This window comes from Neobacillus sp. FW104-15D2 (assembly GCF_058790155.1).
Map to the genome: position 1 here is coordinate 24,319 of NZ_JBYTCJ010000026.1, position 56,453 is coordinate 80,771.

Sequence of the window (56,453 nt, forward strand, 5' to 3'; positions counted from 1 at the left end):
CATGCTCATGTTGGTGGTCATGCTCATGTTGGTGGTCATGCTCATGTTGGTGGTCATGCTCATGTTGGTGGTCATGCTCATGTTGGTGGTCATGCGCTAACACTACATCAAATTTAGTACTTGTAATCCCATTTTTTACAACCTTTTTCAAAGACAATTCATATTCATCTTCAATATGAAGCTTTTTTAATTCTTTATCTAAAATGGCCGGATCTGCTCCAGCATCCAAGAGAGCACCGATAAACATATCTCCGCTAACCCCTGAAAAACAATCTATATAAAGTGTTTTCATCCTTTTTTGGCTCCTTTTTTCGCTATGTTATCAATCAGGACAGCGTTGTAAGCAGCACCAAATCCATTGTCTATATTCACCACACTAATACCTGAGGCGCATGAATTCAACATGGTCAGTAATGCTGACAGACCGTGGAAATTCGCACCATAACCAACGCTTGTCGGAACCGCAATGACAGGATGTGAGACGAGGCCACCTACAACACTCGGAAGAGCTCCTTCCATTCCTGCTACTACTACGGAGACTGTTGCCTGTTGAATTTGTTCGATATTATCAAATAAACGATGAATCCCAGCAACGCCTACATCATAAAACCGTCGAACTTCACTTCCTAATGCTTCAGCTGTAATGGCAGCTTCTTCTGCTACCTTTAGATCAGAGGTTCCAGCACAAACAATGGCAATGTAACCTTGATAAGGTTCCTCACTAGTTGTGTTAGCGCTCTCTTTCCAGAAGAGAATCTCTGCCGTGTTATTATAAATAAACTCCGGGTGCTCTAAAAGGATATAATCAGCTTTTTCTTTTGAAATTCTTGTCACTAATACATCATTATCTTTTGATCTGATTGCTTTAATAATAGAAAGGATTTGTTCTTTCGTTTTCCCTTCCCCATAAATTACTTCCGGGAACCCTTGACGATTCTTCCGGTGATGATCGACTTTTGCAAAACCTAAATTTTCATATGTAGCTAACTTTTCTTTCGCCTCTGAAACACTTAATTCGCCTCTTTGGACTTTCAATAAAATATCTTCCATCATAGTTTTCACACACCTTAAACGATCTGTGCCGTTACGCACCAATATCTTCTATTATTTTCTTTGGCTGGTTTAAAAATACTGTTAAATATTATTAGCAAACATTTGAATCATGTTAAATCTCATTATAGATATACCTAAAATTCATTCTCACTGTAATGTAATACCGCAATTCTTTTTCAGCCCCACAATTATAGAATATTTTTTCGTAAATTCATAGCGGTAGGTTCTTGTTTTTCGCTTTAGGCATACGCTTTACGCGAAGGGCTAATGGGAATATTGGGCTCTAGAAGGCCTCACTGCAAGGGTTAATTGACTATTCTTTTTCCATCTTATTAATAAATCCCTCATTGGACATTGATATGAAATTTTTCATTGCGAAGGTGGTAATCCCTGGTAAAATTAAGGAAACAGGTTCGAAGGTGGGTGAAGTTTTGAAGAAACTTATATTTTTCCCTTTAATCCTCCTATTTATTATTTTTACTGGTTGTACAATCAATAAAGAAAATGAAAGCCATTCTTCTTCAATGATAGTTAACGGTAAAACATTTCCTTATGATCAGAAATTAATAGAAGTTATAGATAAAACTCAATGGATTGATACGTTGGAACCGCCAACTGTGAAAACGGGTTTTCCTAAAAGAGAACCTCAATTGATCATAGAAGTGCCTAATAATAAAATTGAGAAATATACACTCTGGGATTCAGGCAGAAATTATTTAATAACTATTAGTAAAGGTAGAAAAAGCTACTGGTTAGCCCTTGAGAATGAAGAATATGTAAAAGCGAAAAAACAGACTGCTAAGTATAAGAAAAGTGAAGTGCCTTATCCTATATCAATTGATCTTGTAGCATCTGTTCTTGAAAAGAAATATCCTTATTCAAGTATCCATCCGATTCAAGGATTATTTCAAATTCCTGAATACGAACAAGAAAGACATTGTTTCTTGGAAGAAAAAGAGTGCGTAAATTTTTATCAGGGCAATACAAAGGAGGATGCTTTATTCATAAAAGAACAACTCGAAGCTAAATTCGCTTTAAAAGATATAGCTATTCCCCCTGCAATATATACGGTTAGAAATATAGTGATTATGTATATTCCTTACAATTCCAATAATTATGTTTTAGAAAAGGATCTATTAACAGCTATACAATCACTTGATTAGAACACGGTACATTTCACTCCAAAACCAAGTGATATCTCTTTTCCTTTTCATATTCGTCACCTGTCTTTTCTGCTTATTGTTAAAGATCAAAAAAGGAGAGTCCTCTAACTCTCCTTCAGGATTTATTTTAAAGGTTTATCTAATAAATAATTTATCACAACTTTGGAAAATAACTTACTTTCTTCATAGTGAGGTGTGTGTCCACTGTTATTAAAAATAAAGATCTTCCTGTACCTTGCATTCTTTTTAAACGCATCAATTTGTTTCTGGCAGGTAACAGGGTCATACTTCCCTAGTAAAAGTAACATGGGAGACTGGATTTCCTTTATTACTGGCAAAAGAGTTTCGTAGATTGCCCCTTCATCTCGTAAACGATCATAGTGGACTTCTGCATTATAATCGAAATTGTTCCATTCCTCCTGCGTATAAACCGAATAATCCGTTTGATTACTAAAATTATATGTGTAGATTTCCATTCTTTTTTCGCATAAATAATAGCTTAAGTCCAAATAACCTTCAACCAGTTCTTTCGTTGACCTGTTACTTTTTGCAAGAGACAGACACTCTTCACTTATGTTTTGAATATCGTATTTTTCTGCTATTTGAGCCGTCTTTTCCAATAGACTAATGGTTGTGAGCCTAAAGTCAAATGTCGGACCTTCAAATATAATCTTATTAACTGAAGAAGGATATTTATACGCATACTTTAAAGCTACATATCCGCCAAATGAATGACCGATTAAGGACCAGCGTTCAATGCCAAGAAGTTTCCTTAGTTCTTCGCAGTCCTCTATAATATCGTCCAATCCAAAAACATCATCATCTTCAATCAGTTCAGAACGGCTGACCCCTCTTTGGTCAATAGCTATTAATTTTACAAATTCAGATAAAGTTTTCGCTTGATGATAAGAAAAGTCATAACAACTTTCTCCAGGACCACCATGCAAATAGAGAACGGGGCATTTATTTTTCTCGCCATGTACTTCAACATATATTTCTTTGCCTCGTATTTCAATTAGCTTTCCATTCATTATTAGCCCCCCAAAATATTTAGTTATAAAACCATCTTATGGCAGTGGGCGGGCAAATAATGTTACTAAGTTGTAACGTTATAATTCATGTTCCTTTGCAAACGTAAATCGCCCCTTAATTTTTTAGAAAGGAACCAATAGATTCATATATTTCTTTTAGGTCCTCTTTTGAATCCATTAAACTGAAGAGGTTAAAAAATCCGTGGATAAGCCCTTCCTCTCTTTCCAATGTAATTTCTACACCTGAATTACGTAATTTTTCCGCATATACTTCACCCTCATCACGGAGTGGATCATATTCTGCCGTAATGATAAGGGCAGGAGGCAAACCACTTAAATCTGGTGCGTTTAAAGGGGTTGCATAAGGATGATTTCGCCACTCGCTGTTTTGAACATATAATTTACTGAACAATCCCATGGAGTCTGTGGTAAGAAAATACCCCTTTCCGTTTTCGATATAAGATTCATACTTTCCAGGCTGATAGGAATCGGTTACTGGGTAAAGGAGAACCTGCTTTGAAATCGATAAGCCACCTTTTTCTTTAGCCATTAAGCAAACAACCGCTGCTAAATTCCCGCCAGCACTGTCTCCGGCAACAGATAAGTTTGTTTTATCCCCGTTTAATTCGGAAGCATTCTCATATACCCACTTTGTGGCTGCAAAGCAATCATTAGGAGCTGCAGGAAAAGGATTCTCTGGTGCAAGACGATAATCTACGGCAACTACGATATGCTGGGATGCATTCACAATGCTTCGGCAAACAGCATCATGACTTTCAAGATCTCCATAAACAAATCCCCCACCATGAAAAAAGACAACTAAAGGAAATGGACCTTGTCCTTCAGGTGTATATATTCTAATAGATATCAGACTTTCTGGTCCCTGAATGCTGCGGTCTTCTACTTTATGAACAGGCTCCACTGTTCCTTTAACGGCGCTTGACCTTGAGCGGATATCCTCTAAAGTAGGAGAATAGCCTTCAGGATATACAGGTAACAGGTTTTCCAAAAAATACTTCATTTTAGGGTTTAAAACTGACATTTACAATGACCTCCATTTTTTTAACAACAAGAATACTGACCGTATAGTATTTTAATTAAAGATGACTTAATTTACTAAATATTATAATAATTAAAACTTAATTAAATGATATCAATTTAAGAGTAAAATTAAAATAGTTATTGTAACTTTCCAAGAGAGTTGTCACAGGTCTTATCCTTAGGATTTCTCCACCAGCTGCCTGTCAGCTACTGAGCGTCTTGGTACTTACTCAGGTTGAACTTTCACCAACTAGTCATTAACGATTTTGCTGGACACGCCAAAAAAAGAAAAAGGCCGAAGGATCACCTTCAGCCTTTTGATTCATTCATATCACTAAATAGCGCGAGATAGTATTTCACCTCGGCGGCATCATTTTTTACTTCACTTATTGTGAGCCATTCTAAATAGAGTTCCCCATTCTTTCGTTTGTTCCAAATCTCACCCTGCCAATAGCCATCTTTTAAAATGGATGCCCACATTTTTTCATAAAAGCTCTTATCATGTTTTCCTGACTGCAGGATGTTTGATGATTTTCCTACAGCTTCTTTCGCTTCATAACCGGTTACTCTGGTAAAAGCACCATTCACCTTTTGAATCACTCCACGGGTGTCAGTTACCATTAAGCTTTGCCCCACATTTTCAAGAATCTTTGTTTCAAGGCTTAATCTTTCGAGATAATACATCCAGACGATTATTACGAGACTCGCCAATGCAAACATAGCAAGCGACATAAATCCAATGGCATAATGCCCGGTAATACCGAAAACGATTGTCAGTACAAGGGGTGGGAAGAAACCACCCAAACCGCCCATAGCAGAAACGATCCCGTTAACAATACCCGCTTGTTTTGAAAAATAATATGGAACAAGCTTAAAAATGGTTCCATTGCCAACCCCCGCGCATAATGCAATGGTTAAACACCCAACTGTATAGAGATTTATAGTAGGTGAAAAAGAAAGCAGAACACCTGAAAATGTTAGTCCTCCAAAAACGAATAGTAAAATCACAAACGGATTAAACTTATCTGCGAGCCAGCCTCCGATTGGCCGTAAAAGGGTCGCCAGAGTAATGAAACCGGCTGTTCTTAATCCCGCATCTACTGGAGTTAAATTAAAATTAGATACTAAAAAGTTAGGTAGATAAACGGTAAAGGCAACAAAAGATCCAAAGGTAATAAAATAAAATAAGCTTAAAAACCAAAGCTTTTCATTCTTATAGACACTTTTGATCTGCCCCAATAATGGTTTATTGACTTTTGGTTCCATTCGGTCACCGAACAGGAAGTTTAATAAAGCAAACAAAATAACCGGAATCAAAAACAATCGTATAGTATTTTCCCAGCCAATATTATTAGCAATTACTGGTGCAGAAAAGGATGTTATGGCCGTTCCGATATTACCAGAACCATAGATTCCATTTACAAAACCATGCCGTTCTTTTGGATAATATTTAGGAATCGATGTGACACCTATGGAGAAAACGGCTCCCCCCATCCCAAGGAATAAACCACCAATAATTAAATCCATAAAGGAATCAGCAGTACTAAGATAAAATACAGGAAAAATCAAAATGATAAAGCTTATGAAAAAAATAATTCGTGCACCAAATCGGTTCGTCCAGTATCCTAGGAAAATTCTTAAGATGGAACCAAGAATGACCGGGACAGCGGTAACCAAAGCCACCTGGTTTGCGTTAAGATCAATATCCTGTTTAATTCTTGACATTAATGAAGAAATAAGAACCCAAACCATAAAACCGACAACCAAGCTTAGGGTTTGAAGAGGCAGTTGCCATTTCTGCAAACGCATTTGCATTTCTCCTTTCCATTTAGATAAAAAAGCAGTATTTTCGGTTACTTTTCCCGGTGGAAAAATTTCCATCTGCTCTGTTTCTATTTTTTACTAGGATATAATACCGACTGATATTAAAACTGTAACAAACCTCACATTTAAATAATTTATGTATTTACAAGAATTTCTGTAATATCAAAAAACCTTATTTTCACCATAAAATCTTCATTCGTCTCCAAATAAATAACCTTATTCCTTTCATCAAGCCTGTGTAAAAGTCCTTTATATTCATAAAAGAAACCATCCTCCCAAACCTTAATGGTCACCTTGCTGGCAAACTCCATTGCCAAAAGAAGCTTCTGTTCGATTTCCTCCAATTGATACTCATCTAAAAGGGGCTTTTCCACCTTTGAATCCTCAAGCCTGGCATCCCTTAACATCCTCAATTGGTCAGGCAGAAAAGAAGCAGGCTGCCATTTCATCTTTCCGCGGTCTCTTATCCCCATCGTAATCCTCCGTTCTGTCCTCAACTCTATTATAGAACATTAGTTCGTAAAAGATGCAAAAAAAAACCAGCTGACTAAAAAAGATGGTTTGGTTTTTATAAATTTTGTTACTTTTTGTGGCCTAAAAGTGAGGCACCTATATAAGGTGCCTGTCACTTTTAGCAGCTGGATGCTCTTAGAATTGTTTATCTAGAAGTACGACGTCTGGAAGTACGTCTTCTGGAAGTACGGCGTCTGGATGAGCGACGTCTGGAAGTACGACGTCTGGAAGTACGTCTTCTGGAAGTACGGCGTCTGGATGAACGACGTCTGGAAGTACGACGTCTGGAAGTACGACGTCTGGAAGTACGACGTCTGGATGAACGACGTCTGGAAGTACGCCTTCTAGATGTACGCCTGCTGGAGCGTCTGCTGGAGCGTCTGCTGGAAGTACGACGTCTGGATGTACGCCTTCTGGATGAACGTCTTCTGGATGAACGTCTGCTTAAAGGTCCCATTGAAAATGGGTCTGCAAACATAAATTCCCCTTCCCCAGCAATCAACAACTCATCCACTGCTCCTTGGATTTCTTGAGGTGCAATAGTTTGTAGCATAAAGTAACCTCCCTAAAGAATTTTAGAAAGGTATGAACAATGAATTCCATTCCTTTCTTACTTCATGGTACGCACTTCTTATAAAAGAGTTTGAGTAGTTTGTCTATTTTCCAAAAAATGTATTAATTGCTATAAGGGCTTTTTGTCATTATCAATTATAAGCAAAATTAGAATTTGAAAAGTTGTGGTGAAAATAAAAAGAAATCTTTTTGTGGCCAACATCTTCATAGATGGGGAAAAACGTTTTCAAGACAGTAAAAAGGATTATTACGAACCAAAGCTCGCAATAATCCTTTTTATTTATTCATTTGTTATCGATTCTTTTATACATTTCAATCATTTCTTTTACTAATTCAGACATGGTCTCAGCACTTAGCAGCTGATCCTCTGCATGCATGAAGATCATCGAAAATTCTACTTTTTCACCACTTGCTTCTTTCTGAATTAATGATGCATGGATTTTGTGGCCCTGTACAAAAAACTGTCTGGACTCTTTTATTTTTTCTTCTGCTAATGCATAATCTCCGTCTTTTGCTGCATACAGTGCTTCCATTACTAGGCTTTTTGCAGTTCCAACATTACTAATCATAGAAAATGCTATCATATTAATGTCTGTTATTTCTTCTATCATTTTAAACACACCTTTTTTCTGTATTTACTCTTAAGCAGACTTTTGAGTAGATAATTCATCTTGTTCTTTTTTATATGCCAAACGATCGACTGACTTAAAGAATGGATAGTAAATAGCTGCCGAAATGGCAATTTGTACAATGTTTAGCACTGCGCCTCTCCAACCGCTTACTAAGAAGCCCGCAATTACTGGAGGTGTAGTCCATGGAATATTTGTACCATTGGTATATGGAACCATTCCTGTTGACATTGCAAAATATGCGATTACTGCCATTACTAGTGGGACAATAATAAATGGAATCATCATTATAGGATTCAGTACGATTGGAAGACCAAAAATGATAGGTTCGTTAATTCCAAAGAATCCAGGCGCGATGGCCAGCTTTCCTAATGCCTTGTACTGACTTGATTTTGCGGTAAATAGAAGCAGAAGTGCCAAACCAAAAGTACTTCCGAAACCACCGATTTTCATGAAGTTTGAATAGAATTGATAGTTTACGATATGTGGCAATGCTTTTCCTGCTGCAAATGCAGCTGCGTTATCGGCTGTTAATGCTAACCAGATTGGCTGCATAATTCCGCCAACTACGTTGGATCCGTGAATACCAAAGCTCCATAGTACTGCTTCGAAAACTGTGACAATCAGAGTTGCTGGAAGTGTACTTCCCAAGCTTGTTAAAGGTACCTGCAGGTAATGGAAAATGAATGCCTGTACTGTATCAAAATGTGTAAATGAGAATGCAATACGAAGCAGATCAAAAACGATAATAACAATTAATCCAGGAATTAAAGCTGAGAACGATCTTGCCACATTAGCTGGAACTGATTCTGGCATTGTGATTTTCCAGCCCTTTTTATCAACAAAGCGAACGATTTCCACACTTAGTATCGCAACGATCATACCTAAGAATAAACCACTTGCACCCAGGTTTGATACCGGAATTCCAAAGCCGCCTTCTTTAAATTCCATTGTTGGTGTTAATAACAAGAAGGCAACAACTGCAGAAGTGATACATGCAATTGTATCTAATTTATAGGTTTTACCAAGGCTTCTTGCCATCGCAATAACCACATACAGGGTCATAATACTCATAGTTACATCAAAAGGGGCGGTAAAATAAGTTGCCCAGTTTTTGCCGAGGATTGATGCCATAAATTCTGGGTAGCCGTTTATTGGAAGATTGGCTAATAATAGGAATACAGATCCAATAATAAGCAGTGACATTACTCCAAAGAAACCATCTTTGATAGCTGTTATATATCTATTGCTATCAAGCTTAAATGCAATCGGAGCCATTTTGTCTTCTAAAAGTTCAATGAATTTTTGCATATGCTAAACCTCACTTTTTTTGGGGTAAGGTTTGGACGAATCCAAACCTTCTCATTTTCCGCTTATTACTTTTCCATTAGGTTTAAAGCCTGCTCTAAAACCTTTTCTCCGTTCATCATTCCGTAATACTGCATGTTGATCGCATCAATTGGAATATTTTTGTCTGCGAGCTTAGGAGCCAATTGCTTTTGCATAAATTTCACCTGAGGACCAAGCAATACTACATCAATTTCTTTGTTTTGAATGGTGTCATCAAATTCGGAAGCCGAGATGGCAAAAATGTCAGCTTCAATGTGTTTATCTTCAGCTGACTTTTTCATCTTGCTTACCATTAAACTTGTACTCATTCCTGCTGCGCAAACTAACATGATTGTTTTCATCATTATTTCCTCCAAAAATTTAATATTTAACTTGTAACCTTATTTTAAAATGAAAACGCTTTACATTGCAGAAAGACTTTTTCCGTTATCCAACGGAAAGTATTTATACAAGTTATTAATAGGTATAAAATTCTTCTCCCTGGAAACATATCTCCTGGTCCGATCTCCCTCTCTATTATTTAAAGGCTAGTTTCGTAAACATTTTGTTTAAAACCAAAACAGTTTCTTAAAAATTGCAGCATTCTCTTAGAAAAGGGTCTCTTATCAAAAACGAAAAAAGGTACCCCTGTTCCGGAGTACCTTAACGAGTAAACTTAAAGTTCTTCACCATTGGTTTTAATTAGGTTTTGATACCAATAAAAGCTCTTTTTCTTGATACGGCGCATATCTTTCAAATCAAATTCATCTCGATGGACATAAATAAATCCGTAACGTTTGCTAATTCCCTGGTGTGTACTTACAAGATCAATGGCAGACCAAGGGCAGTAACCCATTAGCTCTACCCCGTCAGTAATACCCAGCTGGGCTTGTTTCAAATGCTTTCTCAAATATTCAATGCGGTAATCATCATTTACCACATCTCCTTCTTCTAATTTATCAAAAGCACCAAGTCCATTTTCCGTAACAAGCAAAGGAAGATTATAGCGTTCATAGATTTCCCTCATTGTGGCACGGAAACCAACAGGATCAATCTCCCAGCCGAATTCTGTTTTTTCTAGATGCGGATTGGAATGGCCCTGATATACCCCTTCTTCGCCAATTTTCAGGTGTTCATCACCAGTATGATTGCCCTCTGCATTTCCTTCAGGACTTTTTTCTACTGTAAAGGTATTGTAGTAGTTAAAAGCGATAAAGTCAGGATTTTGATTAGCCAGAGTCTCCATATCCCCTTCATGGATTTCAGGTGTGTAGTTTTTTTCCTCTAAATAACTCAATACTGTAGCGTTATAACGCCCATGCACAGCAATATCAAGGTAAAGCCAGTTACGGATCGCATTAAAGTTTTGAGCAGCGAGTACATCCTCTGGATTTGAAGTAGCAGGATACACCAGCTGAATATTTGGAGCTGGAGCTACCTTTGCATTTGGAAGGATTTGATGGCAAAGCTTCATAGCTTTGGCCTGAGCCAGCAGCATGTGATGGTTTTGCTGATATAACTCTTTTTCAGGGTTTTCAATAGTAGGATCTACAGAACCTATTGCTTTTCCGTGTAAAATTAATGTATTTTGCTCATTTATGGTTAACCAGTAGTTTACCCGGTCTCCGTAAACCTCAAAAAGAGTTTTTGCATAGTTTTCAAATGCATCAATTGTTTCACGATTCGACCATCCGCCTTTTAATTCTAAAGCGTAAGGCAAGTCAAAGTGATACATGGTTACAACTGGTTCAATATTATATTTAATCAGTTCATTAATTAAATTATTGTAGAACTCTACTCCCTTTGCATTTATCTCTCCTGTGCCGTTTGGATAGATACGAGTCCAGGCGATAGAAAAACGATAGGCTTTAAAGCCCATTTCCGCCATTAAAGCTACGTCTGTTTTATAATGATGGTAATGGTCACTGGTTATTTTAAAATCTGTTACCTCTTCGGGATGTTTTCCCATATCCATAACAGACGGGCCTTTTCCGTCTTCATTCCAGGCACCTTCTACCTGATAAGCGGATGTAGACGCTCCCCAAAGGAAGTTTTCCGGAAATTTCTTTAATACAGAATATTTCATTCGTTATTCCTCCATCTCTATAACCCGATTTAGTTCAATTACAATTCAGGTTTTCTATCTTGCTCTTGTATCATCTTAAATTGAAAACGTTTTATATTGAAGAAACTATTTTTCCGTTAATCAACGGAAATTTCACCTTATATTAAAAAAAGACAATAGGACTCCCCTATCGTCTTGAATCGTATTTAGCCACACCGCCCTATACTGCGTAAGTGGTCTGACCACTATCAACACACTTATCTTATTAAATTTACTCTTACTAGAGTCAGATTTGATAAGAATATCACTAATCTACTTTTTTGTACTCCCGCTATGGAGCGTTATAAACCCAACATAATTTTAATTCAATAACTCTATTAACTCTACTGCTGATTCACTCTTCACGATTTTACGGACAGCGGACTTGTCCTCGATAATTGAAATCAGTTTTTGATACATTCTGTCTAAATCACCTTTTGGATCTTTACGGATATTTAATAAACAAACGAATTGGACCATTTCTTTGTTATTCCATTCAATTGGCCGTTTTAAAGTGCAAATTGTCCAGAAGGTTTCTTCTGTTTCAGGTACCATAGGATGCGGAACTGCAGTAAAGTTGCCAAAATTCGTAGGGGCTAATGATTCCCTTTCTAAAACAGATTTTACATAATCCTTCGAAACAAGTCCCTGTTTATATAATTCTTCACTTAGAAAACAAATGACGCTTTCCTTATCTTCAAAATCCATATGAATATAAATCCTAGATTTATCTAAATAGGCTGGCTGTTTGTCTTTTTTATTAGGAGAAAGGCATTCACGAATATTCTTGATATCCTCCTCACCAAGAAAAGTATTAACAACCTGGACCGGAACGCCCAATTCTTCTTTAATCGGGATGGTACTAATAATTAAATCAATGGAAGAAAAATCATATTCATTTAATTGATAATAGTTCGTTGATGCTACAATTTCGACTTCATCCTTCAATTGATTCTGCAAATGGTAGAATAATAGTTTTGCACTGCCTACTCCAGACGCACAAACAACCATAACCCGTTTTGCTTTTTGGCTCCTTTTCATCCGTTCTAAAGCAACGCCTACATGTAAAGCTATATAGGCGATTTCATGTTCTCCGACTTCTACAGATAAATACTGTTCAATACATTTACTTGCGATTGCAGCCCCTTCAAAAGCACTGGGATACTTTGTCTTAATTTCATTTAACAGCGGATTTCGAATGTTCATTTTGTATCTCAGCCTGTTCATGGCAGGACGAATATGCAAGGTTAAAGCTTGTATAAACTCGGTATCAGAGCTAAAATCCCAGTTTAGTTCATGGCGCAGTTTTTCCATCATACAATGAATGATGTTGCCCAGTTCGTCATATTCACTAAATTGATTCAAAGTTTGTTTATGAATCAATTTGGTTCCTAATAAATGGACAATGATGTAATCAATCTCTGATACGGGGAATGTCAAACCTAAAAAACTTTCTACTTCTTTTACAATCTCTTGAGCGACAATTTTCTCAAAAGGATATTTTTCAAAAAGATGTTGTTCAAAGTTCTCAATGACATAGCCTTCCTCAATCCTTTTGCATGCAATTGTGATATGGGTAGCTAAGTTCTCAAGGGCTATATCAGAAACCTCAATTTTGTAGTCATTTACTTTTTTAATGATAACTTCTTTTATTTTTCCGAACAAATTTTCATCGATTACCTGAAATGAACAGCTTTCAATGTTTGAATTGCCGTTGCGGCTCAAAATATAATTTGAAAAGCATAGCCTTTTCATATATTCGTCCCCTTCAACATGTGTTCCATAGTGGGGACGGGTTACTAATTTAAGCTGATATCTCTCTAATATAGATCTTACTATCTTTAAATCATTCTGTATTTTTGGTTTTGATACAAATACTTCATCCTCAAAACACTCTAATTTGATGGGATGTCTTCCTAATAAAAAACGTTTTAAAATATATAGTACCCGACTGTTTTGATCGGAGAAATCATTTTGATTTTCATCGGCTGTTTCTTTAATTAAAGGCTGGAATTCTTTATCAAATAAATCCTGGTCCTTAACCTCGATTTTATATCCCTTACCCCTGGCTGAGTCAATACATATACCAAAGGCTGCAGACTCTGTTTGGAGCTCTTTTATATCAGTACGAACAGTTCTGTCGCTTACGCCCAGTTTGTTGGCAATCCACTCCGCAGTTACGAGTTCCTTGTTTCCTATTAAAAAAAGTAAAATATCTTTTTGCCTTTTTGTAATCATCGAAATTTCTCCTTTCCTACTAGTCTGTCTGCCATTATTTTCAATTTTCTGAATCTGTTTAACATAAAAAAACCTAAATCACCATAAAGACAGAAAACTGCCGGGAATGGGATTTAGGTTTTGCCTGCTTAGAGTAACAATCCTAAACTAATTATTTGTTTATATTACTAAGGTTAGCATTCTTAAACTTGACTGTCAATGCGGTTTGGAAGCCCTTTTATTGCTAAATTGTGAATATTTTTTAACATAGTACGCATTAGAATTAAACCTATAGTAACAAATCCTAAACATCCCTCTTAAACCATATTAATATTCAGCAAACTTTTGGGGAAATTCTTTAGAAATATAAGAAACTATTTGTAATTAAACCGACAAAACTCCCGTCATTCTAAACATACTTCCCACGATACAATTAACCTGATTACATCCTGCCAAGCGAGGACTATGTCATGAAAAAACATCTTGTTTCCCTAAAAAAGTATATTATTTATTTGCTAAAGGTATGGATCTGGCCTTTTTCTCGGAAGGTATTCATTTTAATAGGAGTTATATCGGTGTTAGTATATGCAGCTGGAAAGATGAATTGGGAGCCTGCGGAAAATTGGGCGATTGACCAGTTAACCCGCCAGGAGCCCCTGGGAAGGCAGACTTACATGCCATTTCAGGGAAAGGTGGATATACCAGATACAAAAGCATATAAAAAAGAGAAACTTTTAATCTTTAAAACCAACATGAAAAGTACAGTTCAGTTGCTAGCTTTAAAGATTGGACTCCCCGGAAGTAAACAAAATGAAAAACTTACAAGTATCAGTGACGAAATAGCTAAAAACAGCAGGTTTAAGGACCTTTCTATCTATGAATTTAATACTATAGAGCCACCTGATACAAAAGCTGCTTTAACCGATTGGGATATCATTAAAGCCAATCTAAATGATGGATTTAGTGCTCTATTAGATATGGTGAATGTCAAGATTATGACGGAAGATGGAAAACCAATGATTGTTAAGGTTGTAGAAGAAAAGCCGATCTTTGTTGAATACGATTCATCTGATAAAGTAATGCGCTGGGGAAAGGAAATTCAAGCCGCTTCAATGAAATACGGCATCGATTCTGCTGTGATTGCAGCCGTTATCGAGCAGGAATCCGGCGGTAATCCAGATGCCCATAGTCCCGCAGGTGCAACAGGCTTAATGCAGTTAATGTCCAGAACCGCCCAAGGGCTGGGTGTTAACCCAGACGACCCCGCTCAGAATATTGATGGCGGAACAAAATATTTGGCTATACAGCTTCATCGGTTCGGAAACCTGGAAATGGCACTGGCCGCTTATAATGCCGGACCGGGCAATGTACTGAATTCTAGGTGAAACACAGAACTATATTCGCAATGTACCTGCTTTGGCGAATAAATATGATCGAAAATTTACTGAGTCTGAAAAAGCTGCTAAAACGAACAAAAAAGACAGGAAGTAGAAATCCTGTCTTTTTGCTTATCTATCAATTATGGAAGTTTGTACCGTCAGTTGTAGCTTCAATAATTCCCACTCGGACCACAAAGTCTCCGAAATGCTCGCCTTCCAGGCGCTCTGTGGCATAGCGAGGGAGAAGTACACGCAATTCGTTTAGAATTTCTTCCTCACCAATATTTTCACGATACATTTTGCTCAAACGGCTTCCGTCAAAGGCCGCTCCCAAATACATATTATATTTGCCAACTGCTTTTCCAATAAAGCCAATTTCAGCTAATGCATGGCGTGCACATCCGTTTGGACAGCCTGTCATACGTACTGTAATTTCTTCATTGCGCAATCCGCTCTCATCTGCGATTTCATCAATTTTATCAATAAGCTGCGGCAAATAACGCTCAGCTTCTGCAAAAGCCAATCCGCAAGTAGGAAGGGCTACGCAAGCCATTGAGTTTCGTCTTAGTGCAGAATATTGGCTTCCATCCGTTAAACCGAATTTTTCTACAAGCTCATTAATCTGCTTCTTTTTCTGGCTTGAAACATTGCCAATAATCAGGTTCTGATTGGCAGTAAGGCGGAAATCTCCTTTATGGACTTTGGCGATTTCTCTTAACGCTGTCTTCAGCTTGTAGCCATCAAAATCGGCAATACGTCCGCCTTCGACAAAAAGTGTTAAATGCCATTTTCCCTGAATTCCTTTTACCCATCCATAACGGTCGCCGTTATTTTCGAAATGGTAAGGTCTAGCTTCTTCTAGGCTCCATCCAAGGCGGTTCTCAAGCTCTGCCTTCACATTTTCCAGACCCAAACGGTCAACGGTATATTTGAAACGGGCATTTTTACGTACAGAACGGTTTCCGTAGTCACGCTGGATGGTAATGGTTTTTTCAGCAACTTCATAAAGCATATCTGGCTTAACAAAACCAATGATTTTGGCTAACTGCGGATATGTTGCTGTATCACCATGGGACATCCCCATTCCCCCGCCGATAGCAACGTTAAAACCAACGAGTTTGTCATCTTCAATAATCGCGATGAAACCTAGATCCTGTGAAAAAACATCAATATCATTTGACGGCGGTACGGCAATGCCGATTTTAAATTTACGAGGCAGATAAAGCGGGCCGTACATTGGCTCGACTTCTTCTACTTCCGGAGTACCGGCCACTTTCTCTTCATCCAGCCAAACTTCGTGATATGCACGAGTTCTTGGAAGCAGATCGTTGCTTAATTTTTTAGACCATTCATAAACTTCCGCATGAATTTCAGACTGATATGGATTAGAAGTGCACATTACATTACGGTTTACATCGCCGCAGGCTGCAATCGTATCCAGTAATGCTCCATGGATTTGCTGGATGGTGCTTTTCATGTTCCATTTTAGGATTCCGTGCATTTGGAAAGTTTCGCGGGTTGTAAGCTTCAAGGTGCCGTTTCCATAGTTATCAGCCAGCTCATCCATTACAAGCCATTGAGAAGGTGTTGCAACTCCTCCTGGCATTCGAACGCGCAGCATAAATTGGTAAGCAGGCTCGAGCTTCTGTTTTTCACGTTCATTACGGACATCGCGGTCATCCTGCAGATAGCTTCCGTGGTGTTTCATAAGTCGATTGTCGTCTTCAGGAATTCCGGCAGAGATCCGGTCCAGCATTACTTCCTTAAGAGTACCGCGTAAATAGTTACTTCGTTCTTTAATATCTTCAACATCACTCGGCTTGCCCTCTGGCGCTTTTAAAATTGGATTTACCATGTTCAGTACTCCCTTCTATTTGAATCAGTATACATCTCGCTGATAACGTTTTTGCTGCTGCATCTGAGCTAGATATTCTTTTGCCTGTTCTGTACTCAGTACGCCTTCTCTGGCGATTATATCGATCAAAGTATGGTGGACATCATGGGCCATTTTCTTTTCATCTCCGCAGATGTACACAACGGCACCCTCTTCCAGCCATTTAAACAATTCCTTGCTCTGTTCAAGCATTCTGTGCTGGACATAAACTTTTTCATCAGTATCGCGTGAAAACGCAACGTCCATCCTTGTCAAAACTCCATTTTTCAGCCATTTTTGCCATTCTGTCTGATAAAGGAAATCCGTTCTAAAGTGCTGATCACCGAAGAACATCCAGGACTTGCCTTCCGCACCTGTTTCCTCACGCTCCTGCATGAATGCCCGGAACGGTGCCACACCTGTACCAGGCCCTACCATGATAACTGGTGTTTCAGGATTTTCAGGAAGCTTAAAGTTATCGTTATTCTGAACATACACCGATACTGTATGACCTGGCTCTATATGGTCGGCAGCATAGATGGAGCAAACTCCATTCCGTTCGCGGCCGTGTGCCTGGTAGCGTACAGCTCCAATCGTTAAATGGACCTCTTCTGGGTTAGCATTTAAGCTGCTGGAAATCGAATACAGGCGAGCCGGTATTTTTCGAAGAATAGAGACAAACTGCTGAGGAGATTCTCCCCAATGTCCGAAATCCCTGACTAAATCTATTAAATCGCGACCATCCAGGTATCCTCTTAATTGCTCTTCATTCCCAGCCGCTACAAGCTTTTTCAAATCTTCATTATTTGATAGCTCCGCCACTTTTTGAAGCAGAGGCTTCGTTAACACCGTTATTTCATAGTAAGAAGTCAGCGCGTCCTTAAATGAACGCTCATCTCCCTGCTTGACAGTTACCGTTTCTTCCGGATTCCATTTCAATTCTTCTAGAAGAAGTGCAACTAATACAGAATCATTCTCAGGAAGAACTCCGAGGCTGTCTCCTGGCTTGTATTCAAGACCTGAGCCTTCAAGAGACAATTCAAGATGGCGTGTTTCTTTATTTGAGCCACGGCCATTTAGATTTAAATTCTCAAGAACCTCCGCTTTAAAAGGATTGGTACGGGAATAGACTGTTCCAGCTGTTTGAGGCACTGCAGGTGTTAAATCCTGTGCAGCGCTGCCACCTTGCGTTTCATTTAGGCTGCGAATGACTCCTTGAAGCCATTCAGCTGCAGGTTCATCATAATCAAGATCGCAGTCAAAACGTGGATAAAGTCTCGTTCCGCCAAGCTCTTCCAGCTTCTTATCGAATTCTTTTCCTGTTTGGCAGAAGAACTCATAAGAGCTGTCACCCAGAGCCAAAACAGAAAAGTTAAGATCCTCCAGCTTAGGGGCACGTCTGCCATGCAAAAACTCATGGAATACAAGTGCATTGTCAGGCGGATCGCCTTCTCCCTGTGTACTAACGATAATAAGGAGGTTATGAACCTTCTTTAGGTTATTTGGTTTAAAATCCTTCATGGAAGAAAGAGAAACTTGATACCCTTGGCCTTCTAATGCTTTAGCAGCATTCTTCGCAAGACCTTGAGCGTTCCCTGTTTGTGACCCGAACAAAACCGTTACTTCCTTAGAAACTGCCTGCCCGCTGTTTATTGATGGTTTGCTGCCCGCAATTGTGTCAACAGCTGTACCAGACTGAGAAGCGGCTAAATACCCGCTTAGCCAGAATCGTTGAGATTCTGTCAAGGTTGGCAGAAGACGGTTAAGGAGCTCTGCCTGCTCCTGATTAAACGGACTGTTTATTACCTGAAGTTGCAATGTGTCCACCTCACAAAAGAATTTAAACTTATCAAACGTCAATTTTAAATATGACGGATTCTAACAATCTTTTATAATCGTATTTCGTATATTAAATGAGATAATCTTATCTTAGTTTGACAATTCCTATAAGTCAAGTCGGTTTTAATAAAGACATGCCCTTATAATGACGTATCCATTACTCGAAACTTTTCTAATTTGACTTTACCTAAACGAGAAGCATTAGTAAAATACATATTAATTATCGTAACTATTAAGATTCTTAATAATAACGGTTGAATCCCGTTCATTCTAATTCTAAGGCTCTGTTAAACTTGCCGGTAAATTTCCTCTCTCGGCTCCCGCCACGCTTGCCTTCCCGCCGATTCAACATCAAGCAAAATCATCAATGATCTTAAACTCAGATAATTTTAAAACTATTGCTGCTATCTTGAGGATAAACTCCACTCATAATCTCGCATGAAAGCTCTTAATATCCCCTATTGTGAACAAACTGACTCTATTGTAGTTAAGATATGTTCTCAATGTCCTTTTTCCTTCTCATATAAATTGCTAATCGCCACTTGCAGTTGTTATGATTTTATTAGAATAAGAGGAAAGGGTGAAATCGGTGAATTATACATATTTAGGGAAATCAGAAATTGAAATTCCAGTTATAGGGCAAGGAACTTTTAAGTTTGGTGAAGATCCTGCATCTGCAAAGGAAGAAATTAAAGCGTTAAGATTTGGGATTGAGAATGGACTGACTTTGATTGATACTGCTGAGGGATATGGTAATGGAGGTTCAGAAAGGATTGTTGCTAAAGCTACACAGGACTGTCGAAGCAATGTCTTTATTTCTACCAAGGTTCTTGCCCGGAATTGTTCGTACCAGGGTATTATTGACGCGGCAGAAGCTAGCCTTGAAAGATTAAAGACGGATTATATTGATTTGTACTTTCAGCATTGGCCCAGCAAAGATTATGAAGTAGAAGAAACCATGCGCGGAATGACTTATTTGGTTGAAAAAGGACTTGTGAAAAATATAGGTGTCAGTAATTATACCCCTGAATTAATGGAAGAGGCTCAAAAAGCACTGGGTATCAATGCTTTATCCTGCAACCAGGTAGGCTACCATTTAAATGACCGACGAATTGAAAACAATGTTCTGCCATTTTGCCAGGAGCAGGGTATAACTGTTATGGGCTACTCCCCTTTCGGATATGCACCTGAGTTGTTTGGCGGTCTCGGTTTTCCTCATGAAGGTACAGAACAGAGACGGATCCTAAACCAAATCGGAGCCAAATATGGTAAAACGGCTTATCAGGTAGCGCTCAATTGGATTCTTAGACAAGAAGGTCTCGTAACCATACCTAAAGCAAAAAACATTGAACATATTAAAAGCAATCTGGATGCTATCGGATGGAATCTGTCTCAGGAAGATGTAACACTAATTAATCTGACGTTTCCCAGACCTGCAGAAGGCATGCCTTTAGAAAAATATTAATAATCACTATCCCCCTTTCAAAGGGGGCTTTTTTTATAGAAATAAATGTCCAAGGTATATCACTTTATTTAAACCCCTCGGTCATTTGCTTTCATACTTCATCCCTTTAACTCTCTAATATAAAATTATCCCCCCTTAGCAAAAATGACACATTTGCCTTAAAAGTTTTTGATAAAATTCGACATCTGTATATAAAGTTAAACAGTAAATAACATCAGGTCTTAATTGGCAGGTTGGATTTTTCTATAGATGTGTCGAAATCGGACTGGATTGGTCGTTATTTTTCCGTTTAGTACCAATTAGTGGTTTGTTACAATGGAACACATAATTGCTTAGACACACAACCTAAAGGAGCCAATTGATGAAAATTACTTATGACCTTGAAAAGCTTCAGGATACCCTAACACTGACCTCTGAGGAGGAACTGGAATTAGAAGAGCTTTACTACAAACTTTGGGAAGATGACCGTTTATAGGTCTTTAAAAATACGCCTTGGAGGAACATTCATGACACAAAAACAATGTATTGCTTTGCTATTAGCTGGTGGAAGAGGTTCAAGATTAAAGGAATTAACTCAATATATAGCAAAACCAGCCATTCCCTTTGGAGGAAAGTATAGAATAATTGATTTCACGTTAAGTAATTGCAGTAATTCAGGTATTGATACAGTCGGTGTTCTTACCCAATATCAGCCTCATACCCTGCAAAATTATATTGGTGACGGAAAACATTGGGATTTAAACAGAAGGAATGGCGGAATAACTATCCTTCCTCCTTACCAGTGTGAGTTAGGTGAAAGATGGTACGAAGGAACAGCCCATGCCGTTTTCCAAAACATTCGTTATATTGAAAGCTACAACCCGGAATACGTCCTGATTATATCGGGTGATCATATCTATAAAATGGATTATAGTAAAATGCTTGCTCAGCATAAGGAAACCCAGGCGGATGCAACTATTTCAGTTATTCACGTGCCATGGGAAGAAGCAAACAGATTTGGAATTATGAATGCGGAACCCAATTCCGGCAGAATTGTAGATTTCGAAGAGAAGCCTGAGGATCCAAAATCCAATCTAGCTTCTATGGGGATATATATTTTTAATTGGAAGCTATTGAAAAAGTACCTTGAAAACGAGGAAAATAACCATTTCTCTTCAAAAGATTTTGGGAAAGATATTATCCCTTCCATGATTGGTGATAACCGTGATGTCTATGCCTATAATTATCAGGGATATTGGAAGGATGTCGGTACAATTCCAAGCTTTTGGGAAGCAAATATGGATTTGTTATCGGTTGACTCAAATACCATCCTGCAAAAAGAGGAATGGACCATTTACACCCATGAACAAATTAAGCCTCCTGCTTACATAGACAGAAAGGCCAATCTGGATCAATCTTTGGTAAGTGAAGGCTGCAAAGTGTTTGGAGATGTAGAACACTCTGTTCTCTTTTCCGGAGTGACGATTGGAAAAGGAGCCATAATTAAGGATTCTGTCATTCTGCCTAATACGATAATTGGTGAAAATGCCAAAATTAATCGAGCGGTTATAGGAAGCGGAGCTGTCATCAAGGCCAATTCGAGAGTGGGAGAAGATTCACCATTTAGCGAAATCACTTTAATTGGAGACAACCAAACTGTTATTCCAGAAGCTGTTAAGAACCACGCAGTTTAATTGTTTTAAACTAATGGGTTAACCATTCTCAACAAAAAAAGAAATGCTCTAATTTCTCGTATACAATACAGTTAAATCCGTATCTAAAAGTAGAAGCCCATTTCTTTTGTGATAAAGGAAATGGGCTTTTTATATTGCTATAGGCTCTTTTGGTGAACTTCGTTGTTTATAAAAGCAAAAATTGCGGATCCCATCAGGATTAAACCTTGCTGTTTTTATTTATCCTTATTTTTGAGAAAGTTTATATACTTCACGTGCAATGGCTTCTAAAATGTAAATCACCGGTATTTGGGTCGTTATATTCGAATTATCGTACTTTTCCTCTGTAACATAGTAAGGAATATTTATATCTGAGATTTTGGCAGCTGTACAATATTGTGTATTGGTAATGCTAATAATTTTACTTCCCTCTTTTTTTAATTGATTAATATGAGTAATGGTAAATCGATTCTCTCCCGATACTGACAGTGCAATCGTTGTACTATTATCCAGATATTTAGCACTGATAGGAAAATGGGGATCCTTAATGTAAAGTGAGAACTTCCCTAAGCTTGAGAAATACCTAGCACCATATTCAGCTAAAATACCAGAACTCCCAATCCCAATAAATATAACACTATCTGCATTGGCGATTACTTCCGCAGCCTCCGTAATGTACGAATCAAGATTTCCTTTTAATGTTCTCTCCATAAATTCAGACAGAGAATCCTGTGGACTTCTCAGGCTGGGGGTTTCTTCTTTTTCTAAAAAAAGCTTTAGCTTCACTTTAAACTCGGCATAACCCTCACAATTTAATTTGCGGCAAAATCTTAATATAGTTGAAGTCGATACATGTGTTTCATTTGCTAATTCCCTAATCCGCATGTAAATTACTTTATCGCTGTTTTTTGAAATATAATTATATAATGAAACTTCCAGTTCATTAAAACTGCTAATTTCTTCATTTGAAAACAAAGGAAATGTCCCCTCCCCGAGGCCTATTTGGATTAATCATACCAAAAAACACTGTGTTCCAAAATAGAAACAAATCACATTTAATGACACTCGTACCTAAATCCCCTTTTATACTTACCACTCTTGGTATTTGGATGTACACTTTCATGGAAGCAGTTAAAATAACCGGAGGTGTTCCATCTTGAAAAAAGGGATAAAGATTGTAACGATTGGCGGGGGTTCAAGTTATACTCCTGAACTGGTAGAGGGATTTATTAAAAGATACGATGAACTTCCGATTAGCGAGTTATGGCTCGTTGATATTCCAGCAGGCCAGGAAAAATTAAATATCGTCGGTTCTCTTGCAAAACGGATGGTCGAAAAAGCCGGTCTTCCAATCGAGGTACATTTAACTCTTGATCGCCGTGAAGCCCTTAAAGACGCAGACTTTGTAACAACACAATTCCGTGTGGGATTATTGGATGCACGTGCAAAAGATGAAAGAATACCATTAAAATATAATGTCATTGGCCAGGAAACAAACGGACCAGGCGGATTATTTAAAGGCTTAAGAACAATTCCAGTCATCCTTGATATTTGTAAAGATATCGAAGAACTCTGCCCTAATGCATGGCTAGTAAACTTTACAAACCCGGCAGGAATGGTAACGGAAGCTGTTCTTCGCTACAGCAATATCAAAAAAGTAGTTGGCCTTTGCAATGTTCCTGTGGGTATCAAAATGAGAACAGCTGAAATGCTTGAAGTAGAGGCTGAAAGAGTACAAATTGACTTCGCTGGTCTTAACCATATGGTATTTGGTTTAAATGTGTATGTAGATGGTGTGAGCGTACTTGAAGATGTTATTGAAAAAATGGCGAACCCAGGAAATTCAATGAGCATGAAAAATATTAAAGCAATCGACTGGGAGCCTGACTTCCTTCGCGGATTAAAAGCCATCCCTTGCCCATACCACCGTTACTACTATAAAACAAGTGAAATGCTTGAAGAAGAGACGCGAGCTGCTAATGAAGAAGGAACCCGTGCTGAGGTTGTTAAGCAGGTTGAAAAAGAACTCTTTGAACTTTATAAAGATCCTGATTTAGCTGTAAAACCAACTCAATTAGAAAAACGCGGTGGTGCTTATTACAGTGATGCTGCCTGCAACCTTATCAATTCAATCTATAATGACAAGCGTGATATTCAGCCAGTGAACACAAGAAATAATGGTGCCATATCAAATCTTCCAGCTGATTCAGCAGTTGAAGTTAACTGCATTATTACTAAAGAAGGCCCTCAGCCAATTGCTGTTGGTGAACTTCCAGTTGCAGTCCAGGGTCTTGTCCAGCAAATTAAATCATTTGAGCGTGTAGCCTCAGAAGCTGCAGTAACTGGTGATTATAATACTGCATTACTGGCAATGACCATTAATCCTCTTGTTCCTTCTGACCGAATCGCAAAACAAATTTTAGATGAAATGTTAGAAGCGCACAAAGAGTATTTACCACAATTTTTTCAAACAGTAAAAGCTTAATCATGACAAAAGCCGGGTTCCGAAAGTGGTTCCCGGCTTTTTTTCATCTCAAGAAATCTCCCTTCCTCTCCCTTCCTCCCCTCTTTATTTAAATTGGATGGTATATTTTCAAGAGAAATGGATGGTTAATAATTACTCAGTCAGCGGTAATATATATAAGTGTGATTCAAAACTATACCCTTTTAAATTTAAGAAAAAGTGGTCCCTGGTAAAAGGGGTCTCAAATATTTTCAAAGTGGTATGTTGATATTGGCACCACCTTTCAATGGTGTCTAAATCAAGCTAGAGTTACGGAGGTGATGAAATATGACTTGGGTTGTGGTACTTTCCTTGGTTCTCATAAGTCTTGTGAAAATATTAATGACCTGCATGCCAACAGGTGTTGTAGAATGGCTAATCAACAAATTTAAATTACATGCTGAACTTAATGAAGCAAATGCTATTATATCTATCAACGGAAAACCATTAACAGTTGAAGATAAAAAACAAGTAATCAATTATTTTAACGAAGCTACTTTTTTAGAACGTTATTATATATGGCCCGGAAACGAGGATATGTATTTATATCCAGGGAACGGTGTAACTCCTATAGTTATTGATACAAAAGTAGGGAAAATGGATGCTAGGTTATTGGTGTTCAGCTATGCCGACCATATTGATGTCGTAAAACAATATAAAAAGAAAGTCATTGCCTATAGTGTACTTTCAGATGGCCTCCAAAAAGGGGCAATGTCAGCATAAAAAAACTTGGCGATTAGCTAGCCTTCGTTGAGAGCAGAGCGGTAGTTGTCATTATGCAATAAGAATTTATTGATTTAAATTCTTATTAGCTAAAAAAGACGGTCTTTAAAAGACTGTCTTTTTATTTCTTAATTTATTTTAGGAGGATATTGTAGTAAGAGCATTAGCAAACCTTTTTATTCCTTCATTAATATTTTCTTCCTTTTCCCTTCCGAACGTAAAACGGACAAACCCCTTTTCAGATCCCATAGTGGAACCCGGAACATATATGACTCCTTTTTTAATTGATTCTTCCAGCAATTGTACTTCATTAAACTCTTTTTTAATCCTGCACCATAAATGAATTCCTCCCTGAGGAATGTAAAAATCTACTCGATCCTTTAAAAAGGAATGAAGGCTCTCGACTATTTGGTCTTTTCTTTTTTCAAGCTCACTTACTAAACTTTTAATATGCATTTCAAAATTTTTGGAGTCTAAAAAGTCATTTGCAATCCATTGACTGTAACTGGCATGTCCGAAGTCCACTTGTTGCTTGGCATCAGATAATCTTTCTATAACTGCCCTTGGCCCAATAATCCACCCTATTCTCAAACCTGAAGCGACAATTTTTGTCAGTGAACTAATATATAAAACATTTCCATTAAAATCTTGTGATTTGAGAGTTTGAATTTTTTCACCTGAAAAGGAAGTTAAGCTGTATGGATCATCTTCTACCACTGGAATCCCATATTCTGAAGATAGTTCAAGGACTCTTTTTCGTCGTTCTTCAGCCATTAGTACACCTGTAGGATTTTGGTAAATAGGATTCAAAAATATCATCTTGATACGATGCTTTTTGTATAAATCACTTATATCGTCTGGATTTATACCTTCCTGATCGACTTTTAAATAGTACGTTTTGATCCCTGCTGATTTAAATATCGGCAGATTATAATTATATGATGGATTTTCTATAGCAACTGCGTCTCCGGGTTTCAACAAACATTGAACAACAAGATGCAAAGCTTGCTGAGCTCCAGATGTAATTAAAATAGACGAAGGGTTTGCTTCTATACTGCGGTATCGTTTCACATGGTTAGAAAGAGTTTCCCTAAGAATCGCATTTCCCTGGGGGTGGTCATATCCCAATGTTCCTATAAAGGACCGGTTAGATGTAATCTCTCTTAGGGAACTCATTGGGAAAAGATCTTCAGATAATTCACCGCTTGCTAAATTTATTAGTTTACTTTCCACTGATTTCTGCCTTATTTTTTGAGTAACAGGTAAATTGGGCAAAAACGATCCAGCTTCAATGTATCTATTCCAGCTTGGGATTCGTTTTTTTGTAATTCCCCAAATATCCTTGCTTATTGTTGTGCCGCTTCCTCGGTTTCTTTCGATTAGACCATTTGATTCTAATTCGTCATAGGCAGCAATTACTGTACTTCTATTTATTCCAAGTTCTTTAGCGAAACTTCTTTCTGAAGGTAAAGGTCTATCCGGAGGAAAAGTCCCATCAGCGATCCCATTCTCAATATATCCAGCAAGTTGTTTATAAATTGGTACTCTAGATTCTCTGTCAGGTTGCCAATCCATATGCTACATCCTTCATTTAATATAGGTATTGTTTTACTATAATAACTTATTACTAAATCCAAATAAATAATCTATAGCCTATGACTATAGATTAGACATTCATTCTTAAGTTAACCAAATATAGATTCCTAATGAAGTTAGCGCAAAAAAAATAATCACAGCATAAATTAAGGTTAAGGTAGTAGTATTTTTTTTGGTTGAACTGCTATAGTCTGCATCAGACTTTCCGGTTAATAATAAAGTTGAAACCACAGATAAGATTAATATAAAGATAACCAACCCAAACATAATATCCATGCTGCACCTCTTATATTTTAATCACTTTAATACTTTAATCATATCTTAATGGGGGAATTTTTTAACCATCCAATTTGCACAAAAATCCACCATCCATTTTGAAAATTAACACCTATAAAAAGCCCGCCCAATATGGCTGACTTCAACTATATTTTATTATTCCATTCTTCTGCTAATACTCCATAAACAACATGGTCTACAAAATGATCATATAACCATTCGGCTTGCCGTATCGTTCCTTCCTTTATATAGCCCAGTTTTTCTGGAATGCTTCTGCTTTTTTTATTCCCCGCTGCAGCCCTAATTTCTACTTTATTTAATTTGAGATGCTTAAAGGCATAATCAGTTAAGGCTTTAGCAACCTTGGTCATTATTCCTTTCCGCTGGTATTCTTCCCCCAGCCAATAACCAATATATCCTGTTTTGTTTGACCAATTGATACTATTGAACCCAGCGACTCCCACCACTTCACCACAGAATAAAATAGCGGTAGTCATGCTCTTATTTGCTGCATAACCGTTTTTTGTACCCTGAATGAATTCCTTAGAATCCTCCACTTGGGTTGTAAAATCGAGCCAAGGCAGCCACTCTTTAAGATGGTTCCTGGATTTGTCGGTTAGTTCAAAAATTCTTTCAGCATCATTTAAATCTAGTAATCTTAAAGATAATTCTTGATCAATATTATGTACAAACATCATACACCCCTCCTGTTGGTAACTCACATAAATCTTATTATAAAGAATACTAAAAAAACCACCATGTGCACTTGGCACAAGGTGGTTATATAGATTAAACTCCTTTATTTACTGGCTGCATGTCAGGGGTGATATTTTGATCTGGTTCATTTTTATCTTTCATTCGGCTATAAATATTTGCAAGAACGGAACCGGATAGATTGTGCCATACACTGAAGATAGCACTAGGTACTGCCGCTAATGGCGAAAAATGAGCTGTGGCGATGGCGACACCCAAGCCTGAATTCTGCATACCAACTTCCATTGATACTGCTTTTTGTTTCGCCAGGTCCATACCACACAACCGAGCAAAGAAAAAACCTAATAAAAATCCAAGAAGATTATGTAGGATTACTACTCCAAAAATAAGCAAACCAGTTTGCGCTAGTTTTTCCGCGCTTCCGGCTACCACACCAGATACGATTAACACAATAGCGATAACGGAAACAAGCGGCATTGCTTTTGCTCCGGCTTTTGCTTGTTTTCCAAAGAACTTTTTAATGATAAAGCCAACAAGTAAAGGAACAATGATTACTTGTACGATAGATAAGAATAAGGAAGCTACGCTGATATTAACCCATTTACTTGCAAAAAGCAGGATCAGCAGCGGTGTTACAATTGGAGCCAGAATAGTAGATACAGAGGCAATCGCTACTGCAAGCGCCACATTTCCCCTTGCAAGAAACACCATAACATTGGAGGCAGTTCCACTCGGACAGCATCCCACTAAAATAACCCCTACTGCTACATCCTTTGGTAAATCCAATCCGACCGCCAGCAAGAAGGCAATAACTGGCATGATAACAAAATGCCCGATCACTCCAAGTGACACTTCCTTGGGCCTTTTCAGAACTTCTTTAAAATCAGATAACTCAAGTGTTAGGCCCATTCCAAACATGACAATACCTAACAGAGGAACAATGTAACCTCCCACCCACTTGAAATTCTCTGGCATAAGATAGGCAAGAACAGCAAAGACCAAAACCCATAGTGTAAATGTCTTCCCGGCAAAGCCGCTGATTTTCTCGATTACTCTCATTTAAAACCCTCCAATTAATTTTCTGTTTTTTCTATCAATTAATTTATTTTATTATACTAGTTCAAATATTCTTAAAAATCAATACATTATATAAAAATATTTTGGTGCACGAAATAATGATAGCGCTTACTTAATTGTCCTCTCCCAAACATGAAAAAAAGCTTCCCTTCAAAAAGAAGAAAAGCTTTTCTCAATCTACTATTTTATGTTGCTTGCTCTTATGTAGCTGTTTCTATTAAATTATAAGTTTATATAGTGTGTAGAGTTAGGACGAATCTCGTCTTTATAAAATCCATATGCTATATAAAATTTAGCAGCCTCTGCGGTATGTGTACGTAACACAAGCGTATTAAAATAATGTTTTGCTTCTGAAACGATGGTATTCAATAGAAGTGTTCCTATCCCCTTCCTACGATAAGTATCAGAAACATAAAATCTCCTTAGCCTGCCAACTTTTTCATCCCCCGAAAACGGGTCTATATTCAATCCACCTAGAGCAATCAGGGTACCATGCTGATTAAAGACACCAAATAAAGACTCTCCGTCCTTATCGAAGTTGTTCTCTCCATTTTTATAATCATTTACTAACCGATCAAGAAATCGAAATCCCTTTTCCTTACTTTCCAAAACTAAATGAGAATACTCAATAGCTAAAAGATCTTCTATTTTTTCAACCGTAAGCTCCATCCTATTAGACTACCTCCAATTTTTTAAAAGGCTCTGATGGAAGTTTAACTAATATAGAATCACCTTTCCTTACTTCCCCGCCTTCCAGCACGATTCCCATGATTCCTGATTTACGGATGAGATTACCCTCAGCATCTTTACCCAGAACAGCTTTCATTAGTCCCGGCTGAAAATGGTCTATTTGGGAACATGGGTTTCTCAAGCCCGTAATTTTAACCTGAGCTGTTTGGCCAATAATTAATATAGTATCCGTTGGGAGTTCAAGAAGATTCAATCCAGTTGTTGTAATATTTTCACCCATTTGTCCAGGTTCAATGGTATAACGGTTCCCTAACTCCTCAAATAGTTCTGAGTGAATCAGGTGTACTTGTCTTAAATTAGGCTCTTCTGGATTTTGTGCCACTCGTGATCGATGCTTCACAGTTACACCAGAATGAGCATCTCCTTCAACTCCTAATCCTTTCAATAATTTTATTGAAGTTTGATTGGGCTTACTAAAGGTATGTGTTGCGCTCAAGCTGACAGCTGCGACATTTCCGATAATTGTCCCGTTATTTATTTTCTCCATACTCTTCCCCCAGTGTTTATTTTTTGGTTAATAATTACCCTTTTCCACTGTTTTCTTCCCGGTCCTTCTCTACTCCAAAGATTTCATGTTCTTTTAAATGGTTTTGAATCCATTAAAGTCACTCGTTTCATAAATACTTTAATTCTACAAAAATATAAAACTTCCCTTCAAACTGAGAAATAGTTCTAAACAACTAACATAAAAGCTGCTAAAAAGTAGAATTACTTCTTTAGGATTACGACTGTATACTTATTTTGAAAATTCTGACTTTAATTCACTCTTCACCTCTTCACTTAATGGTAACATTTACTTGTTCATACATATTTTGGAGGGATGGATGTTATGAAGACATTGAAAAAGTCAGTCATTTTTTTGGCAAGTTTTTTAACATTGGCATCTACAGCCTATGCTAAACAGCCAGGATTATCAGAATTTCCGATGCCGGTGGATTCACAGTCATGGGAACTTCCCCGTGATATGACCTGGAATGATTATAAGCCTGTTCCGGGCATCGACTGGAATACATCTGACGTAAAACCTGATCGAGTCATAAGGGGCGCATTAATTCTAGTTGATTTTCCGGACAGACCCTTCATTTTAAGTCAGCAGCCAGGTGCTGAGATTGCCGGTAACCCTATCGGAACAGGGAATATTCCACGTGATCAGATAGGAAATTTTTGGGAAGACTTCCTTAACAAACCTTCGAGTCTTAATCACTATCAAACTGTCAATAGTTATTGGAGAGAGAATTCCTTTGGAAAATGGAAAATTGAATTAAAGTCATTTGGCCCTTACCGTATGGATGGCAATGAGTTTGAATACGGACTGAATGAATTTGGCCAGCTGGCAAATATGCCTTCAGGCTTTAAGGGCAGAAACCTGAGAACAGAAGCTGTTGAAAAAGCTAAGGCGGATATTGCTGCATCAGGCGAAAACTTCGATTTCCGATTTGTCATACATTCCGGTTATGACGAGTCCGGGGTGTGGCAGGAATTTGGTGAAATGATGTTTCAAAATGCTGAATCCGTTACAAATTCCTTCGGCCCCGGCATAACTGGTATGCCAAATGCCGCTAAAACGCGCTATGTTCCATGGACTTCCTGGTATGCAGCGAAAGGGATTTGGTCAAGCGCCGGCGGTGGTACATCCCTACAGGGTGAAAATGATGGCATGGGAACCTTTGCACATGAGTTCGGACATATTATGACCCTTGGTGACAATTACAACAATCCTTATGGAATCCCTGTTTCCCGTTCCTACTCTGGCCCATGGGAATTGATGAGCCGCGGCAGCTTTAATGGTCCCGGCGGTCCTCACACCCGCTGGCAGGTTCCATCCCTTTTAGGCGCATCAGCTCCTTCTCATCATATGCTTCGAAATAAAATCAAACAAGGCTTCCTTACACCCGATCAATATCTAAGCCTAGACCGTGACAAGCTTGCAGAAAGTGGTCCCGTTTTCACTGATATTGTTTCACGTGAGGTCCCGACTGGTAATGCTTTTGAAAGGCAAGGTCTGCATGGCATTAATATAAGCATGGTGGATAACACCCCTGTTAACTCCTTAAATGATGACTGGCGGGCCGATATGCAGCGTGGAGCACAATGGTACAATAACTACACCCTTGAAGTGGTAGACCGGGTTGGCTTTGATTCATTCGAGCCTGATTCAGGTGTATTATTAGCAAAGACAAAAAACACGGAGGCTGCACCAAACATTTGGGTCATCGACTCTCATAAAGATGATATTAATCTGCCTGATTTCAATAGACCAGACGGAACAACCTCTATGTTATCCAAAGGAGATTACCAGCAGCTCGCCGATGGTCTTTTCAAGGCAGGAACCGGTGAAGGAGTTGTCAGCGAATATACTGATGAAAATAACCGGCTCCATTTTTATATCCTAGGGAAAAAACGCGACTCAGCCGGAGCCCTTTCCTATCGGGTTGCAGTCCGTAATATCGACGGTTCAGGTCCATTCGCCAGAGGAGTTCAGGCATTTAATAGCACATCCGAATTTGCAGCTCCTGGAAAGGTCGCCGTCTACAACTTCAATGTAACAAATACCGGAGAAGCGACTGATCTCATCCGTCTTAATGCAAAAACAGATGCTGGCTGGCAATTGCAGCTTCAAAATAATGTAATCGAAGTGGAAGCAGGAAAAACGGTAACTGTTCCAGTGTATGTGAAAATCCCTAAAAACAGCTCCGATGGAGTTCAGCCAGTTCCTACATCACTTACCTTTACTGCCACTTCGGAGACTGATTCAAGTAAAACAGTTAATGTTTCACGCAATGTGGGACCTGGAAACGGAAAATAAATGACTATAGAGAAAAGAGAATGCATATTCGCATTCTCTTTTCTGCTTTTTATGGAACAAGCACATAAAGTATGGGAATCTGAACAATCTATATTAGAAGAAAAAACCTCTTAGATATGGAGAGTTATTTATGGTTATGTACAAAGATATAGCAATCGAACTGATTGTAGGGTTTTTGGCTCTTCTTGTTATATTGAAATTCTTGGGGAAAATTCAGTTTTCACAAATAACCCCTTTTGATTTTATCACTGGACTTGTTATGGGAAATCTGGTTGGAGATGCGGTGTTCGATGATAAGATAGGATTAAAACAAATTATCTTTAGTATTTTTATTTGGGGATTATTAATCTATTTTGTAGAATTATTAACACAAAAATCCTCCTATCTCAGAGCAATATTAGAAGGAAAACCCACCATGTTAATTTATAAAGGACAGATTCTTTATAAACATTTGAAAAAAAACCATATTGATCTTAATCAATTGCAGCATCTTATGCGAAAACAGGGTTATTTTTCTATATATGACGCTGAATATGTGATTTTGGAACGAGATGGACAGATCAGTGTTGCACCAAAATTTGAGTATGGAGCCCCAAGGAATCAAGACTTAAATATTCCAAAGAAAGAAGTTAACCTGCCCTTCGCTGTTATTTTGGACGGGAAAGTAGTCGCTGAAAATCTTAAAGAAGCCGGCCTTGATGAGGAATGGCTTAAAAATCAATTATCTAAGAAAAAAATAAAAGAATATAAAGAAGTGTTATATGCCGAGTGGCAGGAAAGCCAGGGGCTAAAATTAACGAAATATAGCTAATATTTACTTATTTTCACACTGCTTATATATACTTTTCATGTTTCGGTTGGTATAATTTTGTTTTGTGATATATTTAATTCTTTTTAAAGGAGAATCTCTATGAAATATCAAGACACCCTCAAAATAAAAGCATCTGAAGAACTTCGCAAACACATAGAGTTCCTTAGAAAAGAGTTAATAAGGGCTGGTTTAGAACTTGGATTAAACAGCAGCGAAGCTATTTCTATTAGCCAGGAACTGGACAATTACCTGGCTGTTTGCCAGAAATGCTGTCCACAAGAATGCCATCAGAAAACTACAAATATCAGCTAATCTCCTCTATTTATTAGAAAATGAAAGCAGTTCATAATCACCATCAACATTGGTACATTTGGTAAGAATATACTTTTTCAATTCCTCTGTTTTAACCGCCAGTTTTCTGCAGTTATATTTTTCAATAAATTTACCATCTACACTATTCGAAACATGAATGTCATTTCCATTGAACGATAATGTTGTTACACCGTGTTGTCCCTCAATCCCATACTGAACATAATTTATTTTAGCCTCTTTTTGATTCTGTACATTTTCTGCAAATCTATTTAAGCCTTCCAGATTTTCAATATCATTGTGTTTATTTATAACCTCCTCAATATTATTTGAAGAACATCCCACTATTCCTAAAACAATAAGAAAGATCAGTAAAACCTTCATATTCTCACTCCTTTCCTTTTTAGACGCGAACAATTTTTAAAAGTTACTTTTAACTAGATCTGTCTTACTTATTGAATCAATACTTTCCCTGGTACGTTTCTACTGTTTTTGCTATGATTTTCCTAAAAGAATATCACTTCAGTACAGAGGGGACTTATATAATGAGACGCGGGATATCACTGCTTATAATAGCAACACTTCTTTGGGGTGGTAATTACATATGCGGAAGGTTTTTAGGACAGGCATTACCCTCAACCTTACTTAATACTATACGTTGGGCCATTTCTACCTTAATACTGGTAGGAATTATGGCTGTTACTAAAAAGAAATTGCCTATTTTCTCTAAATGGAAGGAACTTCTCGTGCTAGGCTTCTTCGGTGTGTTTGCATTTTCGACCTTGAACTATATGGGTTTAAGATCAATAAGTGCCTCACAGGCTGGTATGATTTCCGCTGGCATTCCTGTTGCAATCTTGATTTTTACACCAATCGTTTTAAAAGAGCAGGTTAAATTAAAAGCCTGGATAGGTACCGTAATATCCATTGCTGGCGTTATAATTTTGCTACTCGGGAAACACCAGGCCCTTTCACAAGGAACAATCATTGGAGACATTGAAATTGTCTTATCGTGTTTGGCCTGGGGATTGTATACCGTTCTCGGAAAACGGTATGGAAAACAGATTGACCCTCTAACAATAACAGCAGGTTCTGCCTTCTATGGTACTATTCTTAGTGCAGTCAGTTGTATTGGCACTGTAAAAACCAATATGATCCACATGTCAACCAACGCTTGGCTCGCAGTTTTTTATGTCAGCACGTTCGCATCAGTAGGAGCTTATTTCTCATGGAACGCTGGTGTAAAAATTGTCGGGGCTGGAAAAGCAGCCCCGTTTATTAATCTGCTTCCAGTGTGGACAGTCCTCTTTGGTGTGCTGTTGCTACATGAACAAATATCTGTGATGTCATTAATCGGCGGAATTATTACGATTATAGGTGCAGTTTTGGCTAGCCTGTGATAATCCTTTCTTTTCAGGAAAATAAGCCATTCTCCGAAAAAATTCGAACGAAAATTATTGACTTCCAACCCTGTATCGCCCAATCAAATTAAAGCATTTTATTATATAATAAGTATAAATTAAGCCTTCAACCAGCCAGTTTGTTTTAGGAACCTTGAAAGGTTCCTTTTTTAATTGATACAGAATATCAAATGGCATTTTTAAAAAAACTAACCTTTTTCAACAAGAAAGCACTTCGACTTACCCGTTTACCATTTCCTTACTAGCCTGGAAGCTCAAAAGCCTTACTGTCTTTGCTATTGGGTTATAATTCGAATAATTTATTTTCTTTCAGTTGGGGAAAGAAAAAGGAAATAATAAGTTCTTGGTTTCAATTTAAAAAATAAAAAACTGCATACTTATATGTGCAGTTTTTTATCAAATATATAAGAGACGGTGATACCCAATAACTTGAATTATGACCTTGTTTCAAACCTACTTTATTAAATTAATTTTCCCTTCAACTCTTCAATCTGAGCAAGATGTCTTTTTTCGTGTAACCCAACAAACGGTATCCATTGTTTTAAACTTAAATCACCAAACACCGGATGCGGAAGGGCCCGTTTTTTTAATAATGAGTTATCAGCATCATTTACCAGTTTAGTTAGGTCTTCTCTTGATTGAGAAAGTTTAATTTTCATTTCTTCAAGAGCAATAAACTCATTGGCAGGAGCCACAAATGATGGCGCGTCTACTTTTGTTGACCGACAAACCGTTAATTCAATTGGCTTGGGATCTACAAACTTCTCCTTTCCAGTTGCCAATTCACGAGAAATTGAATGAGTAATTGCCCGCTCCATTAAATATAGGTGATCTAGCACCTGCATTATCGACCATCTGCCATCTTCGAACTGCTCATTCAATTGTTCATTAGAAAGACCTCTCACAGATATTAAAATTTCTTGTCTAATTTTATTATTTTCTTCCATAGCCTGTTCACACTCCTTCCAGAGTTATAATTTTTTCAATTTCTAAAAGGACTTCCCTGATTAAATTAGGAAGGCAAATGTTGATAGTTTAACTCCTAGGTATGCAAACTTCCTTTTAACCAGGCACGGGGGCGGTATGGACCAACTGGTATTTGAATTAAGCTGGTCTTTCCACTCGAACTAATTTTATAAAGATCATCACATTGATTAGCATCGAATCCGAGCAGTGGATGGCCACCCATTTCTAAGGCACACGCCGACAAAAGCAGCCGCTGAACAAGAATACCGGCTTCCATCTGTTGGATGCGATATCCTCTATAGCCTAAATTCTTAATAAGATAATCCTTTTCTCCAACGGCATGCATACACAGTGGAACTTGATACAAATTCACATTTGGCATAGTTAAACCAAATTGTAAAAACTCCCTGTAATCCCCTTCGGTTATTCTGCTAAGCGCATGGGTGCTATAGTCATAAGAGTAAGCACCATTTGAAAGTCCCTCTACGTTATAAAAGGTGCCATACAAAGAAACCCGATTCTCAACATTCCCATCTGTGTCATCAAGGTCATTCTGATATATGAAGGTATATGTTTCATTTAACAATGCTGATAATTGTGTTTGACTCACTTTTCCGATGGTAAAATCAATATCAGGAGAATGCCGCTTTCTGCAAACAGAGGATAGGTCGTATGAAAAATGCTCCTTACGTGGCAGCAAGATAATCTCAGTATCCAATGCAAGTTTCACACTTTTCTTTTGGTTTATCTTCACAAATGACTTCGTTGTTTCATACATTGATGCTTCATTAAGCTCTTTTAGCAAAGGATAATCAATTACTCTCTTTGAGCGGTTATAAGAAGTATGCTTCAATAAAGCAACTTCACTGCTCAAGTCATTGGCAGAAATTATTTCTTCCTTATTATGAACATCATCAGCAGCACAATTGATTGTTTGGTGAATCGATAAAGGAATTATGGCGTATACACTTTCATCCTGTTCGGATAGTCCAAGCAAATGATTGATAGCCCGATCAAGAAATTGGTAGCAAACCCGATTGGAGAAGCTCATTTGTTTCGCTACTTCTAACAATTGCCCAATCAGAACTCCTGCATCTAAACCTTGGAGCCGGTATGAAAAATTATTATATTTATAAAAATTTTTCCAAAACACTGTTGAAATAAACACAGCTCCAAAACAGTCTGAAAGATCGCTGCCATTTCCCAGACTTCTGGATAAGTAGAAATCATAATTACCCTCTCGAAGCAGGATAAGGCGGTGATGAGCGGCACTGTAATGATAAATCCCTTCTGGCACTTCCTCCAATTTTAAATAAACGTATAATTCACTAGGATACAAACCCCCGCCAGAGGGAACAAAACGGCGCAAAGACTGTTTCATCTCTTTTGCAGAACCCTCGAATTTTGCAGACTGAGAGTATTGAGTTATACCATAAACATACCATAGGAATTGACCTACCTCTTTCAGACTAGGTTTGCCATCAAAATCCCGTTGCGTAATTGTCAATGGTACCTCTGGCGGAAGCGGAAACTCAGGCAAGCCTCGATATAATTTATATGAAAGGGGCGCGTCTTCCCAATCCACCTCCCAATCCGGCGGAAAGATTTTTTCCGTATCAAAATGTAGGTTGTGTAGAAAAGTTTCAAGCTTCAACATTCTGCCTCCTACTCTCCCATTATGGGAACGGATGAGGATGTGGATTTAGCTGTGCATACGATAACGGCTGCTCCTTAAATCCAAGCTTCTTCGGCACCGTAAGTACCCTCTCCAATCCTTCTAACCGGGTAAGGTGATATCCAAAGGTCATTGGCAGCATTCCAGGAATTATGACCTTAACGCAGTATAATCCATTACGTTTCGTTATCGGAGACGTTTGGTCAACCACAATAACTTCAAGGTTTAACAGTCGGAACCTCATAAGGATATCCTGGAGATCATCCTTCAAATCCGAATTTTTAGGCGTCTTCTTAAATTCCTCTGCAAACGTACGTAAAGGACGATGATCCTTCAAAATGAAACTGAGCCGGTCCTCTGCTTCCCTCAGACCATACAGCATCCCGTGGTCATCCATATTAAGAACCTCGAACGGATTCTGCAGCATTCTTTCATATTTCTTACGGTTTTCCTCCAATTTTTCATCATGCTTAAACATCATTCCTGCAAGCTCGTAAATCGTGCTTTTTACAGCCCTTACAGGATCAGGGTTGGCTCCAGCTGCACAAATGAGGTTTAGCCCCTCGGATTTTCTGTTTTTTGCAACTGCCCATACACTTGGAATCTCGTGTTCCATCGTTGAATTGTAAAAATGAAGGTCATATCCAGCTACGTCACGAATTCGGTCTACCATCAGCTGTAATTCCTTATCGTTAGCAGAACTGAGGTCGAGTTTTGGAAGTGGGATTTTGGCATACCAGGTTAACAAAAAGGAGTCTCGTTCGACGACTTCCATAATAGCATGAAAAATGGCTTCCTCTAAGCTCCCCCCTAAAGCACATCCGTTCGAGGTTTCATAAACAAAACCTTCCCCATGGCCTAAACTGTAATAAGCGAGTAATTCAGGAACCAGAATCGGCTTTTCCTGTAAAAATGAATAACCCCAGACCCAATTCATTGGCTGATCCAGCTGAAATGGTTTAAATGGGAAATGAGGCTTTTCATATTGTTCCTTTTCATGTAATCCTACTCTTAAAGGATTAAGTGCTATATCCCTTATATTTTGATAACTATCGCGGACTACAGTTTTTTTGCCTCTTGGCTCAATCCCGCAATATCGCTCCAATCCTTCTAATATGGCAGTAAGTTCACTGATCTCATAAGAATTGGACCTTCCAGCTACTCCCTCGTCCCCTCCAATCAAAGGCATGTTTACATAGACATCAGCAAATGGCAGAGTGACATCCTGCATTTTCCCATTCATGACCCCAGTTCGAAAATCCAGATAATCTTTAACGAGTACTTTTTTTAATTCATCCATCGAACGGCATCGATAACCATCATGATTGATTTTAGGACTGGATTGTAATCTAATTTGAGCTAATTCAGGGGTGTCTTCTGGTAACGGACTGCAGTTCGGGCATAATGGATCAGGAAGAAAAAAGTGGCAGGAGTTTATTAACGACCGGAGATTCGTGATGTATATTCCCTCTTCTAAAAAAGTATGATTACCGTTAAAGATCTTTTGTACTTCGTTTTTTATCAGCAAAGTCATCTGCAATAGTCCCGTACGTGAAGACCATGCATCCCTCTTTATCCCTCCTTTTTCGGCCATTATCATCTGAAGCTGCCAAGTCTCTTGCCGTTCAAGTCCAGCTGTCATTCTCCTTAATGCTGCACAGCGAGAACATCCCGGTTTATTGGAGCGTACTAACGGTCCAATGATTCCCTCCCCAAACATGACGAAACCCATAACCCACGGGATTTGCATGGTCCGGAGTTTTTCTTCCGCCTTTTGATGTTCAGATGGATACCATGCATCGTGAAGCACCAGAGCTAACTCCGTTTCTATAGTTACTTCTTCCAAATTTCTAATTCGATTTACCTTATACTGCTCGGACAAATGTTCATGGACCCAGTCTGCTAATAAGCCATTTCCGTAAATTTGAATTTGGGCAGCCATCAGGATTCCTCCTCTCGTAACTGCACACCAAAGACCCCAGCCAATTCATGTTTTAAAAATGGTTCGAAAGAAAGATCATAGACCATGAGTCTCTTGTTTTTTCTTTTCAGATTCGTAATGGAGGATTGTAATAGCTGAATTTGCGTTAGCTCGTCAAGAGAAGGGATATTCAGTTTAAAGTCCTTTTCATTTAGGTAAACCGTTGATTCTGCTCTCCAGTCAATTGAATTAGGGTCTTGATCATTCAAAAGCGCCTTTTGCAAAGCCCCCCTTAAGGCCAGAGTTGGATTTAAGCCTGAACTGCTGTATCCACGGCCATCCGTACAGACCCAAATCACTGGGAATCCCATAACATCTTTTTCAAAACCGATGACCGGTGCACCATTTAAGGTAGTCAGTGCGTTTAAATAATAACTGCAACGCTGATCTTCTATTTTTCCCAGTTGTACACGAAAAGAAGTGTATAGCTGATCTCTTGCACTGTTTCTCAATTCCTCCTCTAATTTAGCTTGCAAGCCCCGGCAGACAGCTTCTTCGATAGTTTCCCCAGCTCCTATGCCCATTGCTCCAGCGGCGCTTTTTCCTTTCTGACATTGAAATTCGTTGATCATTTGTGAAACATACAGTTCAATCCCAGCTAGCCCAGCTTCCCTTTTAGCCTCCTCATGTGTAAATCCCGAACAGACGACCTTTGGCAGGAGCTCTGCAGGTCCCTCTGACAATGGGTTGACTGCTTGAACATAGCACATGGGAAGAGGAAGCTGTTTTAAGTTTCTTTCCTCCCAAAGATGGAATATCCCTATTTCTTCAGAAGTTAATAGACTAAAATGTTCCAAGAGTCTGCTTGGCTGCTCTTTATTATTCCTCTCTTGCTCAATTCTATCTTCAAGGTTTTCCACCAGTCTAGGAGAAAAACTAAAGTTTGCAGCCAATGGATGCGGCAGGAAGGATATCCAGTCTCCTTCCAGCGTTTCGAGGTTTAATAAGTAAATTTGATTACTTTGATTTGAACCTTCAATTCCAGTGGCTTTTTTGAAAAACTCGAAAACCGTCACATTTGTTAAAATGGATGCGGCAGTTGGTGAAAATGTTTGCAGCTGGCCATCTGGCTGCAATGTAGATTGATGGATACGGCGCCATGCGGACTCCCAACATCCCTCAGATTCGTGATGAACCAAAGGACCAGCAAGTCCCACTTGTTCCAGACAGATTGCGGGCATAAATACCTTCTTTTGTTTTTTGCAAATCTTATTCAGATTTCTAAGTTCATCTACATCCTGAGAAGCATATAGTATCCAATCATATGGCTGCACAGCTTTTTGCCAAAAGTTTTTCCCCTCCCCTCTTTTAAACGGAATCTGCTCGACCATCACCTCAGAGTCATTCTCCCTGGCATTGTGAACTAGTTCTTGGATACGCACTTGATTTGCAGTCTCAAAATCCGTTTCTATAAAATGGAATTTAGGAAGTCCCGATTCAAGTAATGCGGATGCAAGCGAAACCAAAAAAGGTCCAGACCCGACAGCCAAAACTTTAGCCTGTCGATATTCTTGAAAACGGTGTGCTGCCGAGCCCTTAAAATTCTCGATAAACTCAATTTGTGACGCATACTTTCCAAGAACAAAGCGATTTAATTGGTGTGGTCTATCTTTGCTTATATCTCGAACATAACCATTCTTGTACAGCGCCTCTCCAATCTCATATATCCTATTCTGATATGGAAGCGTTAATCCCTCTGTCAGCTCTCCCAATGTCAGCTCCCCGTTAAACATTGGGATTAGTTTTTCAATCCATTGATAAATGGTTCCTCCTTCCATTCGAAATGAACTCATATTATTTCTAAAATACACGCCACCTTGTGGATCAGGCAAATAAAATGTATCCCTTTTTACCTTAAGACGCGAGTATGAGGTGAGATTTTCCATTCAAGTCCTCCTTCATTCAACGTTCTTAGTAATCACTATCATTCTATGTTCTTTTATTTGTCCATTATGATTAATGAACAAAAGGCTCAAGCTCCCTGTGCAGATGATGAAAGGCTAAATATGCCTCATCCTGTGGGCCTCCCTCAGGGGCTGGGCGCTGGACCTAGATTACAATAACCTAGTTTCGAGTTAATCATAAGGTAAAAATCTATAATTTCCTAAACGACAAGAAAGTGCCCCTGCATTATGCAGAGGCACCTTCTTTTAAGATTATATTGAAACCTGTCACCAGCCTCCCCAGCAGTTAAAACAGCTCGAACAGCTATAACAGCTATAACAGCTATAACAGCTAAAGCAGCTAAAACCGAAACCGCCACAACGAAAGCCGCCGCAACGGAAACCACCACAACGCATTCCGCCGCACATCATGCCGCCACAACGCATACCTCCGCCACAACGCATTCCGCCGCCACAACGCATTCCACCAAACTGGCGCTGATCTAGGCTCGGATCTATAGGAACTAATTCACCTACTTGAAAGTTATCCATTCCCAGCATTTGAAGGTCATTTTGAAAATTTTGCATTTTTTCCTCCCCTTTATATTTAAATTTCTGATTAACCTACATTGAGAGCTATAGAGTTAATTTGTTGTTTTGCAACTAAACGTTCACTTTTCAGGAGCACTCTCTCCTCCAAAATATGTTAACTTAAGGGCGTTGTTACTGATATAAGAGCCTATTTCCTTAAGTCGCTTAGATTGGGCTTTATTATGTACTTCATCATTTAACCTTCTAAGGAAATGCTAGTATCCTTTTTTAAGTAATAAATTCCATAGGAAATGCTTATAAGTTTACAAGGAAGGCAGTCGAGTCGGCTAAAAAAGAGAATTCAACTCTAAAATTAGAAGGGAAATAAATAAGAGGCGATGTGCATGAACAGAGTTTATTGTTAATTTTAATTCAAGATTCGGATCAAGAGGACCCGCTACAGTTGATTGATAAAATTAAAATTCCAGGATAAAAGTTTACTTTGGTAATGGCCATTTTTTTGCAGAAGATCCTTCAAGAAATCTTATTCAAATATTAAAGTAATCAGGGTTATTACTAGAAGCATTTTATTATCTTTTGTTATTAACATCCTTCCGCCGTTAAAATTATCCTTACTAAAAGCCCTCTTCAGTTTGAACAGGGCTTTTCCACCGTATATCATTTAAATTTGTTAATGGTTGTTTCTCAATTTCAAGAACCATATCGGTAATTTTGTATACATTATTTACTAGTACATTTTTTCAACCGTTTAATCGAGCTAAAATTATTTACTTTGAAAAAGCTGCCTTTTATAGCAGCCAGATCTTGGAGTTATGTAGTTAAAGAATCCTCTTTAACTTGTGAGACAGTTGTTTTTTTCTTAATCACAATAACAAATAAGCTTGCTAATAAGCAGAATATCCCTGCGAACAAAAACGCCCATGTGTAAGAATTGAATATCTTATATATAAGACCGCCACCATATGCCGCAACTGCTGCACCAGCCTGATGCGAAGCAAAAATCCAGCCATATACAACTCCACTTTTTTCAGTACCAAAAACTTGTCTCGAGATACTAATAGTTGGCGGCACCGTTGCAATCCAATCTAATCCATAAAATACTGAAAAGATAATCAGAAGGGTGACAGACCCTTTGAACAGTGCAAGAGGAAGTAATACCAGAGAAGCACCTCTTAGACTGTAGTACCAAAACAATAACCACCTATTATCAAAACGATCTGACAACCAACCGGAAAGAGTAGTTCCTGCCAAATCAAAGATTCCCATAAAAGAAAGGAGAGATGCAGCGGTAACTAAGGGAACCCCATAGCTAATACAGTAGGAAACAAAGTGAGTACCAATTATTCCACTTGTTGAAAGGCCACAAATAAAGAAACTTCCAGCTAAAAGCCAAAATTCTTTCACTTTAACTGCTTCGAATAAACCATTAAAAGCAATAACAATAGGATTAGTTTCCTTATATCCTTGATTGCTCTCCTGTATTTCTTCTTCCATTCCATATGGAAAAATTCCAATATCCTTTGGTGTACTTTTCATAAACAATATAATTATGACTAACATTACGAAACTCAAGATTAAAATTAAGCATATAGCCCAACGCCATGAGTAATGGTTTATCATTATGGCTAGGATGGGAAGCAGAATTAACTGGCCTGTCGCTGTGCTTGCTGTTAGTATTCCAACTGCAAGTCCCCTTCTTTTTACGAACCATCTATTCGCTATATATGGACTTAATACTGTTAGAAATAATCCGGACCCCAGGCCAATGATAATTCCCCAAATAACAATAAGCTGCCATGAGTATTGCATCTTAAGTGTAAGCAGGGTTCCTGTGAACAATGTGGCCATTGAAATTATCATTATCTTCTTTAAGCCCAGCACTTCAATTAAAGCCGCCATAAAAGGACCTGATATACCGTATAAGAACAAACCAACAGCGAAAGCCAGGGAAATAACGGACCTATCCCAGCCAAATTCATTTTCAAATGGTTCAATAAAGACCCCTGAAGATGATCTTACAATTCCAGCAACAATAATAGAGGAAAAAGAAATGAGCAGGATAATCCAGCTATAATGAAATCGTTTCAAAACATCACTCCACTCTTAGTAATAATGTTAAAGTTTATTATAATGTATAAAACTGCCAATTAAATACCTTCACTAAATATTATAAAAAAGTTATTCTATTAAATTTAAATATTACAAGCTGTTTTAAAACTTATTAATGAAAAAAAAATTAAGATTGTTTATGAGTCTAAATATTAGTGGCAAAGAAAAAGTCCGGCTTGAGTAGCCAGGATAAAGAAAGTTGTATTTTACCTAAAGAATAACGTTTGAAATTTCCTATTTCATTCATAAAAGGTGTTAAACTTATTTTAAAATGTACTAGGAGGAAATCATTTTGTTTTGGACTGAGAAAAAGCTTGCTGCTCGTTTATCTGAATTAGATCCATACCGTTATCGTGATATTTTTGAGATTTCTTCTTTAAACTTTCAACTTGATGTAAAGGGAGAAATCGGCTCAAAACCGCCTTTATCTGGCAAATGGTCAACAATACATATAGGAGAAACTTGGTCTGGACGGGATCTCTACGCCTGGTTATCAGCTGCCATTTCAATCCCTCATACTTGGGAAAACAAAACAGTGGTTGGAGTGTTTGATTTTGGGATAACGGATGAAGGTCACAACTCGGGCTTTGAGTCTTTGTTATATATCAACGGAAGTCCGTATCAAGGTGTGGATGCAAACCATAAAGAGGTCTTCTTTTCAGGAGGTCTCTATGGTAAAGACGTTCAGTTGGACTTTCGTTTATGGTCCGGACTTGAAGGAGGCGGACTCCCGACTGAACAAATACATAAGTTTAAAAAGGCTGATATCGGATGGATGGATGAAGCCGCAGATGATTTATTTTTCACAAGCAAGGCTGCTCTTCAAACAGTTGAAATGATGAATGAAAACCGCCCAGAACGTTCAGATTTGTTAGGAGTTTTAAATTATTCTTTTAATCAGATTGATTGGACGACACCAGGTTCGGATGAATTCTATCAATCCATTTATATTGCAAGAGACATTCTTAAGGCGGGATTAGAAAAAATAGAAAAGCATAACCCCATTACCATTCATGCAGTAGGCCATACTCACATCGATGTAGCTTGGCTCTGGAGGCTGCGGCATACTAGAGAAAAAGCTGCGCGCTCATTCTCGTCTGTCCTCCGATTAATGGAGAAATATCCGGAATACATTTTTCAGCAGGCACAGCCACAGCTTTATGAATATATTAAAGAGGATTATCCGGAAATATATGGACAAATTCAAAAAAGAGTTCGAGAAGGACGTTGGGAAGCGGATGGCGGCATGTGGCTGGAGCCGGATTGCAATCTTCCTTCTGGTGAATCTTTTGTTCGCCAACTCCTTCATGGAACGAGATTTTTAAAGAAAGAATTTGGGGTAGAATGCAGCTATTTATGGCTTCCAGATGTATTCGGATACAGCTGGGCTTTGCCGCAGATTCTTCAAAAGGCTGGTATTAAGTCTTTTGTAACAACAAAGATTAGCTGGAATCAATATAATCGGATGCCTCATGATGTGTTTAAATGGCGCGGTATTGATGGTTCCGAAATCTTAACTTATTTTATTACGACCCCTTACCCCGGTCCTGGCCGAGGATGGGGCGCAGATTACAATGCCCAGATTACGGCAGAAACGGTTTTAGGTGCCTGGGAAGTTTTCAAAGATAAAGGCATAACAAAAGATTTAATGATTACATATGGACATGGAGATGGTGGCGGAGGGGTTACCCGTGAAATGCTTGAAATGCGGCGCCGCCTGGATGAAATGCCAGGCGTTCCACAAGTTAAAACAAGTAAGGCTGGGGAATTCCTTGAGACACTGCATCGAGATGTTGATCAGACTAATCAGTATGTGCATACATGGGATGGAGAACTCTATCTGGAATTTCATCGTGGTACTTATACTAGCCAGGCCTATAATAAAAAAACAAATCGAAAACTGGAGATTCTCTATCGTAGAGTCGAGATGTTAAATGTTTTTGCCAGTGTCTCCTCCAAAACATGGAGCCTTTATCAGGGTGAATCGCTTTATGAGGGATGGAAAATTATTCTCCGTAATCAATTTCATGATATCATTCCTGGTTCTTCGATTAATGAAGTTTATAAAGATAGCCGAGAAGAGTATGCGAACGCTGAAAATCTCGCTAAAAGTTCCCTTAATCAAGCAGCTCAGCATATCATAACAAATAATTCTCATGGGACTTATACAGTAATAAATGATGCTTCCTGGAATAGGCATTCACTTCTTTTCATTCCCATTAAGGCAGGGATGGAAAAAGGAGGCTGGCTCAACCATAAAGGTGAGGTATTGCAGGCAGAAAAAACGGCGGACGATTGGATCATCTGCGTTCCTTCACCTCAATTAGGACATACAACCGTACAATACGATCCTAATATCAGCCAGCTTACAGCTCCGAGAGATTTTATAGTAAGCACTAATGAAGTTCATACTCCTTTTTATGAAATAAAATGGAATGAAACCGGGCAGCTGTCCAGGATTTACGATGTAAAGGCTGGAAGAGATATATTAAAAAAAGGACAGAATGGAAATGTACTGCAAATCTTTGAAGACAAGCCATTAAGATGGGATGCCTGGGATATAGATATTTTTTATCAGGAAAAAATGAAAACCATTGAAGATATTATAAGTATTGAAATTTCAGAAGTTAATTCACTTCGGACTGTTGTACAATTTACCTGGAAATACAATCGGTCGATTATTAAACAAAGCATGATCCTATACTCTAATAGCCGACGTATCGATTTTAAAACGGATGTGGATTGGCACGAGCAGCATCAGCTGCTGAAGGTGGCCTTTCCGGTAAATATTCGAGCAACGGAAGCAACCTATGATATACAGTTTGGTAATGTAAAAAGGCCTCAGCATTGGAATACCAGCTGGGATTATGCGAAGTTTGAAACAGTTGGTCATCAGTGGGCAGATGTTTCTGAACGAGGCTATGGAGTCAGTTTATTAAACGATTCCAAGTATGGATACGATATCAAGGATTCCGTTATCCGATTGTCTCTACTTAGAGGTGCTACCTATCCGGATCACTCTCAGGATCAGGGCAATCACATATTCACATACTCCCTTCTTCCTCATCAGGGCAGCTGGGTGGAGGGGTCAACGGTTCAGGAAGCGTGGGATTTAAACTCTCCCCTATCCTATCTCGAGGGTAAAGCTGGTATGGATTATGTGTCATTGTTTAATCTCTCGGCTGATTATGTCGTTATTGATGCCATAAAAAAAGCAGAGGATAGTAATTTAATAGTCCTGCGTCTTCACGAATATACGGGCCGGAGAGGAATAGTTGAAATAACGAGTGACCTCCAAATTACAAGATGGCAGGAATGTGATCTGCTGGAACGAGCTGAAAGTGATCCAGTTGAAAGTAATTCTCTAATGTTTGAGATTAAGCCATACGAAATCAAAACCTTTCTTGTTAACCTGAGTCTGGATTAATAAGAAACACTCATGATTTTGCGACTCACACCCCAGGATGAAAATTTCTTCATCCGGGGTTTTTCTTTTAACTAATTTCCCATACTTGTAAAGCTATTCACCAAACCTCCTGTATTTGTTCTTAAAAGTACCAATTTTTTCAAAAAGTAAATAAGCACCCGAATTGGTGCTTATTTCTTAAGCCTATACGCTCTTCTTTCAGCATATTCGGAACAACTCACGCATAGTTTTAATTGTTTTCCATTATCATTAATAAATGTTCTTAATGGTTTAATTTTCCTTTTACAGATCTGACATTTATTATTAAATATATTTAAAAACCCCATATAAAAGCCCTCTCTAAATTTCCATTATCCACATGTATATGACTGCAAGCATGAAAGTGTAACTTCTTTATAGAAATAGATGCTACTTTTTTTGTTCTTCAATCATGAATACAAATCGCGACCTGCTTACACTTCAAGCAGAAGACGAAACTATAGTTGAAGTAGCTGAGTGGAAAATCGAGTGAAGCTATTGAGAAGGCTCATCATTCAGCAAATGTAATGTCAGTTTGGAATAAGATAAGATTGGTTACTGAACTGAACAATATATCATCACAGCTGAAGCCAGGTACCGTTCCCCAATTTTATACCTATAAAAAATAGTTAAATAGCTTGGCCTTTGCCAAGCTATTTTTAATATTCCGGAGTTTTAAGACTGTTTTTCCATATTATTAACCATCACTTCAATCTTTTTAATGGTTTTCCAATTGCGGGATGTTACAGGGACCTTTAACTTTTGAAGCTGATTTGAAATCTTCGAATCCAGGATGCTTTTACGTAAATAAAGATAGACATCTCTTCCACTTATGTAACACTCTTCGCTTTCACTTTTATATTTCAACAGCTGTTCAATGACCTCCGTTAAAGGTTCCTTATCAAGCAAAGTAAGATGTACACTTTCTCCCTCTTTTAATTCTTCCTGATAGGGACAAGTTCTCATTATCTCTTTCCATTCAGCTGCTGTTCTCAATATAACCGGTACTGAAATTCCAAATGCGGCTTTGATTTCCTCATGAATGAGCGATTGTAATTTTTCTGCGGGATTTTCTGATTTAAAAACGATATTGCCGCTTTGAATATAAGTTTCCACTTTTTCGATGCCCATATTGGTGAACATTTTCTTTAAGTCGTTCATCTTAATGATATTGTTCCCGCCTACATTAATCCCTCTTAATAATGCTATATAAATCGTCAACAGAGCATCTCCTTCTCATTTCATTTATCCGAATATGTTTATAATTGACTGTCATATCAATGCTTTTAATAAAAATATCTAACATTTTATAAGCATCTTCTCGTTTTTTAGGATCTACAGCATTTTCAATAAACTTTATCACACTGTTTTTGTTTTCTATAGTTTTGAATTCTCACATCGAAGTCCCCCTTCTTAATCCCTGAATTTTCCAAGGGGGTATATTTATTTTATACCAACTTTTATCATTAGAACAACTTGTCCTTCGACATGTCCTTTAAGCGGATGCCCAATTTTATCTAGAATTTTTGGATATAAAGTTTGATTAGCTAAAAAAAATCCCCCCTACTCGATGTAGGAGGGAAATTATCTTATACCGCAACTTCTTGCTTCAATATCTTTACTATTTCTAACGACTTGATATGGTAACCATCTATTTCAAGAATTTTAATATCATAATCCTCGTAAGAAACGACAGTACCTTCTTTAATATCGATGTTTTGGGATAATATCCATCCGCCAATTGTATCGATATCCGTTTCTTCCATATCCAATCCGAATAGGTCATTAATTTCATCAATTAGGACTTTTCCGTCCACGATTGTTTTATTTTCACTAATTTTATTGATATCTGGTACTTCGTCTTCATCAAATTCATCACGAATTTCTCCGACTATTTCTTCCAAAATGTCCTCTACTGTTACTAAACCAGCCGTTCCCCCATACTCATCCATTAAAATCGCCATATGGACGCGGTCTTTTTGCATTTTCACTAATAACTCCTGGATAGCAATTGATTCCATTACCTGAATGACGGGTCGGGCAAAATCATTAATAGAGGTTTTAACATCAATTCCACTTATAAATTCTGTTAAAACCTCTTTCATATTTACCATACCAACAATATTATCCTTTTCTCCGTCCATTATTGGATATCTTGTATAATTTTCTTCCGTAACAACCTTAAGGCAATCCTCTAATGACTGTGATTTATCAAAAGCTACAATTTCAGTCCGGGGCACCATAATTTCCTTGGCTGTTCTGTCATCAAATTCAAAGATATTATTCACATATCTATATTCCGACTGATTGATTTCTCCATTTTTATAACTATCGGAAATAATGATTTGAAGCTCTTCCTCTGAGTGTGCATTTTCATGTTCTGAAGTAGGTTTTAATCCGAATAATCCTGCAACAAAACGGGCCGATCTATTTAATGCCTTAATGAAAGGATACATTATTTTATAAAAAAGAATCATCGGCCTTGCAAAAAGAAGCGTAACTGTTTCCGCTTTTTGAATAGCAAACGTTTTAGGTGCAAGTTCTCCGACAACTACATGAATAAATGTAACTATTGCAAAGGATAATATTAATGATGTAATTCCTGAAATGGATTCCGATACATGCAGATAAGCAAACAGTGGATGAAGGATTTGTTCAACTGTGGGTTCCCCCAGCCATCCCAAACCTAAAGCAGTTACAGTAATCCCCAGCTGACATGCTGATAAATATTCATCAAGATTGTTTACAATGGTTTTTGCCGCTAAAGCACTTTTATTTCCTTCAGCAACGAGCTGATCAATTCGTGATCCGCGTATTTTAACAATAGCAAATTCATAGGAAACGAAGAATCCCGTGAATGCAATTAAGATTGCTATAATTAGCAAGTTTATAAGAATCAATGGTCTCCTTCTCTTAACGCTTACAGGTTAAGTAAGGAATACACCTCCTGAATTATAAAAAAATCTAAAAAACTTCTATTTTTTCAAATAATAATAACAAAGTTTGAGCCAATGCAATTCCCTCTGGCGAAAGTTTGCTTACCAGCATTTCCTTTTGATTATGGTTCAACTTTTCAAGGATTGGTTCCATAACCATAATTTCCTCTTTAAGGTGCTGCATGATACTGCCAATCTGAGCAAAATGCTTTTCTACCTTTTCATTATCAATACTGCCATCTGTTTTTAATAATTCAATTAAAGACTTTATCTCCTCAAGTGGCAGATTAAGATTTTTATAGTGTTCAATAAAATTCAAAATCTGGATGCTCTCTTCCCCGTACAATCGATAATTGGAGTCCGTCCTCGTAGGGCTGAGTAAGCCGATTTGAGAATAATAATCGATTGTTCTTTTGGAGATATTCATCAATTTAGCTATTTGACCAATTCGATACAACTTCCCAACTTACCCACCCCTTCCTGTTTACATATCATTTTACTATATGCATAACCATACAGTCAACGTGACAGTTGATCCCTTGGTTTCCCTCTTAGAACAGAAACTAATGGAAAAAATTGAATTAACAGCCTTTAAACTGGAATGTTTATTAGAAATCAGGGAAATATAGGGGGGAAGAAACGGCCTCTGGCCAATTGTTAAAAATGTAAACCCATTGTAAAGTTTATGTAAATTATTCAATAAGATTCTTCCCTGAAACGACAAACTTAGCTACTATAACATTTGTGACATATTAGTCATTAAGAAATTGGAGGTAATACAATGGCCAAAAAGAAAGACAAGTTCTCAAATTACTTAACAGAGATTTCCTTAAATTTAAAAGAAAGCGCTGATTTCTTTTCAGACTACAAATTAAAAAATGTCAGTGATCTTAAGATTTTTTCAGAAAAAATGAAGGAATATGAAACGAAAGGCGATACATTCGTTCATGAGGTTATTCAGGAATTAAATAATGCCTTTATTACTCAAATTGAACGTGAAGATATTCTGGCCCTAACCATGAGTATGGATGATGTGTTGGATGGTATTGAAGGAACTGCGGCTCTTTTCGAAATGTATTCCATTACACAAGCTGATGAGTACATGCTTAAATTTGTTGATGCTATTAAAAGTTGTTCTTCTGAAATTGTCGAAGCAATTAATTTGCTTTCAGCAAAAAAACTTCCTCAAATTAGAGAACATGCCATCAAAATCAAAGACTATGAGTCCAAATGCGATGGAATTTTACGTGAATCCATAAAACATTTGTTCGCGGTCGAAAAAGATCCAATCAAGATTATTCAATATAAGGAAATATACGAGGAACTTGAAGATATTGCTGACTACTGTCAAACAGTAGCAAACACATTAGAGACAATTATTATGAAGAACTCTTAATTCCACTAAAATCTGGAGGCTGTAATGTCAATCATTATAATTATTATTACCCTTGCCTTAATCTTTGAATTCATTAATGGCTTTCATGATACAGCTAATGCTATCGCCATGTCGGTTTCGACAAGAGCTCTCCCTCCTCGGTTTGCTGTTTTTTATGCAGGGGCTTTAAATTTCGTCGGAGCAGTTACTTCCCAGGCAGTTGCAAAGTCAATTGGAGGAAAAATTGCGGATCCTTTTAAGATTGAAAATGGTTTAACCATCGTTATTGCGGCTTTAATTGCCGCCATTATTTGGAATCTCGTTACCTGGTACTTTGGAATTCCTTCATCATCGTCACATACATTGATCGGTTCGGTTGCAGGTGCTGTTATTGTTGGATCAGGATTCCATGCAATAAATTGGGAGGGATTCACTGATATTATTAAAGCATTAATCATTTCTCCCTTTTTAGCTTTTTTTATTGGATTTATACTCATGAAAATCCTAAGAGCATTATTCAAAAATGTAAATCCTCACCGTGCGACACGAGGCTTTAGGGCATTCCAGATTATTGCCGCCGGGTTAGCTGCTTTTTCACACGGAGGAAATGATGGACAGAAAACAATGGGTATTATTGTTTTTGCCATGGTAGCAGGTGGATTTCAATCCACACTGGACGTGCCGCTCTGGGTCCAAATTATCTGTGCGACTGCAATTGGCTTAGGTACCATGATAGGCGGAATGAGGATTATTAAAACTGTTGCAAAAAGGCTTTTTAAAGTTCAGCCAATTAATGGATTCGCTGCAGATTTATCTTCTTTTACCGTCATGCAGGGTGCTACCATGTTAGGTCTTCCCGTCTCAACAACTCATGTAGCTTCATGTTCCATCTTAGGCGTAGGTTCTGCAAAGAGGTTCAAGGGCGTAAACTGGGGTGTAGCTGGAAGAATGATTATCACTTGGGTAATTACACTGCCTATATCCGCTGCTATTGCTGGTATAATCATTACAATCATGAAATTGTTCACGTAAAACTTTGCAGGGGACCCATCAGCAGGTCCCTTGTTTATTTCAGTCACAAATATTAGTACCCTAAACGAATTTCACGACCTAAATAGTGTTACGATTTTTAGTCGAATTACTTCATCCCCCATCTTTATGAACAAAACGATTCATTCATAGAGGAGATATTACTTTAATGCTAACTGAAGCTGCGATAGTAATGAGCCAGTTCGATTACCATTGCTCCCATTCTTTCGTTTTCAGGAACAACCACCCTATTAATCCCCTCTTCTTTTAAGGCTTCTGCTGTAACCTTTCCCACTGCAACCGCAACAGTACTTACTTGAAAAGCACCTAATAGTTCTGCCAAAAAGTCCTTTTCCCGAGCAAATTCAAAAAGAGATCGTACCTGAGTAGCAGTAGTAAAACAAACAGCATCCATCTCTTTTCTAATAACTTCCTCACAAAGCTTCTTTACCGTATCGGTTTCTGGGGGGATATGCTGATATGGAAGAATGAATGAAACCTCTGCTCCTCCCTTCTCCAGAAATTGTATGAGTGCTGGAGCCTTTTCTCCATGAAGCTGAACCATGACTTTTTTGCCTGAAAAATCAAACTCCCTGAGAGATTCAATAAGACTCCTGGTAGTGCCATCGTCATCTGTTGCTTCTGGTGTAACTTCGATTTTTTTAAGTACCGACAGTGATTTATAGCCTCTTGATGCTATTTTAGATTCTCGGATCCTGCTTAAAAACCGGTCCTTAACACCCAGTTTTTCTGAAATGTTCATCAGCGTTTCTATACCAATTCCAGTGGTGAAAATTACCCAATCCGATCCCTGATGAACAAATTTCAAGAGTTCTGGTTCTACTTCCCTCTCAGCTAAAAACACTGTTCCTTGGAGGGAACGGACAACGGGTGTCCCCCCTTGTTTTTCTATCAGTGTACTCATTTCATCCGTTTTCCGAGAAGCACCAATGCATATTCGTTTACCCGTTAAATCTTTTTCCATAAAAGTCATCCTTTTTTCTAGTAATTAAATGGTCTAAATTTGATCTCTCTTAAATATTTTATAGTAACGATACTATATTAGCTTTTTATGTATCCATTCTATATGAAATAGGTGATGTCAAATGTTCGTTGTATCTTTTTTTGAAAACAGAAATATTTTATTAACTCAGCTGCTGAAGAGTGTTCCCTCCGAAGGTGAAGAGCTAAAAATTAAAGGACGGAAAGCAAAGGTTTCAAATGTTAATAGTATTGACGAAAAAAATGTTCATGTTCAGGTTGTTATAGAAACAGTTAATAAAAGTAAAATTGTACTGGATAATTCAAAAAAGAAGAAGAAATAATTCTCAAAACATAATGAAGAACGCGCATGATAGACTATGTGCGTTCTTTTATATTGTTTAGCATACAGTTTGAATCTCTTTTTCTAATAAAATATGATAGAGTTCCTCAAGTCTGTGAATCTCATAGGTTGGGAGAATTTCAGTATTATTTTGTTTTAATTTCCCGTTGAACCAGCATGTTTCCAACCCTGAAAGCTGTCCGCCCTTAATATCGGCGTTTAAAGAGTCACCAATAATTAAGGTTTTTTCGGCGTTAAAGTTTGGAATCCTCTCAAAGGCATAATCAAAAAATTCCTTCATCGGCTTTTGAAAGCCTGTATCTTCTGAGACAAATATGTCCTTAAAAAAGGGATATAAACCTGAGTCACGCAGCCTCATATCCTGTGTTTTTGAAACACCATTGGTTACAACAAATAAATCGTAATCGTTATATAGTTCTTTTATTAATTCCAGTGCACCTTTTACGAGTTGATGTCCTTGATTTAAATAAGCGCGGTAGCTTTTTTCAAGAACTTCTCCGTCAACTTCTTTTCCATACTCTCTGAATAAAAGGGAAAATCGTGTGTTCACAACCTCATTACGAGATAATTTTCCTTCTTCATATGCCTGCCAAAGTCCCTGGTTGATTTTTTGATAATTTTGCTCCAGTTCTATGGTTAAAGAGAGATTTTGCTCTTCCAAAAGCCTATTTAATGCCCCTTTTTCTGCAGCTCCAAAATCCAGTAATGTATCGTCCACATCAAATAATAAAGTCTGATATTTTTTCAAAAGAAATCTCTCCCGTTTTGATCTAGCTGTTTATCTATTGTATTCAGCCTACCATTTTTCCGGCCTCTCATTCAAATTATACTGCTAAAAAAGTGTCACTACCTTACAATTAAACGAAGTTTTTTGTATGAAGATGTAAAAAAATCCTTCATCGCCTGTATGAAGGATACGGATCATTAATGAATGCGAGGAAATCATTTCTCAAAAGATATTGCTGGCAGACAATCTATATACAGTACAACAAGCTTCACTTGGAAATGTATATTTTTAAGTTTGTCTTTTTTTAGTGGTAATTATGTTTTTAAAGTATTTCCGTTTATATCCAGATATATGAAGGAATTCTGTTTAAGGCTTCTGCAACCTTTTCTTTTAAATTAGATTGATCATGGAGTAATTCTTTAATGGTTATTTCCCCTGTTCTTAAATTCTTTGATATTACATTAACAAATTCTTCTTTAACTCCTGGTAATAGTCCCTCTAAAAACATGCTTTGCAATTCATCCGCAACCATTTTTTCTTTCATCCAAAGAATCCTCCTAAAAATTTTAGCGGGAGAGACAATATTTCCCTCCAAATAAATTTTAGTCTGTTTATCATACGATGAAATTTGCTGATTGTTCATATTTTTATTGCCTTTTTAGCGGCAATCCCCGTCACATTATAGACATCCTAATTTGTTTTTAAACAAACGTTATGGTAAAAATCAAAAAATCCAATATTTACAAGTATTTATTCTCTTGATAAATGGGACATTAATGTTACATACAAAGGAGGTGAAACAACATGGCAGGAAGTAATAATAACGATCTATTAGTATCAGGAGCTCAACAAGCAATTGATCAAATGAAATATGAAATTGCTCAAGAATTTGGTGTCCAACTAGGAGCTGAGACTGTTTCTCGTGCAAACGGATCAGTAGGTGGAGAAATCACTAAACGTCTTGTTTCTATGGCTCAATCTCAAATGTCTGGATTCGGCGGAACTACTCGCTAAAACAATTAAATAACATGGCTACAGGCTGTCTGCGAAAGCAGGCAGCCTTTTTAGTATACATATTTTTCTCATTTTTATTATCCTGCTTCCCGGGTATACACAGTTTTTTTTTGAAAATGAGCTTTTGGTGTTATTTTCATCACACCTTTTTTTTACGTTCAGATATACAATCGTAATACTACATAGCTTTGAAAAGGAGCTATGTTACCCACTCAATTTCTACATCTTAAACTGCAGGGAGGTGTTTTAAATGTTTAAATTTCTGGTCTTCGTTTTAATACCCATTAATTTGGTAATGATCGCTGTATTCATTGATGGGTTAATTCAATTGTACAGGCAGGAAAAAGAAGAGCAAAAAAACATTGTCAGAGAAGGTATGGAAGGATATTTAGATCAAGCCTTTGGATTCGAAACAGTTAAAATATTTAAATCTGTATTTGATGCTGAGGTAATGAGAGTTATTTAGTGTATTTGCCTCAGTATGAGTGGTTCAAAGCCCCAAAATACAAATGGTTTGAGGTTTATTCCAAAGATAACAGCTTTTATCACAGCGAAATGGAAGAATGAGTCTTTACTTTCATTAAGAAAAGCGCAAGCGCCAGTTCAGCGACGTATGGACATTAGGCGCTGGGCGCTGGAGCTAGACAATTTAATAGGTAAAACTTTAAACTCCCTCATGAAAGTAAGGTTTTACTCTTATTTTCTTTGTTTTTCTTAGTATTTCATATTACTTTGTTTGAACACT

The 56,453-nt window shown here is 37.8% G+C and carries 50 protein-coding genes; 16 read left to right on the plus strand and 34 right to left on the minus strand.

Annotated elements, in window-relative coordinates:
• On the minus strand, window positions 1-292 hold a 292-nt coding region (larC, locus tag AC3WR0_RS18690), incomplete at its 3' end, for a nickel insertion protein (protein ID WP_492553734.1).
• Window positions 289-1,053 carry a nickel pincer cofactor biosynthesis protein LarB gene (gene larB, locus AC3WR0_RS18695; RefSeq protein WP_492553735.1) on the minus strand — a complete coding sequence of 255 codons (765 nt, stop codon included), beginning with the start codon at window positions 1,051-1,053 and terminating at the stop codon, window positions 289-291. The genes larB and larC, both read right to left, overlap by 4 nt.
• Before the next feature lie 431 nt (window positions 1,054-1,484).
• On the opposite strand from larB, the gene AC3WR0_RS18700 reads away from it, so the two are divergent.
• Window positions 1,485-2,216, plus strand: a complete 732-nt coding sequence (locus AC3WR0_RS18700; RefSeq protein WP_492553736.1) for a hypothetical protein — start codon at window positions 1,485-1,487, stop codon at window positions 2,214-2,216.
• Between the two features lie 122 nt (window positions 2,217-2,338).
• On the opposite strand, the gene AC3WR0_RS18705 is transcribed toward AC3WR0_RS18700, so the two are convergent.
• From AC3WR0_RS18705 to AC3WR0_RS18750, 10 genes are all read right to left on the minus strand, one after another.
• A complete protein-coding gene (locus tag AC3WR0_RS18705; RefSeq protein WP_492553737.1) occupies window positions 2,339-3,247 on the minus strand; it encodes an alpha/beta fold hydrolase in 909 nt (302 codons plus the stop codon).
• Window positions 3,248-3,362: 115 nt separating this feature from the next.
• The gene (lipP1, locus tag AC3WR0_RS18710) at window positions 3,363-4,289 is read right to left on the minus strand and encodes a LipP1 family hormone-sensitive lipase (protein ID WP_492553738.1); all 927 of its coding nucleotides are present in this window, start codon (window positions 4,287-4,289) and stop codon (window positions 3,363-3,365) included.
• Window positions 4,290-4,597: 308 nt separating this feature from the next.
• A complete protein-coding gene (locus AC3WR0_RS18715) occupies window positions 4,598-6,097 on the minus strand; it encodes a nitrate/nitrite transporter (RefSeq protein ID WP_492553739.1) in 1,500 nt (499 codons plus the stop codon).
• Window positions 6,098-6,246: 149 nt separating this feature from the next.
• Window positions 6,247-6,585 (minus strand): YolD-like family protein, encoded by a 339-nt coding sequence (locus tag AC3WR0_RS18720; protein WP_492553740.1) that lies wholly within the window; start codon window positions 6,583-6,585, stop codon window positions 6,247-6,249.
• A 185-nt stretch (window positions 6,586-6,770) separates the two neighbouring features.
• Entirely contained in the window at window positions 6,771-7,178 is a 408-nt protein-coding gene (locus tag AC3WR0_RS18725) for a hypothetical protein (protein ID WP_492553741.1), read from the minus strand.
• Between the two features lie 304 nt (window positions 7,179-7,482).
• A complete protein-coding gene (locus tag AC3WR0_RS18730; RefSeq protein ID WP_081679935.1) occupies window positions 7,483-7,809 on the minus strand; it encodes a PTS sugar transporter subunit IIA in 327 nt (108 codons plus the stop codon).
• Between the two features lie 30 nt (window positions 7,810-7,839).
• A complete protein-coding gene (locus tag AC3WR0_RS18735) occupies window positions 7,840-9,138 on the minus strand; it encodes a PTS sugar transporter subunit IIC (protein WP_492553742.1) in 1,299 nt (432 codons plus the stop codon).
• Window positions 9,139-9,203: 65 nt separating this feature from the next.
• The gene (locus tag AC3WR0_RS18740; RefSeq protein WP_492553778.1) at window positions 9,204-9,518 is read right to left on the minus strand and encodes a PTS sugar transporter subunit IIB; all 315 of its coding nucleotides are present in this window, start codon (window positions 9,516-9,518) and stop codon (window positions 9,204-9,206) included.
• Window positions 9,519-9,832: 314 nt separating this feature from the next.
• Window positions 9,833-11,242: a glycoside hydrolase family 1 protein gene (locus tag AC3WR0_RS18745; protein WP_492553743.1), complete on the minus strand. Its 1,410-nt coding sequence runs from the start codon at window positions 11,240-11,242 to the stop codon at window positions 9,833-9,835.
• Between the two features lie 339 nt (window positions 11,243-11,581).
• Window positions 11,582-13,498, minus strand: a complete 1,917-nt coding sequence (locus AC3WR0_RS18750) for a BglG family transcription antiterminator (RefSeq protein ID WP_492553744.1) — start codon at window positions 13,496-13,498, stop codon at window positions 11,582-11,584.
• Between the two features lie 554 nt (window positions 13,499-14,052).
• Between AC3WR0_RS18750 and AC3WR0_RS18755 the strand changes: the two genes are divergently transcribed.
• On the plus strand, window positions 14,053-14,862 hold the full coding sequence (locus AC3WR0_RS18755) for a lytic transglycosylase domain-containing protein (RefSeq protein WP_492553745.1): 810 nt from the start codon (window positions 14,053-14,055) through the stop codon (window positions 14,860-14,862).
• A gap of 130 nt (window positions 14,863-14,992) precedes the next feature.
• On the opposite strand, the gene cysI is transcribed toward AC3WR0_RS18755, so the two are convergent.
• Both cysI and AC3WR0_RS18765 read right to left on the minus strand, forming a co-directional pair.
• Window positions 14,993-16,711 carry an assimilatory sulfite reductase (NADPH) hemoprotein subunit gene (gene cysI / locus AC3WR0_RS18760; protein WP_492553746.1) on the minus strand — a complete coding sequence of 573 codons (1,719 nt, stop codon included), beginning with the start codon at window positions 16,709-16,711 and terminating at the stop codon, window positions 14,993-14,995.
• Between the two features lie 24 nt (window positions 16,712-16,735).
• Window positions 16,736-18,547 (minus strand): assimilatory sulfite reductase (NADPH) flavoprotein subunit, encoded by a 1,812-nt coding sequence (locus AC3WR0_RS18765; RefSeq protein WP_492553747.1) that lies wholly within the window; start codon window positions 18,545-18,547, stop codon window positions 16,736-16,738.
• A gap of 610 nt (window positions 18,548-19,157) precedes the next feature.
• On the opposite strand from AC3WR0_RS18765, the gene AC3WR0_RS18770 reads away from it, so the two are divergent.
• Both AC3WR0_RS18770 and AC3WR0_RS18775 read left to right on the plus strand, forming a co-directional pair.
• A complete protein-coding gene (locus tag AC3WR0_RS18770) occupies window positions 19,158-20,033 on the plus strand; it encodes an aldo/keto reductase (RefSeq protein WP_492553748.1) in 876 nt (291 codons plus the stop codon).
• Window positions 20,034-20,539: 506 nt separating this feature from the next.
• Window positions 20,540-21,706, plus strand: a complete 1,167-nt coding sequence (locus AC3WR0_RS18775) for a glucose-1-phosphate adenylyltransferase (protein ID WP_492553749.1) — start codon at window positions 20,540-20,542, stop codon at window positions 21,704-21,706.
• 225 nt (window positions 21,707-21,931) lie between these two features.
• Here AC3WR0_RS18775 and AC3WR0_RS18780 read toward each other — a convergent pair whose 3' ends face one another.
• Window positions 21,932-22,660 carry a MurR/RpiR family transcriptional regulator gene (locus tag AC3WR0_RS18780; RefSeq protein WP_492553750.1) on the minus strand — a complete coding sequence of 243 codons (729 nt, stop codon included), beginning with the start codon at window positions 22,658-22,660 and terminating at the stop codon, window positions 21,932-21,934.
• Window positions 22,661-22,841: 181 nt separating this feature from the next.
• Here AC3WR0_RS18780 and AC3WR0_RS18785 point away from each other — a divergent pair, with 181 nt between their 5' ends.
• A complete protein-coding gene (locus AC3WR0_RS18785; protein ID WP_492553751.1) occupies window positions 22,842-24,170 on the plus strand; it encodes a 6-phospho-beta-glucosidase in 1,329 nt (442 codons plus the stop codon).
• A 306-nt stretch (window positions 24,171-24,476) separates the two neighbouring features.
• Window positions 24,477-24,911: a YfmQ family protein gene (locus AC3WR0_RS18790; protein ID WP_492553752.1), complete on the plus strand. Its 435-nt coding sequence runs from the start codon at window positions 24,477-24,479 to the stop codon at window positions 24,909-24,911.
• Window positions 24,912-25,049: 138 nt separating this feature from the next.
• Here the strand turns inward: AC3WR0_RS18790 and pdxR are convergent, their stop codons facing one another.
• The 6 genes from pdxR to AC3WR0_RS18820 all read right to left on the minus strand — a co-directional run bounded on the left by pdxR (window position 25,050) and on the right by AC3WR0_RS18820 (window position 29,811).
• Entirely contained in the window at window positions 25,050-26,486 is a 1,437-nt protein-coding gene (gene pdxR, locus AC3WR0_RS18795; RefSeq protein ID WP_492553753.1) for a MocR-like pyridoxine biosynthesis transcription factor PdxR, read from the minus strand.
• A gap of 105 nt (window positions 26,487-26,591) precedes the next feature.
• Window positions 26,592-26,783: a hypothetical protein gene (locus AC3WR0_RS18800; RefSeq protein WP_027319814.1), complete on the minus strand. Its 192-nt coding sequence runs from the start codon at window positions 26,781-26,783 to the stop codon at window positions 26,592-26,594.
• Window positions 26,784-26,929: 146 nt separating this feature from the next.
• Complete coding sequence (locus tag AC3WR0_RS18805; protein WP_492553779.1) at window positions 26,930-27,478, minus strand: GNAT family N-acetyltransferase; 549 nt, start codon at window positions 27,476-27,478, stop codon at window positions 26,930-26,932.
• A 94-nt stretch (window positions 27,479-27,572) separates the two neighbouring features.
• The gene (locus AC3WR0_RS18810) at window positions 27,573-28,556 is read right to left on the minus strand and encodes a bile acid:sodium symporter family protein (RefSeq protein WP_492553754.1); all 984 of its coding nucleotides are present in this window, start codon (window positions 28,554-28,556) and stop codon (window positions 27,573-27,575) included.
• 240 nt (window positions 28,557-28,796) lie between these two features.
• On the minus strand, window positions 28,797-29,243 hold the full coding sequence (locus AC3WR0_RS18815) for a GNAT family N-acetyltransferase (protein WP_492553755.1): 447 nt from the start codon (window positions 29,241-29,243) through the stop codon (window positions 28,797-28,799).
• A 4-nt stretch (window positions 29,244-29,247) separates the two neighbouring features.
• A complete protein-coding gene (locus AC3WR0_RS18820) occupies window positions 29,248-29,811 on the minus strand; it encodes an MOSC domain-containing protein (RefSeq protein WP_492553756.1) in 564 nt (187 codons plus the stop codon).
• Between the two features lie 342 nt (window positions 29,812-30,153).
• Between AC3WR0_RS18820 and AC3WR0_RS18825 the strand changes: the two genes are divergently transcribed.
• From AC3WR0_RS18825 to AC3WR0_RS18835, 3 genes are all read left to right on the plus strand, one after another.
• Window positions 30,154-32,130, plus strand: coding sequence for a M6 family metalloprotease domain-containing protein (locus tag AC3WR0_RS18825; protein WP_492553757.1), 1,977 nt, complete (start codon window positions 30,154-30,156; stop codon window positions 32,128-32,130).
• A gap of 130 nt (window positions 32,131-32,260) precedes the next feature.
• The gene (locus AC3WR0_RS18830; RefSeq protein ID WP_492553758.1) at window positions 32,261-32,941 is read left to right on the plus strand and encodes a DUF421 domain-containing protein; all 681 of its coding nucleotides are present in this window, start codon (window positions 32,261-32,263) and stop codon (window positions 32,939-32,941) included.
• 99 nt (window positions 32,942-33,040) lie between these two features.
• Window positions 33,041-33,253 (plus strand): Spo0E family sporulation regulatory protein-aspartic acid phosphatase, encoded by a 213-nt coding sequence (locus AC3WR0_RS18835; RefSeq protein WP_492553759.1) that lies wholly within the window; start codon window positions 33,041-33,043, stop codon window positions 33,251-33,253.
• A 6-nt stretch (window positions 33,254-33,259) separates the two neighbouring features.
• On the opposite strand, the gene AC3WR0_RS18840 is transcribed toward AC3WR0_RS18835, so the two are convergent.
• The gene (locus AC3WR0_RS18840) at window positions 33,260-33,634 is read right to left on the minus strand and encodes a DUF4362 domain-containing protein (RefSeq protein WP_492553760.1); all 375 of its coding nucleotides are present in this window, start codon (window positions 33,632-33,634) and stop codon (window positions 33,260-33,262) included.
• Window positions 33,635-33,795: 161 nt separating this feature from the next.
• Here AC3WR0_RS18840 and AC3WR0_RS18845 point away from each other — a divergent pair, with 161 nt between their 5' ends.
• Window positions 33,796-34,650, plus strand: coding sequence for a DMT family transporter (locus AC3WR0_RS18845; RefSeq protein WP_492553761.1), 855 nt, complete (start codon window positions 33,796-33,798; stop codon window positions 34,648-34,650).
• 482 nt (window positions 34,651-35,132) lie between these two features.
• Here the strand turns inward: AC3WR0_RS18845 and AC3WR0_RS18850 are convergent, their stop codons facing one another.
• The 6 genes from AC3WR0_RS18850 to AC3WR0_RS18875 all read right to left on the minus strand — a co-directional run bounded on the left by AC3WR0_RS18850 (window position 35,133) and on the right by AC3WR0_RS18875 (window position 43,816).
• On the minus strand, window positions 35,133-35,618 hold the full coding sequence (locus AC3WR0_RS18850; RefSeq protein WP_492553762.1) for a DinB family protein: 486 nt from the start codon (window positions 35,616-35,618) through the stop codon (window positions 35,133-35,135).
• 95 nt (window positions 35,619-35,713) lie between these two features.
• Window positions 35,714-37,291, minus strand: a complete 1,578-nt coding sequence (locus tag AC3WR0_RS18855) for a SagB family peptide dehydrogenase (RefSeq protein WP_492553780.1) — start codon at window positions 37,289-37,291, stop codon at window positions 35,714-35,716.
• A gap of 22 nt (window positions 37,292-37,313) precedes the next feature.
• Window positions 37,314-39,254: a TOMM precursor leader peptide-binding protein gene (locus AC3WR0_RS18860; protein ID WP_492553763.1), complete on the minus strand. Its 1,941-nt coding sequence runs from the start codon at window positions 39,252-39,254 to the stop codon at window positions 37,314-37,316.
• Complete coding sequence (locus AC3WR0_RS18865) at window positions 39,254-41,179, minus strand: putative thiazole-containing bacteriocin maturation protein (RefSeq protein WP_492553764.1); 1,926 nt, start codon at window positions 41,177-41,179, stop codon at window positions 39,254-39,256. Before AC3WR0_RS18865 ends, AC3WR0_RS18860 begins: the two co-directional genes overlap by 1 nt.
• A gap of 285 nt (window positions 41,180-41,464) precedes the next feature.
• On the minus strand, window positions 41,465-41,764 hold the full coding sequence (locus tag AC3WR0_RS18870; RefSeq protein WP_492553765.1) for a heterocycloanthracin/sonorensin family bacteriocin: 300 nt from the start codon (window positions 41,762-41,764) through the stop codon (window positions 41,465-41,467).
• Between the two features lie 774 nt (window positions 41,765-42,538).
• A complete protein-coding gene (locus AC3WR0_RS18875) occupies window positions 42,539-43,816 on the minus strand; it encodes an MFS transporter (protein WP_492553766.1) in 1,278 nt (425 codons plus the stop codon).
• A 313-nt stretch (window positions 43,817-44,129) separates the two neighbouring features.
• On the opposite strand from AC3WR0_RS18875, the gene AC3WR0_RS18880 reads away from it, so the two are divergent.
• Window positions 44,130-47,264: an alpha-mannosidase gene (locus AC3WR0_RS18880; protein ID WP_492553767.1), complete on the plus strand. Its 3,135-nt coding sequence runs from the start codon at window positions 44,130-44,132 to the stop codon at window positions 47,262-47,264.
• 693 nt (window positions 47,265-47,957) lie between these two features.
• On the opposite strand, the gene AC3WR0_RS18885 is transcribed toward AC3WR0_RS18880, so the two are convergent.
• The 3 genes from AC3WR0_RS18885 to AC3WR0_RS18895 form a co-directional block, all read right to left on the minus strand.
• Window positions 47,958-48,503 carry a DUF1697 domain-containing protein gene (locus tag AC3WR0_RS18885; protein ID WP_492553768.1) on the minus strand — a complete coding sequence of 182 codons (546 nt, stop codon included), beginning with the start codon at window positions 48,501-48,503 and terminating at the stop codon, window positions 47,958-47,960.
• Between the two features lie 368 nt (window positions 48,504-48,871).
• Window positions 48,872-50,182: a hemolysin family protein gene (locus tag AC3WR0_RS18890; RefSeq protein WP_492553769.1), complete on the minus strand. Its 1,311-nt coding sequence runs from the start codon at window positions 50,180-50,182 to the stop codon at window positions 48,872-48,874.
• Between the two features lie 64 nt (window positions 50,183-50,246).
• Window positions 50,247-50,675 (minus strand): MerR family transcriptional regulator, encoded by a 429-nt coding sequence (locus AC3WR0_RS18895; RefSeq protein ID WP_492553770.1) that lies wholly within the window; start codon window positions 50,673-50,675, stop codon window positions 50,247-50,249.
• Between the two features lie 324 nt (window positions 50,676-50,999).
• Between AC3WR0_RS18895 and AC3WR0_RS18900 the strand changes: the two genes are divergently transcribed.
• Both AC3WR0_RS18900 and AC3WR0_RS18905 read left to right on the plus strand, forming a co-directional pair.
• Complete coding sequence (locus AC3WR0_RS18900; protein ID WP_492553771.1) at window positions 51,000-51,614, plus strand: DUF47 domain-containing protein; 615 nt, start codon at window positions 51,000-51,002, stop codon at window positions 51,612-51,614.
• Window positions 51,615-51,638: 24 nt separating this feature from the next.
• The gene (locus AC3WR0_RS18905) at window positions 51,639-52,625 is read left to right on the plus strand and encodes an inorganic phosphate transporter (RefSeq protein WP_492553772.1); all 987 of its coding nucleotides are present in this window, start codon (window positions 51,639-51,641) and stop codon (window positions 52,623-52,625) included.
• Window positions 52,626-52,794: 169 nt separating this feature from the next.
• Here the strand turns inward: AC3WR0_RS18905 and AC3WR0_RS18910 are convergent, their stop codons facing one another.
• Window positions 52,795-53,607 carry a uroporphyrinogen-III synthase gene (locus AC3WR0_RS18910; RefSeq protein ID WP_492553773.1) on the minus strand — a complete coding sequence of 271 codons (813 nt, stop codon included), beginning with the start codon at window positions 53,605-53,607 and terminating at the stop codon, window positions 52,795-52,797.
• A 121-nt stretch (window positions 53,608-53,728) separates the two neighbouring features.
• Here AC3WR0_RS18910 and AC3WR0_RS18915 point away from each other — a divergent pair, with 121 nt between their 5' ends.
• Window positions 53,729-53,947 carry a hypothetical protein gene (locus AC3WR0_RS18915; protein ID WP_492553774.1) on the plus strand — a complete coding sequence of 73 codons (219 nt, stop codon included), beginning with the start codon at window positions 53,729-53,731 and terminating at the stop codon, window positions 53,945-53,947.
• Between the two features lie 57 nt (window positions 53,948-54,004).
• On the opposite strand, the gene AC3WR0_RS18920 is transcribed toward AC3WR0_RS18915, so the two are convergent.
• Together AC3WR0_RS18920 and AC3WR0_RS18925 are read right to left on the minus strand one after the other, a co-directional pair.
• The gene (locus tag AC3WR0_RS18920; RefSeq protein WP_492553775.1) at window positions 54,005-54,715 is read right to left on the minus strand and encodes a YjjG family noncanonical pyrimidine nucleotidase; all 711 of its coding nucleotides are present in this window, start codon (window positions 54,713-54,715) and stop codon (window positions 54,005-54,007) included.
• A 316-nt stretch (window positions 54,716-55,031) separates the two neighbouring features.
• A complete protein-coding gene (locus AC3WR0_RS18925; protein ID WP_492553776.1) occupies window positions 55,032-55,238 on the minus strand; it encodes a hypothetical protein in 207 nt (68 codons plus the stop codon).
• 260 nt (window positions 55,239-55,498) lie between these two features.
• Here AC3WR0_RS18925 and AC3WR0_RS18930 point away from each other — a divergent pair, with 260 nt between their 5' ends.
• Both AC3WR0_RS18930 and AC3WR0_RS18935 read left to right on the plus strand, forming a co-directional pair.
• Window positions 55,499-55,708 carry an alpha/beta-type small acid-soluble spore protein gene (locus tag AC3WR0_RS18930; protein WP_027319841.1) on the plus strand — a complete coding sequence of 70 codons (210 nt, stop codon included), beginning with the start codon at window positions 55,499-55,501 and terminating at the stop codon, window positions 55,706-55,708.
• Between the two features lie 250 nt (window positions 55,709-55,958).
• Entirely contained in the window at window positions 55,959-56,174 is a 216-nt protein-coding gene (locus AC3WR0_RS18935; RefSeq protein WP_492553777.1) for a hypothetical protein, read from the plus strand.
• The last annotated feature ends 279 nt before the right edge of the window (window positions 56,175-56,453 follow it).

Excerpts from the sequence above, each read along its gene's own strand:
- larB (WP_492553735.1), bottom strand. The coding sequence starts at position 1,053 with ATGATGGAAGATATTTTATTGAAAGTCCAAAGAGGCGAATTAAGTGTT.
- AC3WR0_RS18705 (WP_492553737.1), bottom strand. The coding sequence starts at position 3,247 with ATGAATGGAAAGCTAATTGAAATACGAGGCAAAGAAATATATGTTGAA.
- lipP1 (WP_492553738.1), bottom strand. The coding sequence starts at position 4,289 with ATGTCAGTTTTAAACCCTAAAATGAAGTATTTTTTGGAAAACCTGTTA.
- AC3WR0_RS18715 (WP_492553739.1), bottom strand. The coding sequence starts at position 6,097 with ATGCGTTTGCAGAAATGGCAACTGCCTCTTCAAACCCTAAGCTTGGTT.
- AC3WR0_RS18720 (WP_492553740.1), bottom strand. The coding sequence starts at position 6,585 with ATGGGGATAAGAGACCGCGGAAAGATGAAATGGCAGCCTGCTTCTTTT.
- AC3WR0_RS18725 (WP_492553741.1), bottom strand. The coding sequence starts at position 7,178 with ATGCTACAAACTATTGCACCTCAAGAAATCCAAGGAGCAGTGGATGAG.
- AC3WR0_RS18730 (WP_081679935.1), bottom strand. The coding sequence starts at position 7,809 with ATGATAGAAGAAATAACAGACATTAATATGATAGCATTTTCTATGATT.
- AC3WR0_RS18735 (WP_492553742.1), bottom strand. The coding sequence starts at position 9,138 with ATGCAAAAATTCATTGAACTTTTAGAAGACAAAATGGCTCCGATTGCA.
- AC3WR0_RS18740 (WP_492553778.1), bottom strand. The coding sequence starts at position 9,518 with ATGAAAACAATCATGTTAGTTTGCGCAGCAGGAATGAGTACAAGTTTA.
- AC3WR0_RS18745 (WP_492553743.1), bottom strand. The coding sequence starts at position 11,242 with ATGAAATATTCTGTATTAAAGAAATTTCCGGAAAACTTCCTTTGGGGA.
- AC3WR0_RS18750 (WP_492553744.1), bottom strand. The coding sequence starts at position 13,498 with ATGATTACAAAAAGGCAAAAAGATATTTTACTTTTTTTAATAGGAAAC.
- cysI (WP_492553746.1), bottom strand. The coding sequence starts at position 16,711 with ATGGTAAATCCAATTTTAAAAGCGCCAGAGGGCAAGCCGAGTGATGTT.
- AC3WR0_RS18775 (WP_492553749.1), top strand. The coding sequence starts at position 20,540 with ATGACACAAAAACAATGTATTGCTTTGCTATTAGCTGGTGGAAGAGGT.
- AC3WR0_RS18790 (WP_492553752.1), top strand. The coding sequence starts at position 24,477 with ATGACTTGGGTTGTGGTACTTTCCTTGGTTCTCATAAGTCTTGTGAAA.
- pdxR (WP_492553753.1), bottom strand. The coding sequence starts at position 26,486 with ATGGATTGGCAACCTGACAGAGAATCTAGAGTACCAATTTATAAACAA.
- AC3WR0_RS18800 (WP_027319814.1), bottom strand. The coding sequence starts at position 26,783 with ATGGATATTATGTTTGGGTTGGTTATCTTTATATTAATCTTATCTGTG.
- AC3WR0_RS18805 (WP_492553779.1), bottom strand. The coding sequence starts at position 27,478 with ATGTTTGTACATAATATTGATCAAGAATTATCTTTAAGATTACTAGAT.
- AC3WR0_RS18810 (WP_492553754.1), bottom strand. The coding sequence starts at position 28,556 with ATGAGAGTAATCGAGAAAATCAGCGGCTTTGCCGGGAAGACATTTACA.
- AC3WR0_RS18815 (WP_492553755.1), bottom strand. The coding sequence starts at position 29,243 with ATGGAGCTTACGGTTGAAAAAATAGAAGATCTTTTAGCTATTGAGTAT.
- AC3WR0_RS18820 (WP_492553756.1), bottom strand. The coding sequence starts at position 29,811 with ATGGAGAAAATAAATAACGGGACAATTATCGGAAATGTCGCAGCTGTC.
- AC3WR0_RS18825 (WP_492553757.1), top strand. The coding sequence starts at position 30,154 with ATGAAGACATTGAAAAAGTCAGTCATTTTTTTGGCAAGTTTTTTAACA.
- AC3WR0_RS18830 (WP_492553758.1), top strand. The coding sequence starts at position 32,261 with ATGGTTATGTACAAAGATATAGCAATCGAACTGATTGTAGGGTTTTTG.
- AC3WR0_RS18835 (WP_492553759.1), top strand. The coding sequence starts at position 33,041 with ATGAAATATCAAGACACCCTCAAAATAAAAGCATCTGAAGAACTTCGC.
- AC3WR0_RS18840 (WP_492553760.1), bottom strand. The coding sequence starts at position 33,634 with ATGAAGGTTTTACTGATCTTTCTTATTGTTTTAGGAATAGTGGGATGT.
- AC3WR0_RS18845 (WP_492553761.1), top strand. The coding sequence starts at position 33,796 with ATGAGACGCGGGATATCACTGCTTATAATAGCAACACTTCTTTGGGGT.
- AC3WR0_RS18850 (WP_492553762.1), bottom strand. The coding sequence starts at position 35,618 with ATGGAAGAAAATAATAAAATTAGACAAGAAATTTTAATATCTGTGAGA.
- AC3WR0_RS18860 (WP_492553763.1), bottom strand. The coding sequence starts at position 39,254 with ATGGCTGCCCAAATTCAAATTTACGGAAATGGCTTATTAGCAGACTGG.
- AC3WR0_RS18865 (WP_492553764.1), bottom strand. The coding sequence starts at position 41,179 with ATGGAAAATCTCACCTCATACTCGCGTCTTAAGGTAAAAAGGGATACA.
- AC3WR0_RS18870 (WP_492553765.1), bottom strand. The coding sequence starts at position 41,764 with ATGCAAAATTTTCAAAATGACCTTCAAATGCTGGGAATGGATAACTTT.
- AC3WR0_RS18900 (WP_492553771.1), top strand. The coding sequence starts at position 51,000 with ATGGCCAAAAAGAAAGACAAGTTCTCAAATTACTTAACAGAGATTTCC.
- AC3WR0_RS18905 (WP_492553772.1), top strand. The coding sequence starts at position 51,639 with ATGTCAATCATTATAATTATTATTACCCTTGCCTTAATCTTTGAATTC.
- AC3WR0_RS18910 (WP_492553773.1), bottom strand. The coding sequence starts at position 53,607 with ATGGAAAAAGATTTAACGGGTAAACGAATATGCATTGGTGCTTCTCGG.
- AC3WR0_RS18915 (WP_492553774.1), top strand. The coding sequence starts at position 53,729 with ATGTTCGTTGTATCTTTTTTTGAAAACAGAAATATTTTATTAACTCAG.
- AC3WR0_RS18925 (WP_492553776.1), bottom strand. The coding sequence starts at position 55,238 with ATGAAAGAAAAAATGGTTGCGGATGAATTGCAAAGCATGTTTTTAGAG.
- AC3WR0_RS18930 (WP_027319841.1), top strand. The coding sequence starts at position 55,499 with ATGGCAGGAAGTAATAATAACGATCTATTAGTATCAGGAGCTCAACAA.
- AC3WR0_RS18935 (WP_492553777.1), top strand. The coding sequence starts at position 55,959 with ATGTTTAAATTTCTGGTCTTCGTTTTAATACCCATTAATTTGGTAATG.